This window comes from Pseudomonas fluvialis (assembly GCF_002835605.1).
Lineage (GTDB): Bacteria > Pseudomonadota > Gammaproteobacteria > Pseudomonadales > Pseudomonadaceae > Aquipseudomonas > Aquipseudomonas fluvialis.
The window spans coordinates 1-56,127 of record NZ_PIYS01000002.1 but is presented as its reverse complement, the minus strand read 5'-3'; the positions used below and the strand labels follow the sequence as shown (position 1 = coordinate 56,127).

Below are 56,127 nucleotides of genomic sequence, written 5' to 3'. Positions count from 1 at the left end.
TTGTTCTCGTTACCGACCGTAGCCTGGGCTTCGAACTTGTAGGTTCCCGGCGGCATCAGCTCGCCTTTGGCATTCTTGCCATCCCAAATGAAGCTGACATTGCCCGCCGGCTGTTGACCCAGGTTGATACGATTAACCAGGCTGCCGGCATTGTCATACACGTTGACGAACACGTTATTGCTGCTTACCGGCAAAACGGCACTGGCCTTGAAGCTTTCACTGGTATCTACCAGCGCCTTGTCGGTCGGTACTATCACCTTGCGCCCCACCAGCGAAGACGCCTGCAGGGCCTGCGAGGACTGATAGCCGGACAGCAATGAGCCCATGCTGCTATTAAGCTTCTCGATGCCTTCGACCTGGCTGAACTGCGCCAACTGGGCAATAAATTCGCCATTACCCTGCGGCTCCAGGGGGTTCTGGTTGTTCAACTGAGCAACCAGCAGCTCGAGAAACTGGTTCTTGCCCAGTTCCTTGCTGGAGTTGCTTTCATTCTTGATCTGGTACTTCTCCAGCACCGATCCTGCCGCGCCAACCGTGCTCATCTGCCTACTCCTTGCCTTACTGGCCCAAGGTCAGAACCCGCTGCATCATCTGCTTGGCGGTGTTCATCATTTCCACGTTGGTCTGGTAAGCGCGACTGGCCGAAATCATGTCGGCCATTTCCTCAACGACATTGACGTTGGGGTAATAGACATAGCCCGCCTCATCGGCCATCGGATGATTGGGCTCATAGCGCGGCATGAGCGTGCTCTGGTCTTCGACAATACCCAGCACCTGAACGCCAGCTCCCGCCTGGTCCTGATCAGCAAATAGCGAACCGCCACCACCCTGAGCCTGCTGGAACACCGTGGCAAAGACCGGATGACGGGCACGGTAAGTCTGATCAATGCTGGACGATACCGTTTCGGCATTGGCGATATTGCTGGAGATTGTATTGAGGCGCGTGCTTTGCGCGCTCATGCCACTTCCGGCAATGTTGAATACACTGGACAGAGACATTTATCGTTCTCCTTATTCGCCGCGCAGGGCCGACATCAGCCCCTTGAACTTGCTGTTGAGCATGGTAAAGCTGGCCTGGAACTGCACCGCGTTCTCCGCGTACTTGGCCTGCTCCTGCTGGACATCCACTGTGTTCTGATCAATGGAAGGATGGTGCGGCGTGGTATAGCGCAACGCAGCATCCCCCATAGCAAGGCCCTCTCCGGCAATGTGCCGGTTGCTGGTACGCGCTAAAGACACGCCTTGGGAGGCCCCAGACTGCTGCTCAGCCAGTACAGCGGCAAAATCCAGGTCACGCGCCTTGAAATTTGGGGTATCCGCGTTGGCAATGTTGTTGGCCAGCACCTCTGCGCGCTGAGAGCGAAAGCCCAGCGCGTGCTGATGAATACCCAGTGCTCGATCGAAACTGATGCTCATGGTCAGGCCCTCGCCCACACCTAATTGGTCAGCAACAAAAAAGCAAAGTGCGTGCCACAAAGATAATAATCTTATAAATCAATAAGATATAAAAACTCAGGAAGGCAAAGAGCGACTAGGCGGTAGTTTTTTGCCGCTGATGGCAAGCCACCATGCCGCTCGCGACAGCCGCTACAAGCCCGCTGCACCGGGCGCTCCGCCCACACAGCAGACAAGACACCCCAAGACAGGCGTCATTAACCGGCAGACAAAAAACAGAAGGCGTCGAAAAAATGACGGCCACGCCTGAGCATGCATGACCATGACAAGGCGACCCGCGGGGCCCGCGGGTCCATAGCGGGCGCTACTTGACCTTGTAGATGATGCCCGGGCTGCACTGCACCATCTGGTACAGATCAGGCAGACCGTTGAGCGCCTCGGAAGCCCCGAGGAACAGATAGCCGCCGGGCTTGAGAGTGGCATGAATACGCGTGAGGATGTCCTTCTTGACCTCAGCCGAGAAGTAGATCAGCACATTGCGGCAAAACACGATATCGAACTTGCCGAGGCTCGCATAACTGTCCAACAGATTGAGCATACGGAATTCGACACGGTTACGAATCGCCGGCTTGACCACCCAGCGGCCAGGCCCCTTAGGGTCAAAATAACGCTGCAGGCGCTCTTGCGAAAGCCCGCGCCCCATCGCCAGGCTGTCGTACTCTCCTGCCTTGCAGGCTGTGAGCATGGACGCCGAAAGGTCAGTCGCGACAATCTGCACACCAGACTTGAGCTGCCCAAGGTTGCTGCGTTCAAACTCATCAATAGCCATCGACAGCGAGAACGGCTCCTGACCGGAAGAGCTGGCTGCCGACCAGATCCGCAAACGCTGCCCCGGATTAGCCTTGATCAGCTCGGGCAGCACACGCGACTTCAGTACTTCAAAGGGATAGGTATCACGAAACCACAGCGTTTCATTGGTGGTCATCGCGTCCACCACCTGCTCACGCAAACCACCACGCGGCTGACTCTGGATGCGCTGAACCAGCTCACCCAAGGTCTTGATATTGTTCTGCTCCATCAATTTGTTGAGACGACTGGAAACCAGGTATTGCTTGTTGCTACCCAGCAATATCCCGCAGGTTTTTTCCAGGAACACCCGGAACTGCTCAAAATCCAAATTGCCCGAAGACACGCGCGCCGCCTCTACCGTCAAAAAATAAGCTGAGGGCCAAGCCCTCAGCTAGCTTCTACTGCCTTGATCCTGTCCACTACGCGCGCCGCCAATTCATCAGGACGGAACTTGGCCAGAAAATCATCGGCACCTACTTTCTTCACCATTGCCTGATTAAACACGCCGGACAGCGAAGTATGCAGGATGATATGCATTTTCTGCAGACGCGGATCACTACGAATTTCCGCAGTCAGTGTATAGCCGTCCATTTCCGGCATCTCGATATCGGAAATCAGCATCAGCAGCTCTTCATCGACCTGCTTGCCCTGCGCAGCCATCTGCATCAGATAGTCATAAGCCTGACGACCATCGTTGAGCGCTATCACCTCGACACCTACCGTTTCCAGGCAACGGATAACCTGCTTGCGCGCCACCGAAGAATCGTCGCAGATAAGCACCTTCTTGCTGACTGCCTTGGCCTGCGTATCCACATCGATCACACCCTCGGAAATCACTTCCGAGGTGGGTGCTACCTCCGCCAGAATCTTCTCGACGTCGATGATCTCGACCAGTTGATTGTCAACACGTGTTACTGCCGTCAGGTAGTGGTCACGCCCTGTTCCCTTGGGCGGCGGATGAATTTCTTCCCAGTTCATGTTGATGATGCGTTCCACCGAGCGAACCAGAAAGCCCTGAATCTTGCTGTTGTACTCAGTGATGATCACAAAGCTGTTCTTCAGATCCGACAGACCTGCCCGACCTGTCGCCATGGACAAGTCAAGAATCGGGATAGTCCCCCCACGGATGTTCGCCACACCTCGTACGACCGGACTGGATTTGGGCATGATGGTGAGTTTGGGGCATTGCAACACCTCCTTCACCTTGAACACGTTGATGCCATACAGCTGCGGACTGTCCAGACGAAACAACAGCAGCTCCAGGCGGTTCTGCCCCACCAGTTGAGTACGCTGGTTAACCGAATCCAATACACCGGCCATGCCCAGACTCCTTGTTTCAGTCATCGGACGCACTGGCAATGCTAGCAGTGCGGCACGAGCCTTGCTTTATAAAGTGTTATGAACGCAACGATGACGACTTTCCGACGCCACTTGGCATTGCGCTGCCATTGGGTACTTCTTTTACCTGCTTTATTCGGGGCCTGCCACTCTGTCGCACAGAGCCAAAGTATCGGGCCCGAACAGCTTATCGGCGCCAGCCAGCAATTTCTTGAGGAGCTGGTCAGCGCTCATTTGCAGCGTAGCAGTATCCAGGGCCGCCATGAGGTCGAAATCAGCCGCCTTGACCCACGCCTGCGTTTGGCCGAATGCACTCGGCCACTGGAATTCAGCCTGCAGGGCCAAGGGCACCCAATCGGGCGCCTGAGCCTGCGCGTTCGCTGCACAGGCACTACCCCTTGGGCCCTCCTCGTGCCCGCCCACGTACGTCTTTACCAGCCCGTAGTCACGCTTGTGCACCCCCTGCAACGCAACAGCCTAGTACAAGCCAGCGACATCAGCCTGGTTGAACAGGATGTCAGCCTGCTACGCCAGGGCTTCATTACCGAGACACAACAAGTGATTGGCCAAAAACTCACCCGCAATCTGGGGGCTAACCAGATTTTGACACCCAGTCATTTGCAGCAGGCAGAGGCCGTACGCAAGGGCGAACACGTGGTCATCAGTGCCGGCACAGGCAGCATCAAGGTAAAGATGCCTGGCGAAGCGCTATCCGACGGCGCCGTTGGCCAACAGATCCGCGTGCGCAACCTGCGCTCCGAGCGTATTATCCGCGCACGTGTAACCGGGCCGGGACAGGTGGAAGCCGGCATGTAGAAACGACAATGCCGCGTGAGCCAATAGACATTTTTTCTTCTAAAGTTTTATCGAAAGCAGCCGAAAAACAGGCAAGCGTCCAGATACTGTCCGAGGTTTTGCATCATGGTTATCGACTTCAACCGGCTCAATAACGCCGCCAACCCGAACAACAACGGGCGGACGAGCGGCACCCAGAGCGGCCGTAGCGAGTCTGTATCGCCGGCTGCAAGCACCCTAAACCAGCCTCAGTCGAACAATGCCGACCAAGCTGCGCGTGCCGGCGAGTCCGTGCAACTGAGCAAGGATGCCCAGCAATTGCAAAAGATCACCGACAAGTTGCGTGACCTGCCGAGCGTAGACAAAGAACGCGTTAACAAGTTGAAGCAGGCCATTGCTGATGGTAGCTACCAGATCGACAATCAGCGCATTGCCAGCAAACTGCTGAATTTCGAATCCCAGCGCTAAGCTCATGCCGCGCTGGGAGCCCCTTGGACGCCAACTCCCAGAGCACGCCCATGCCAGACGCCTCTTTGCTGCAGTTACTCCACGAGGACCTGCAGACCAGCCAGCAATTGCTGGCGCTTCTTGACGAGGAATTCGCAGCACTGCAGGCACGCGACCTGCACCTGCTGGAGAAACTGCTCGGCAGCAAACAACCCTTGCTGGCTACCCTAAGCCAGAATGCGCAAGTACGCAGCCAAACCCTGCACAGCCTCGGACATAGCCCCGACGCTACCGGCTGGAACGCCTACCTGGCGGGACACGCACAGGCCGAAGACCTGGATAAAGCCAGCCAACAGCTCGAACAGCAGCTTGAGCAGTGCCGCCAAGCCAACCTACGCAACGGGCGCCTGATCAATGCCAATCAGGCCAGCGTCGGTAGTCTACTGGGCATTTTACGGGGCGCAGAAACGCCCAGCCTCTATGACAGTCGCGGCGCCACCGCTAGAATCGCGCAACAACGCCCGCTCAGTCAGGCCTAAAACGATAATCAGCGCCAAGGGCACGCCCGGAGTGCCATTCAACGTGCGCCACCGATGCGCCTGGAGACCCGCCCGCAGTGTCCTCCCCTTTCAACGATGAAGCCGGCCCACAGCCTCCTCGCCAACTGAAAACAGCTGTCGAGATCAATGCCAACCTGCGTCAACTACAACAGAATCACACACCGCTGATCCTGCGCTTCGTCGAGCGCCAACAGCGCTTCCAGACATTTCTGGTCGCCGTGGATCTGGAGCGCAAGCGCATTGCCCTCGATGAGCTGATCCCCAATGACGGGGAACGTCTTCTGGCCAATCAGGAAGCCTTTCACATCGAAGGGTTCCACGAAGGGGTACGGATTGCCTGGCAATGTGAGCAACCGGTAAAAATTAGCGAACTGGACGGCGCACGCTGCTATTGGCTGCCATTTCCCGAAGAAATCACCTACCACCAGCGTCGCGGTGCTTACCGAGCGGCCTTGAAGCTAGCCGATCAGGTGAGCGTCAGCTTGTCCGGAAAAACGCTGAGCATCGCGCTGCAAGGCAAACTTCAGGACATCTCAGCCACCGGCTGTCGCCTGAGCTTCCCTGGCGATGTCAGTAGCCGCCTGCAAGCAGGCCAGGTCTACGAGAACTTTTCAGCCAAGCTGCCATTTGGTGTGCTGACCCTATCCCTAGAAGCACGCCATGTGCAGTTTGACGAGAAGCACAACTGCACCTTTCTGGGCGCGCGCTTTTTCCGCATGAGCGGCCTGGAGCAGCGCAATGTCGAGCGCTTCGTCTATCAACTGCAGCGCGAGGCACGTCGCTTCGATCTGGACTGAGCCAGCCGCAGGCATAACTCAGGTGATTGGTATCAACGCAGCCAATCAGCCTCAGCCAGCCAGCCCACCAGCAAAAGGACCGGCAGCAGCAACGCCAGCAACACATTACAGGCCAGCCAGGGCAGCAATGCCGGCATCTGCAACGCTGCACGGCGACAGCCAAACCATAGATAGACGATCAATGGCGAAGCGAGCCAGACCAGCAAACAAGTACCTGGCAAGACGCCCCAAATCACCAGCAGGCTGGTCAACAGTAGCGGAGCCAGCCACTGCACCAGCAGCAAGGCCAGAGCCTGTTGCTGGCTGAGCAGCATCGGCAGGGTACGTCGTCCCACCAGGCGATCAGCCTCGATATCCGGAAACTGATTGAGCAAGAGCAGGTTGTTGCTGAGAAAAAACGGCACCAGCGCCAATAACATGAGCGGCAAGCTCACTGCCCCTCCCAGCGCCAGTACACCCCCCGCCACCATCAACGGGCCAAAGGACAGGCCGGGTGCTACCAGGCACAGCCAGGGATATCGGGTCAGCAAAGGCGTATAGAGCAGAATCAGCGCACTCCCCAGGCCGCCAATCAACAACAATCCCCAGAACGCCTCAGGGCGCTGCAGGAGGAAATACATGCCGATCAACGCCACCACCAGCAAGCTCAGGCATCCCAGCCACAACGCCCAGGGCAAAAGGTGGGGCTGCGCCGGCAAGGCACCACTGCCACCGCTGAACGCGGTACGCCGAGTCTGCTGATCGAGGCCGCTGCAGAAGTCCTCGTATTCATTGAAGGCATTCACACTCACCTGTGCAGCCACGGCAGCCAGCAGCACCAACAAGCTATCTGTAAACGACACAGGTGCAGCCGCCTGGGTTTGGCACCAGGCAATCGCCAAACCAATCGAAGGCAAGGCCAACAGCAGGAATGGCGCCCTGGCCAACGCCACCAACAGCTGCAAACGCTGGAGAAAAACTGACCATTTGCCGGAAAAAACCGCCATTAACGCCCCCTCCTCTTGTCTATCGCGGCCATCTGCCGGCATCCTTGCAGCAAACAATAACAAAGAGTGGCGCCAAGCCATGGATTTACCCAGCCTGTTGTCGCGCCTGCGTCACGACTTTCAGTTATCGATCATCACCCTGATGGGCATTCTCGGCATCGTCGGCATCAGCCCCTATGCCGTGTATCGCCTGAGCACCGGCAATTACTTGGTGGGTCTCTGGGACTCGGTCATCGTGCTGTCCACCTTCTTTGCCGTGCTCTATGCCTGGCGCAGCGGTGACACCATCAAGCCCGGCATTGTGCTCTCGGTCATCTTCTCGGCCGGCGCCACCTTCATCACCCTGGACCTGGGCATCAACGGGCTGTTCTGGATCTATCCGCTGATCCTTTTCAACTTCTTCATGGTGACGCCAGGCAAGGCCTTGCTCACCATGTCCGTGGTTCTGCTGACCCTCTGTGGGCATGAACTGTGGAAGCCGCAAAGCGTCTTCGAAAGCCTTTATCAAATGCTTTCCTTTCTGGTCACCAGCCTGATGGCCAGCACCCTGACCTTCGTGTTCGCCTACCGCACACGCCACCAGCACCAGCTCCTGCATCACCTGGCCAGCAAGGACCCCCTGACCGGCGCACGTAATCGTCGCTCAATGGCTGAGGAACTCAAGATTGCAGTGGCCAGCAAGATGCGCCATGGCCACAGCCACGCGGTACTGGCCCTTGATCTCGACCATTTCAAGCAGATCAACGACCGCTTCGGTCATGCCGCCGGCGATCAGGTGTTGCAAGACTTCGTCAGCCTGGTCAGACGCTGCTCGCGCAAGCAGGATCGCCTGTTTCGCCTGGGTGGAGAGGAGTTTCTGCTGCTACTGCCCGACACTGACCGCAAGGGACTGCACGCCGCCGCAGAGCATTTGCTCTACTGTGTGCGCGAGCAGTTACGCAGCCCCGGCGGGTCCGTCAGCGTATCCATGGGCGGTGCGCTTCTGGAGACTGGGGAAAGCTGGGAGAGCTGGCTGCACCGTGCCGACGAGCAGCTATACAACGCCAAGCACAGCGGCCGCGACCGCTGCGTGATCGCCGAGGCCCAGGCCCCGGCGACATTCGCCAACGCCTGAGTGATTACTCAGCAAACAGCGGCTTGACCGGGAACAAGTCATCGAACTGTGCCTGGCTCTTGGTCGCCTTGGCCTGGAAGGTCTTCATCATGTCATGCGGACGGAACATGCCAGCCTGCCAGGTGGCCATGTACTTCAGGCTGTCGGCCACACTGTGATCACGGCTGTAATTGAGCATTTCCTTGCAGCCCGTGACGGCCAGCGGCGAGTTGGCGGCAATCTGCGCGGCGATAGCCATAACACCTTCGAGCATGGCCTCCTGGTTGGGGTACACCTGATTGACGAAGCCCAGCGCCTTGGCCTCTTCAGCCTCCAGTTTGCGGCCCGTATAGGCCAACTCGCGCACCACACCCTGCGGCATCAGCTTGGGCAGGCGCTGCAATGTACCGACATCAGCGGTCATGCCCAGCTCGGTTTCCTTGATGGTGAAATAGGCATCAGCCGTGCAATAACGGCTATCGGCAGCACACACCATATCCAGCGCACCGCCAATGCAACCACCATGTACCGCCACCAGCACCGGCACGCGCACCTCTTCCAGGGCACTCAGGGTATCCTGCAGCTGCAGAACCACACGCCGCAGGTTTTCTGCCATGCGTCCCGGATCACCTGCCATCGGCACTGATTTCGGATTACTGAATACCGCCAAGTCCATGCCTGCCGAGAAATGCTTGCCGGTGGAAGAGATCACGATGACTCGCGTCTGCCCGCTGGCTTCCAGATCGCGCATGCACTGTGGCAACTCCAGCCAGAATGCCGCATTCATGGCGTTGAGTGCTTCCGGGCGACTCAGCTGAACATGGGCAATTGCGCCGTGGTGGGTAACGTTGAAGCACTGGTAGGACATGCGGCAATCCTCTGCTGCGGGTAGGTTGACTCGTCAAGGGTGCGACGCCATCCTGACACTGTCAAGTTACCCTTGCTGCAGGTACGCCATGCCCACCGTCGCCAGCCCCTACCATCATGGCAATCTGCGCCAGAGCCTGCTCGACTGTGGTCTGCAACTATTACGCGAGCAAGGCATCTCCGGCCTGTCCCTGCGTCAACTGGCAGAACGCTGCGCCGTCTCACGTAGCGCACCCTACCATCACTTCACCGACAAACAGGCCCTGCTGGCTGCCCTGGCTGCGCAGGGTTTCTCCAGCATGTGCGAACAGCTGAGCACCTATGTACAGGACGGCATACCCAGCGATGAAGCACTGCTGTTGGCTTGCCTGGACTACCTAGATTTTGCACTGCAACAACCGGCATTGTACGAGCTGATGTTCGGCAGCCTGTTGTGGCGCGACAGTGACCCAACGCACCCTGATACCGCGCGTTTCCAGCGATTGGGCAAGGACTGCTTTCGCCAGTACGTCCAACTGTTCGCGCAACGACCAGGGGCAAGTGCAGCGCATAGCCTGCGCCAAGCGCAGCTACTCTGGGCCAGCCTGCATGGGCTCGCCAAGCTGGCGCTGGATGGCATCTTCGTGAAGCGCGAGGATCTTGGCGCCATCGTCCGCCAGGCGCTATTGGTAGCCTGCACGGACGACCCTTCGGCAGAAAGCACTAGGTAATCAGTGGACAAACGCGTATGGTGACCGGCTGCTCGCGCCATTTAGCGTCTGCAGCAGGCCATACCCTGTGCGGTGCGTGTGCGTTCAACGTGCCCGTCTGGCCTGGAAGACCCTCCAGGGGAAAGCCCTGCGCCGCCCCGGCGCCACCTCAGCAGGAGCGAGCTACATGCGCGTCAAAGGTTCCAGCCAGAAAAGCAAACCGGCCCCGGCCGTGGAAACCCGTGAATCCATCGAGGCGCAGATTGCTGCCTTCCTACAGGCTGGCGGTGAGATCCAGCAAATCGATCGTGGCGTCAGCGGCCAGACCTGGACCAGCGGCCGACAAATCAGCCTCGCCAAGAAGTAACCGCCCACGCCGGCGCCCGCTCAGGGCGCCAGGCGGATACCGTCGTCACCGATCAGAATGACGCCCCGCTTGTACAGGCCACCAATGGCCTTCTTGAAATTGCCCTTGCTGACCGAAAACTGCTGGCTGATCAACTCTGCCGGGCTCTTATCGCTCAGCGGCAGAAAGCCCCCCGCCGCCTGCAAAGCCTCGACAATCCGCTCAGCAAGCACATCACGCTGCTCTGCGCCAACCGGCTGCAGGCTCAGGTTGATCTTGCCATCGTCACGCACCTCACGAATGTACCCCGTCTCGCGCATGCCGCTGCGTACAAAGCGGAACAGTTCGTTCTTGTGCAGCAGCCCCCAATGGCGCTCGTTGATGATCGCCTTGAAGCCCAGGTCGGTGCGCTCGGCAATCAGCAGTTCGACCTGTTCGCCCACCTGATAGGTAGCCGGACTGTTGTCGAGGAACCGATCCAGGCGCGCCGTCGCGGTAATACGCCGGCTGCGCGGGTCCAGATAGACGTGCACCAGCACATAGTCACCCACCTGCAACGGGCGCTTTTCTTCGGAGTGCGGCAGCAGTAGATCCTTGCTCAGCCCCCAATCGAGGAACAGGCCAACCGAGTTAATTTCCACCACCTTGAGGCTGGCAAAACCACCCACCTGCACCTTGGGCTTTTGCGTGGTGGCAATCACCCGATCCTCACTGTCCAGATAGACGAAGACATTCAGCCAGTCGCCTACCTCCAACGCCTCCTGCTTGGGAATATAGCGCTTGGGCAGGAGGATTTCGCCATCGGCACCTGCATCCAGATACAGCCCGAAATCGGTAAATTTACTGACTTGCAGTGTGTTAAAGCGTCCAATCAGAGCCATGCAGCCCCCTGTGCAGAAGAAACCATGGGCACCCACGATGCCCAGCAAGCGCCGACCATTCAGTCAGCCGCCGGCAAACGACGCTTGAGCGGCGCCAGCCCGTCGTCACTGACCAGCGCGGGTTTACCGGCGGGACGCGGCGCGCTCTTACGCTTGGCGGCCGGCTTGCCCTTGGCGTCCTTCTTGTCAGCTTTTTTCTTCTTGCTGCCGGCTGCCTTGCCCGACGCCTTAACGTTCTTCGGCCCCTGGTAGCTGCCCTTAAGCTCCTTGATGACGCGCCGCTCGAAGCGCTGTTTGAGGTAGCGCTCAATACTCGACATCAAATTCCAGTCGGTATGGCAGATCAGTGAAACCGCCATCCCGCCGGCACCGGCACGCCCCGTACGGCCGATGCGATGCACATATTCATCGCCCGAGCGCGGCATATCGAAGTTGATTACCAGGTCCAGCCCTTCGATATCCAGGCCGCGCGCAGCCACGTCGGTCGCCACCAACACCTTGATGCCGCCTTGCTTGACCCGTTCGATAGCCAGCTTGCGCTCTTTCTGGTCCTTATCGCCATGCAGCACGAACGCCTTGACGCCAGCTGCCACCAAATGGCCATACAGCCTGTCGGCAGCGACTCGGGTATTGGTAAAGATGATGGCCTTCTGGAAGCTCTCGTTGCCCAGCAGCCAATGCACCAGGCGTTCCTTATGCGCCGGGTCATCGGCCGTGATGATCTGCTGAACGACATTCTCGTTCAGCTCACTAACCCTATTGAGCTGCAGCAGCAGGGGATCACGCAGCACCTGGCCAACCACCTCGCGCATGGCGTTGCCGCCACTGGTAGCGGAAAACAGCAACGTCTGCTGGCGCGCGGCACACTCGGCGGTGAGTCGCTGCATGGCTTCGGCGAAGCCCATGTCAAGCATGCGGTCCGCTTCATCCAGCACCAGCACCTCAACCGCACCAAGGCGCAAATTGCCGGCATCCAGATGCTCGATCAAACGCCCTGGCGTACCGATCAGGATGTCCGGGCATTTGCGCATTACCGCCGCCTGCACCTTGAAATCCTCACCACCGGTGACCAGCGCCGCCTTGATGAAGGTGAACTGGGCAAAACGCTCCACTTCCTTGAGGGTCTGCTGTGCCAGCTCACGGGTCGGCAGGAGAATCAGCGCACGAATATCCGCACGCGGCTGGGCCGGCCCCATCAGGCGATTGAGCAGCGGCAGGACAAAAGCAGCCGTTTTGCCACTACCGGTCTGCGCCACAACGCGCAGATCACGTCCCTCCAGCGCCGGAGGAATGGCCGCCAGCTGCACAGGGGTCGGCTCGGTGAATTTCAACTCGGCAACCGCTTTGAGCAGCCGTTCGTGCAGGGCAAATTGGGCAAACACGGGATAATCCTCAACAAGGCACAGCTATACAGTGCTATAGGTTACCGTCTAAGCCATCCGTATGCGGAATTTTATCGTCCAGGCCCGATGCTTCTGCAACTTTGCCAGGCTAGGCACAGTCTCAGAACACGCCGACCAAATCCCCGGGAGTTCTTCAGCATGTCACGCCCCGCTGTCACCTTTCTGTCCGGCAGCCTACTGGCTCTGCTGTTGTGCAGCAGCCTGGCACAGGCTGCACCACCACACGATAAGCCAGCCCACGGCAAGCCTCCCCGAAGCACCAGCCAGGCCTACAGCTCCGCCTCCCTGCTTTCTGCCACGGACCTGCAAGGCATACGCCAGATACTGCATCAGCACCAAGCTCTGCTTAGCCCTGCCAGCAGCCTGCCACCAGGAATCCGCAAGAACCTGGCACGTGGCAAACCCCTGCCTCCGGGCATCGCCAAATCACTGGATCAGCGACTCCTGCGACAACTGCCAGAGTACCCCGGCTATGAATGGCAACAGGTTGGTCGGGATGTTGTACTGATTGCCCTGGCCACGGGTCTTATCGAAGCAGTCCTCGACGGCTTGTTGTGAAACTCGCAAGCCCACCTGGCGCCTGCTAGGCTATCTGGCCGTAGCAATACTACGGCCAGCAACCTCCGCAAGCTCAGGTGCATCCTTGGATCTAGCCACACTCATCGGCCTTATCGGCGCCCTGGCGATCATTGTCGCCTCCATCCTGCTGGGAGCCTCCAGCCAGATTTTCTTCAATGTGCCCTCCCTGCTGATCGTCGTGGTGGGTAGTTTCTTCGTGGTCATGGCCAAGTTCAGCCTTGGCCAATTCATAGGCGCCTTCAAGGTCGCCGCAAGGGCTTTCAAATTTCGCCTGCCCAGCGTCGAGGAAAGCATTGCCGAACTGGTGGACATCGCCAATATCGCACGCAAGCAGGGCACCCTGGCGCTGGAGGAGAAAGAGGTCAGCTCGCCCTTCCTGAAAGCCGGTATCCAGTTGATGGTCGACGGCCAGAATCAGGAAACCATTCGCGCTATCCTCGACAAGGAACGCCTGTTGACGCTGGAGCGCAACCGCTGGGGCGCCAAGATCTTCAGTGCACTGGGAGATGTCGGGCCTGCCATGGGCATGATCGGCACGCTGGTGGGCCTGGTACAGATGCTCTCGAACATGGAGGACCCCAAGTCAATTGGCCCTGCCATGGCTGTCGCACTGCTCACCACCCTGTACGGCGCCATGATGGCCACCATGATCTGCCTGCCGATCGCCGACAAGCTCAACCTGCGCATGACCGAGGAAGCCCGCATGCAGCAATTGTGGATTGATGCGCTGGGGGCGATACAGGATGGCATCAACCCACGTATCGTCGAACAGATGTTGCGCAGCTACCTGCCGGCCAACAAACGCGATGTACCGCTTCCCGGTCAGCCAGGCGAATAAGTCATGAGTGATGACGCCGACGAGGACAAGGCGAGTATTCCCGCCTGGGTCATGACCTTTGCCGACCTGATGTCGCTCCTGATGTGCTTCTTCGTCCTGCTGTTGTCGTTCTCGGAAATCGATGCACGACGCTTCAAGCAGATTGCCGGCGAGCTGGCCGTCGCCTTCGGCGTGCAACGCGAAGTGCCTGCACTGGAAGTTCCCATGGGCACCAGCGCGGTGTTCAAGGACTTCTCGCCCGGCAAGCCGGAACCCACCCTGGTGGACCAGGTACGCCAGCAAACCACGACACAGGATCCCCAGGTAGAGACCAACACCACACAAAACCCCGAGCCCAGTCCCAGTGCAGCCGAACAGCAGCTTCAGGACAGCGCCCGAGAACTGCGTGAAGCGCTGGCCAAGGAGCTGCAAAATGGCCAGTTGCAGATGGAAGAAGAGAAGCGTCGCATCATCCTGCGCGTCGAGGAAAAAGGCTCCTTCCCTTCCGGCTCAGCCGAATTGACCCCGGCCTTTGAGGACATGCTCGATCGCATGGCCGGTGTGCTGACGGAAATACCCGGTGAGCTGACGATCGAAGGGCATACCGATAACGTACCGATCAGTACGCTACGCTTTCATTCCAACTGGGATCTGTCTGCTGCACGCGCTTCGGCAGTGGCCAACGCCCTGCTGTTCAGCGGCGATATCGAGCCTGGGCGCCTCAAGGTGCAGGGATTTGCTGAAACCCGCCCCCGTGCAGCCAACGACAGCGTGGAAAACCGTGCGCTCAACCGTCGGGTAGAGATCATCATCGACCAGACTAACGGGCACATTGCCCAGGACGAGCGCTTGCGCAGTCTGCTACAAGGCGAAGGCGCCCCCGATCATCAGCTGGAAATCCAGCGCAACCCATCACCACGCTAAGGGCTTGATCTGCCGCAGTAGCCACTGGCCAGCCCTGACGTACACTGCACGCTGAACCTCAAGAGGCCAGGCCATGCCACAGCTGATCCATGACCGCCAAGAGCTGCTCGACTACCTCTGCCAGCGGGCTCAATCCAGCAGCCCGCATCCGCGCCTGGGCGAGTTACTGGTCAACGCCGGACAACTCGACGCCCAGCAATTGCAACTGGCCTTGGAGGAGCAGCAACAACGCCCCAACAGCGGCAAGCTCGGGCAGATTCTCCTGCAGCGCAACCTGGTCGAGCGCACCCAACTGGCCCAGGCACTGATTCAGCAACTGGACATCGCCCGGGTCAACCTGGACGATTTTGACGTCGACACTGCCGCCTTGGAGCTGGTTCCAGAGGACCTGGCCAGGGTACACCGGGTCATGCCACTTCTGGTCGAACATGAACGCCTGGTAGTGGCCACACCGACGCCTTCCAACCATGAACTCCTGCACCTGCTGGGCTTTGTCACCGGCAAGCAGGTCGAGGCCATCCTCGCCAAGGGCGACGAGGTCGAGCGCGCCATCTGCCAATACTACGGCGCCGTCAGCGCGTTCGACTTGCCAGAATTCGAAACCCAGGAGCCGGAACTCAGCCTGCACCGGATAAAGCAGCTGGCCGAGGACAAACCCACGGTACGCTTTGTCGACAGCCTGCTGGACGATGCCATCGCCCGCCGTGCATCGGACATTCACATCCGCCCGGGGGCCAAGGAAAGCGTGGTGCTGCTGCGTATCGACGGCGTGCTCGACGAAATCCGCCGGATCAAGACCAGCAACCTGCCAGCCATTGTCAGCCGCATCAAGATCGTCGGCGGCATGAACATCGCCGAACGCCGCCTGCCCCAGGATGGCCGCCATCTGGTACGCCTCGGCGAGCGCACCGTGGATCTGCGTCTGTCGATCATGCCTACCGTGCATGGCGAAAGCGTGGTCATCCGTATCCTCGACACCCAGCAAAGCATGAAGACCCTGGAGCAGATCGGCTTCAACGACCAGGACGCCCAACGCTTCCGTGAACTGATCAGCCACAATCAGGGCATCCTGCTGGTCACCGGGCCTACCGGCTCAGGCAAAAGCACCACGCTCTATGCCGCGCTCAACGATATCCGCCAGAGCGGCGTGAATGTCATCACCGTGGAAGACCCGGTGGAATACCAGATCGACGGCATTCGCCAGATCCAGGTAAAGCCGCAGATCGGCTACACCTTCGCTCGTGCCCTGCGCCATATCCTGCGCCATGACCCGGACGTGATCATGGTCGGTGAGATCCGTGACCACGAAACCGCGCTGATGGCCACCGAAAGCGCCCTTACCGGTCACCTGGTGCTGTCCACCCTGCACACCAACAGTGCCGCTACCACCGTCACCCGCCTACTGGAAATCGGCATCGCTCCCTATCTGCTCAACGCCAGCCTGCTTGGGGTTCTGGCGCAGCGTCTGGTACGGCGCAATTGTCCACACTGCCTGGTTGAAGAAGAGGTCAGCGATGCCGTGCGGGCCAGTCTGGGCCTGCATGAGCACGAGCGTTTCTATGTGGGCAAAGGCTGCAGCCAGTGCCACGGCAAGGGCTTGCAAGGGCGCATGGCAGCCTATGAACTGCTGCAGGTCACGCCGGCTCTACGCGCCCTGATCCAGGCCGACAGCTCTGCCCAGGCGATCGAGCAACAGGCCGTGAGCGATGGCATGCGTCCACTGACCCAGAGCGCTCTGGCGCTGGCCCGCCAGCGGCTCATTCCCCTGGCCGAGGTGTATCGGGTACGTCTGGAATAATCAGCGCTGGCGCCACAACAGGCGCACGCTGTCGCAAACCGTCAGGGCAATCGCCAACCAGATCGGCAGATAGGTCAGCCATTGCCCGGCAGAAAATGCCTCGTCCAGCCAGAACAGCGCCACCAGGAACAACAGCAAGGGCTCCAGGTAACTGAGGATGCCGAACAGCCCCAGCGGCAACAGGCGGCTCGACGCCATCATGGCGGCAAACGCCAGGGCACTGAGCAAGGCCAGGCCAGGCAACAACCAGAGCAACTGGGGGGCCTGGCTGAATAGCGGCGACGGACCATAAGCCAGCACCAGGTAAACGGCCGGCGGGGCCAACACCAGCATTTCCAGAATAAATCCGGAGAAGGCATCCAGGCGCATCCAGCGACGCAGCATGAAATAAGGCGGATAGCCCAATGCGGCCAGCAAGGTAACCCAGGAAAACGCCCCGCTGTACCACCACTCATGGGCCACGCCCACGGCGGCACAGACCACCGCCAGGCGTAGCAGCGGACGCAGACGCTCGCCATAGAACAGACGCCCGACGAGTACCATCACCAGCGGCAATAGAAAATAGCCCAGCGACACATCGAGCATGCGCCCGGCCAGTGGTGCCCAAACGAACAGGGCCCACTGCACGCCCATCAAGGCCGCCGCCAGGGGCAGGGCCAGCGCCAGGCGCGGCTCGCTGCGCAAGCGACGCAAGGCCTGCAGCAGCAAAGGCACTTGCCGCGTCAGCCACATCAGCAAGAGGATCACCGGGATGGACCACAGCACCCGTTGCGCGAACACTTGCAAGCCATCCAGCGGCTGCAGCACACGGACATAAGGCGGGATCAGCACAAACAGGCAGGACGCCCCCAGTGACAGGGCGACACCCCGAGCAGACAGCGACACGCAAACCTCTCTCGACAAGGCGGGCTACCCGGCGCAGGTAGCAGCCGCCAGCATGGCATGTTCGACAGGCAAAAAAATAGCGCCCACCAGGGGCGCCAGAAGTCGCATTCCGGGGAGGAATGACAGAAACGCTTGCATCCACAGCTCGCAGGAGCGGGATATGCGCATTTCACGCTTTTCGCGTGATGCAGGCCATTGCACCTTAGTCGTAGCGGCGGCCGCCGGGCAGGCAAACTTGGCCAGGTAGCGCCAGCCTCGGTATGATCAGCAAAGGCCGGCCAATCCCGGCACCGAGCGCCCGGCAGAGGCGCCGTTCAGTACACAGGGACCCCATGAGCATTCCAAAAAACAGCGTCGCCGAGCGCACCCATCGCCTGCCTACGCCACCCATGCGCGAGTACTATTCACGCGTGCTGGCCTACATGGTGGGAGCGGCCTGCATTGCCGCCGGCACCAGCATCCAGCACTTTAGTTACGATATTCTCTGGCTGGTACCCTACGCCCTGCTCTACCCGCATCTGGCTCATCAGATCAGCCTGCGTTTCAAGCAGGACTACCGTAGCCAGACCGCCACCCTTTTGCTGCTGACCGATGCCCTGCATGCCGGGCTGGGCAGTGTCTTGCTGGGCTTCTCGGTGGTGCCCAGCCTGTTGTTCGTGCTGACCATGAGTTTCAGCTCACTGATCGTCGGAGGCCTGCGTTATCTGGGCCTGTCACTGCTGGCCTTCGTCAGCACCCTGCTGCTGGGCGGCGTGCTGCTACAGCCACAACCCCTGTTCGCCAGCCCCCCCTTAGTGGCCTTGGTGGGCATCGCCTTTGCCACTCTGTACATCTGCATTTCCGCCTATTTCGTCCATCAGCAGGGCCTGCACCTTGCGCAAGCCCGTGGCGAGATCAAACGCGAACAGGAAAAGGCTGCCCGGCTGGCCCGCAACCTGGCCAAGTACCTGTCGCCACAGGTCTGGGAAATGATCTTCAGCGGCAAAAAGAGCGTGCGCCTGGAAACTCAGCGCAAGAAGCTCACGGTGTTTTTTTCCGATATCAAAGGTTTCACCGAACTGTCCGAGGAACTGGAAGCCGAAGCACTCACCGACCTGCTCAACACCTACCTCAACGAGATGTCGAAGATTGCCCTCAAGCATGGCGGCACCATCGACAAGTTTGTCGGCGACTGCGTGATGGTGTTCTTCGGCGATCCCACCAGCCAGGGTGCCAAGAAGGATGCGCTGAATGCCGTAGCGATGGCCATTGCCATGCGCAAACACATGAAAGTACTGCGCCAGCAGTGGCGGGCCCAGGGCATCACCAAGCCATTGGAAATTCGCATGGGCATCAACACTGGCTACTGTACGGTCGGCAACTTTGGCGCCGATACACGCATGGACTACACCATCATCGGCCGCGAAGTGAACCTCGCCAGCCGCCTGGAAAGTGCTGCCAGCGAAGGTCAGATCCTCATCTCCCACGAGACCTACTCGCTGGTCAAGGACCTGATCATGTGCCGTGACATGGGCCAGATCAACGTCAAGGGCTTCAGTCGTCCGGTACAAATCTACGAGGTGGTCGACCATCGCCGCGATCTGGGCGCCAAGTCCAGCTATGTGGAGCACGAACTGCCCGGCTTTTCCATGTACCTGGATACCAACGGCATCCAGAACTATGACAAGGAAAAAGTCATCGCGGCCTTGCAGCAGGCGGCGGAAAAACTGCGCGACAAGGTCATTTTCTAAACCGCAAGCTGCCTGATAGCTGAGCACAACTGCGCGCAACCGCCCCACCACAGTGCTTCCTGAACCAGAGCCTGCCTCTGCCGGCAGCCCTCCGCCAGCCCTGCAGCAGCCATGCGCTCAGGGCGTCCCAGCCCCCCAGCAACCTGGCACAGTCCTCGCTTAGGCCTCATTGCCGGCTGGCTGTGCACGCCTGTCGCCACGTGCCAGACAGGGTGCTGGCAGATACCTGAGCGTATTCGGCCCTGCAACAGACCAGCCCGCCTCCGTGTTATGAACACCGACTGCCGAGGTTCGCCATGTCCATGATTACCCAGCGCAAATGCAACGCTACCGCGCTGCTGCTTGCCTTGGTATGAAGGAGCCAGGGTATCAGTGCGTTCATCGAGCTGAAGAATGTCTGGCAAGAGTACAGCGATCAGTAAACCAAAAACTCCGGCAAAAGCAGGCCAACGCGTCAGCAAGGACGTTGTTTAGACCACCTGCCACTGCCCCAGCGGGTCACCCTCCAGACGCTGCTGGGCAGCCAGGAACACTTCGGCACTGCTACGCCAACCCAGCGTAGCGGCCCAACGCGCGCAGTCCTGGCGATCCAGCTGCACGGCAGCCAGGCAGGCCTCTGCCAGATCATCGGCCAGGTAGCCGGTCACGCCCTGCTGCACAATGTCCAGCGGGCCGGGCACGGCGAAGGCCGCCACGGGCGTGCCGCAAGCCATGGCTTCCAGCATCACCAGGCCATAGGTATCGGTACGCGAGGGGAATACCAGCACGCTGGCCTGTCGATAGGCATCGGCCAGCGCCTGGCCCTGCAGATAGCCGCGAAACTCCACCTGCGGATAGGCCTGTTGCAACGCGGTACGCTGCGGCCCGTCCCCCACCACGCATTTACGCCCTGGCAAATCCAGCTCCAGAAAGGCAGACAGGTTCTTTTCCGCCGCCAAGCGGCCGACATACAGAAACAGCGGCGACTCGGCCGCCGCAGGCGAGCCGGGATGAAACAGCTGGCTATCCACGCCCTTGTGCCACAGGCTGGCTTGCCCCAACCCCCAGCTCAGGCATTCCTCCTGCAAGCGCGGGGTGCTGACCAGGATCGCCTGGCTGGGCCGGTGGAAACAGCGTAGGTAGGCGATGCCCAGGCGTAAGGGCAGCCACGGCCAGCGCGCCTTGACGTAATCGGCGAAGCGCGTGTGCAGCGCCGTGGTAAACAGCAAGCCACGGCGGCGTAACCAGCCTCGCGCCGCCCAGCCCAGCGGCCCCTCGGTCGCGATATGCACGCAGTCAGGACGAAACTCGCGAATCATCGGCCCGAGCCGCCAAAGATTCCAGGCCAGGCCGATTTCACCGTAGCCAGGACAAGGCAGGCAGCGAAAATCAGCAGGGCTAATCACCTTGACCCAATGGCCCATGTCGCGCAACTGCGCGACCAGTGCCTGCAGGCTGGTGACCACGCCATTGACCTGGGGTAGCCAGGCATCGCTGACCAGGAGAATTCTCATGCCGCCTCCCCCACCACCGGCAACGGCAGCGTGCTGCTCGATTCGGCCAGGCGGTAGAGCTCTATGCGCCCATCGCGGTGCTCGATCAGTGCCGAACAGGACTCTACCCAGTCACCACAGTTGTGATAGGTCACGCCACCCACCTCACGGATTTCCGCATGGTGGATATGCCCGCACACCACACCATCGAAACCCCGCTTGACGCACTCGTGGGCAATCGCTTCCTCGAAGTCGCTGATGAAATTGACAGCTGTCTTGACCTTGTGCTTGAGATAAGCCGAGAGCGACCAGTAGCCATAGCCCCAGCGCTCGCGCCAGTGGTTCAGCCAGCGATTGAGGGTCAGGGTGACTTCGTAGGCGCTATCACCGAGGAACGCCAGCCAGCGGTGGTAGCGCGTGATCACGTCGAACTGATCGCCATGGATCACCAGCAGGCGCCGGCCATCGGCGGTTTCATGCAACGCTTCGTCGACCAGCTGGATATTGCCCAGCACCAGGCGTGAATAGCGCCGCAGGAACTCATCATGGTTGCCGGTGACGTAGATGACCTCGCAGCCACGCTTGCTCATGGTCAGCAGACGGCGGATCACATTGCTGTGGCTTTGCGGCCAATAAATCCCGCTGCGCAGCTTCCAGCCATCAATGATGTCGCCGACCAGATAGATGCGCTCGGCTTGATAGCGTTTGAGAAAGGCCGCCAGGCGATCGGCCTGGCAATCGCGCGTGCCCAGGTGCACGTCGGAAATCCACAGGGTACGGACACGCTGCTTGCGCAGCATAGTTGCCGGCTTGGCTGTGCTCATGGGCTCGCCTCGGTGGTTTTTGCCGACCATAAGCGGCGCTCGTGACCAGCGGATGACGAAGACAGGGCAAGTGCGTGACAATCCACGCCCTGTTCAGTCTTGCAGCGAGCAGCACGATGCTCTCCGTGCGTCACTACCATCAGGAATACCTGGCCCACCAGCACAGCCACGCCCAGCTGGTGTTCGGCTTGCAGGGCCAGTTGCACCTGGAAATAGCCGGACATGGCCAGTGCCTGGGCAATAGCCAGCTGGCCGTGGTGCCTGCCGGGATGGCCCATGCCTGTTTCAGCGCTGCCGGCAGTGATTGCCTGGTACTCGATGTGCCCAGCGAAGACTGGCTGGATTTGCGTCTGGGTGAGCAAGCCGATGCCAGCCGACGCCTGCTCACCCAGGTCAGCCAGGTGCAACTGAATGCCCATCAGCAGCAGTTGCTGGACTGGCTGGCACATAGTCCGCTGGATAACCCGCTGCTCGCCGAGCAGGGCGCTGCGTTGCTGCTAACCTGCCTGCACGCGCCGCTGGCCGGCCCATTGGCCCAGCAGTTGCCACTGGCCAAGCTGTATGCCTTTGTCGACCGGCATTGTGCCCATCCCCTGCAAGTCGCCGATTTGGCGCGCTGCTGCGGCCTGTCCAACGCCCGCCTGCATGCCCGTCTGCTCGCCGAAACCGGCCTGACCCCGATGGCCCTGGTTCGCCAGCGTCGTCTACGCCTGGCCCGCCAGCTGTTGCTGCACAGCACACTGAGCCTGGGTGAAATCGCCGTGCGCTGTGGCTACACCTCGCAAAGCGCCTTCAGTGCCGCCATGCTGCGCGATACGGGTTGTTCGCCACGCCACTACCGTCAGCAGGCACGCGACAATATCCGCGAGTTGCGCGACAGACAGCAGTTCCCCTAGCGCCTAGACTGGGCAGCCCGCTGGAGTGCTGCCATGTCCCCACACCTCACCCCTCGCCAGGCCCTGATCGCCCTGCATATCGGCGCGCTGTGCTTTGGGCTGTCCGGTATCTTCGGCAAACTGGCTCTGGCCGCGCCTTTGGTGATCGTTTGTGGACGAGCCCTGTTCGCCGTGCTTGCCCTGGCCCCCCTGGCCTGGCGGCAGGGCAGCCAGGCACGCCCAGGCGCACTGCGTATCCTCGCCCTGTGTGGCGCCGGGCTATTGCTGGGCGGCCACTGGTGGAGCTTTTTCGTAGCTATCAAGATTTCCGGGGTAGCCTTAGCCACCCTGGGCTTTGCCAGTTTTCCCGCCTTTACCGTGCTGCTGGAGGCACTGCTATTTGGTGAGCGTATCCAGCGCGCAGAGTGGCTGGTGGTTGCCCTGGTCTGCTGTGGTTTGCTGCTGGTCACCCCTACCTTCTCCCTGGAGGCCAGTACCAGCCAGGGACTGCTCTGGGCGGTTTTGTCCGGCTTGCTATTCGCCGCCCTGTCCGTTAGCAATCGCGCCACTACGCCCGGCGTTGCCCCGGCCCAGGCAGCTTTTTGGCAAAGCCTGACCATCCTGCTGGTCAGCCTGCCCATGGCAGCACCGCTGCTACTTGAGATACGCGCCGTGGACTGGCTGTGGCTGGCCTTGCTGGGCGTATTGTGTACCGCGCTGGCACACAGCCTGTTCGTTGCCAGCCTGAGCGTACTGAATGCGCGTACGGCCTCGGTGGTGTTCGCTTTGGAGCCGGTCTACGGCATTCTCCTGGCCTGGTGGCTGTTCCAAGAGCAGCCAGGGCTGCGCATGCTGTTTGGCTCTGTACTGATAGTCCTGGCTACGCTGCTTTCGGCACGCCTGCAGCGCTGAACTCAGCGGTCGTTATGCCCCAGCGAACGCTGCGGGTCGATGCAGTCGCGGACCCTTTGCTTGAGTAGCTTGGCTTCGGGAAAACCACCGTCTGCCTGACGCTCCCAGATCTGCTGGCCATCGCAGGTAATACGAAATACCCCGCCACGCCCTGGCACCAGGCTGACTCGCCCCAGGTCGTCGGCAAAGGTACTGAGCAACTCCTGAGCCAGCCAGGCAGCCCGCAACAACCACTGACACTGGCTGCAATAGGTGATTTCGATTTCAGCGCGCGACGTGCTCATCTCAGGCAATCCGTGCCAGCAGTTCGCGGGCCTCTTCCTGCTGCTGGCTATCGCCCTCGATGATGACCTCGTTGAGCACGCTGCAGGCCATGGCGATCTCATCACGCTCGATAAGGCTCATGGCCAGACGCAGCTTACCCAGGGTGTCGCGGTTTTCCGCCAGCTCGGGCAGATCGTCCAGTTCCAGTACCGGATCGTCGTTGCTGGCAAGACGCCCGGCGAATAGCGGATGCTCGTCGTGGTGCACTTCCTCGACTTCCGGCAGCTCGTGCAGGTTGCTACGAAACACCGGAGCCGCCGCCTTCTTACGCTCAGCTACTTCAGCAGGAGGCGCAAAGGGGGAAACCAGATCCCAGTCGGCATCCAGGCTCAATTCGTCAAGATTGAGGGTGAACTCGCCCTCCTGGGACGGCGTCGTCTGTTGCGCTTCGCTCGCGGCTTCAGGTTCGCGAATATCCAAAACCAGCTCGTCGAACAGCACTTCGCTGTCCTGTGCCTGCAGCTGGGGATAGGCATCGCGAATCTTTTGCAACTGTTCGGCACTCACGCCGCTGGCCAACAACTGCTCGTAACGCGCCTGGAACGCCTCGGCATTGCCCTGCAGGCCGTAGACATCAAGCAGACGCAGTTGCAGGTCCTGACGCTGCGGCTCCTGTTGCAGTGCCTGCTGCAGGGTATTCAACGCCTGCGTCAGGTTGCCGTAGGTCAGGTAGATATTCACCGCCTCCAGCACGTCCTGTTGCTTGGCAGGCCCCGTCTTGAGGGGCGGAGTGGGCGCCGTCAGGCGTGTCTCCGCCACGCTGGGTTGCGCGCGGTTGACCGCCGGCAGCGGCGCAGGACGCACTTCAATAGGCGCAGAAACCGGCGACGTGCGCCGACGCCCCAGCAGCCAGCCAGTCAAACTACTGAGCAACAGCATCAGCAGCCCACCCATGCCCAGGGCATAAGGGGCCTGGGGCGACTGCAGCCAACTGCCCTGGGCTTGCTGCGCCAGGCTCAAGGCCGCCTGCAGCTGTTGCTGCAGCTCGGCCACCTGGCGGTCTTTTTCGATCACCAACTGCTGCATTTCATCCAGCCGTGCCTGCAGGGCCTGCATGTCGCTACGCCGCTGCTCACGCTCAGTGGCCTGATTGGCCAGCAAGCCATCCAACTGCGCGCGCAGGTTGAGCAACTCGGCACTGGCCTGCGGAGTCTCCTGCGGCGGCGCGGCCTGCTCTGCCTCGGCCTGCTGCGGGGCTTTTACCAGCAGTTCCTCGGGACGCCCGACAGGCAGGCCTTCGAGTGCCTGGCTACGGCTTTCCGGTGCCGACAACGGCACCGGCTCGCTCGGCGGGCGCGGGATTGGCAGCGGGTCTTCGCTGAGTGCCGGGCCACTGCTGTGCACCTGCGCAGCATCCGGCAACAACAGCGAGGTGCCGATGCGCAGGCCACCGGCGCCCTGGCTAAAGGCTTGCGGGTTGAGTGCGTGGATACCGTCCATCAACTGCTGCTGGCTGAGCGTGCTGCCGGCCTGCACATAGCGCTGGGCGATACGCCACAGGCTGTCCCCTGACTGCACCACATAACGCAGACCGCGCTCCGCCGCTGGAGCCACAGGCACTGCAGCACGCTGTGCCAGCTCGGCCTGCGCCACCGCCATGGCCTGGGGCAGGGACGCCAGTGGCGCCTGCGCGCTACCCGGCGGATCGAGCAGCACGGTGTACTCGCGCAGCAGCACCCAGTTGGGCGTAGCCAACTCGACGATGAAATTCAGATAAGGCTCACGCACCGCACGACTCGAGCGCACTTCGATATACCCGGAGCGCCCACGTATCGAGGGCACGAAGCGCAGCTCCCGCAAGAAGTCCTCGCGCACGATGCCAGCCCGCTCGAAGGCATCCGCTCCAGCCAGGCTGACACGAAAATCGCTGGTATCCAGGCCGTTCAGCTCATCCAGCTCAATGCGCGCCACCAGCGGCTGATACAGGGCTGACTGCAGGCTGATCTCGCCCAGGCTGAGCGCTTGTGCAGCGGTGCTGTAGAGCATCCCACCCGACAGCATCGCCAACAGCAAGGTACGCACTTGAGCCATGTTTCCTCCCTTCACGGCCGCACACAGACGGCCTTTCGCTGGCAGGGTAGCCCCGCCTGGCCATCGCAGCATTGCACATGCGCCTGTCGGCCGCTGGCAATCTTGCCAACGCGCTGCCAATGGCCTGCTATTGATACGGCGCTGACTCAGCGAGGGTTTTGCCAACCCGAGACTACAGAGTGCGACCTGTTGTAATGCTGGCAGTATGCCTGAGCGCGAACGGCTTTGCACAAGCCTGCAGGCCCAATGCCATCAAGCACTTGCGCACTGCCGCACGAACATGACAAAAAAGCGTCAGCTTCCCGACAGCAGCGTCAAGGCTTCTCCAGCCTAGCCAGATTGCCAAGAATACGCTCATGCACCTGCTGACAGCGGCGCAGGTCTTCGGCCTCGATACCGGCAAAGGCTTCACGGCGCAACTGGGTGGAAATGGCTTCGATTTTCTCGATCAACGGCTTGGCCTTGGCACACAGCGCCACTTGCTTGGCGCGCCGGTCCTCCGGCACGGCCAGGCGCTCGACCAAGCCTTGCGCCTCCAGCGAGTCCAGCAGCCGCGCCAGGGTCGGGCCTTCCACGCCAACGCTCTTGGCCAGCTCACGCTGGGTCGGCAGATGATCGAAGCGCCCCAGATGCAGGAGCACCAGCCAGCGTGCCTGGGACAAGCCCAGGTCATTCAGCCGACGGTCAATCTCGGCGCGCCAGCTGCGCGACATCTGCGCCAGCTGCATCGCAAAACGGTGTTGATCCGGGTAAGACATGCAAACGCCTGCCAGCAAAAACTAATAATTAGTCGCCTAAGCATAACGTCGAAGACCGGCAAGGCCCAGCCTACCATTTGACGTACTGGTCCTCGACAAAGCCCCACTGGCCTTGCAAAGGCACCGCTGTCTCGCCCGCAGGCCGCAGCACACCGTGGAAGCGGCCGAATAACTGGCGGAAATCACTTGCAACAATCAGCGCATTCACCCGTTCATGATGCATGCCCGCCGGCTCGAAACGCAGCTCGACCTGGCCATCCTGGGAGCGAATCTGCCAGGGCTGCAGTGGCTGGCGACGGTCGAACTGAAAATGTACGCCGGACACCGGATACAACCGGCCATCCAGCCACAGGCAGTTTTCACTGAAGCTGGTCTCGTTCACCCCGCAGGACAGGTTGAGCCCCAGTCGTCGCCCGCCTACCGCGCCGGACAGGCAGGCCCAGTTCCAGCAGGTCTGCGGGCGCAGGAAACCGGCCGTCCAGTCATGATGGGCAAAAGCCTGCAAGGCCTGCAGATCAAAGTTGCCCAGGGCACTGCGCACCTGGCCGCTGCAGGTCACGCCGGCGACCTTCTGCGCATAGGCCCAGCCGTTGTTGGCAATCGGCGTGGCAATGCACATCGGCTGGAATGGCGGCTGCGCTTCGCTGAACGAAGCGTCGATCTGGGTACCATCGTCCAGCTCGACCCGCAGATGCTTCTCGGCACCGGCAGCCCGGTTTTCCAGACGCAACAGATTGCCCCGCCAACGCAGCTGGCAGACACCCTGCTGGGGATTCTGGGAAAATTCGCAGCCGAGGCCGAGCGGCAATTTGAAGCGGCGCTCCAGCAGGCGGCCGGTAGCCGGCTGGAACAGGTAGACGAAGCCCACCCCCAGCAGGCTGAGATTGGCCAGCGCACAACCACCGATCAACTGGTCGCTGATCAGCCCGAAATACTGGAACTGATGGAAACGCCGCCAGCGTGCCAGGGCGCCCAGACGCCGCCCCATGGGACTACGCAGGTCGTAATCGCGGTAGTTGACCTGCGCGGGCGGCACATCGAACACCCCCAGACGCGGCTGGCCATTGGCCTGGATCAGCGGTTGCATGGTTATCCCCCTCTTCTGCTACAGGCCTGTGGTGCGCAGCCTGGCAGGCGCAGACTAGCCGAGCGGCCGCCGCACTGCAGCGACCCAAACGGCCAGAATCAGGGGCCAATCAGGCCAGTGCTCAGGATAGGGTGAAACCGTTATCCACGACCCAGTCCTGCCCCCACACGCCCCGCGCACCGCGCGACAACTGGAACAGCACCACTTCGGCAACCGCCGCCGCGTCAAGGAACTCGCCACTCAGCAGGCGCTGGTTAACCCCGCTGGCCACCGCGGCCAGGGTCTCCTCCGGCAGGCCGAGCTTGCCCCAGATAGCCGTGGCGGTTGGACCGGGGGAAACCGTATTGACACGAATCTGCGCCGCGGCCAACTCCACCGCCAGGGTCCGTGCATAGGCCACCAGAGCGGCCTTGCTGGCAATATAGGCGGCCAGGCCAGGGAAGCTGCGCTGAACCAGGAAGGTGCCGATGAAAACCACCGCTGCCGGGCTGGCCAGCTGGCCGCGCAGTACCGCCAGGGTATTCAGCGCCCCATCGCCATTCACCGCCCATTGCCGGGCAAAGGCCTGCGGCTGAACGCCCTCGGCCAACTCGGCAATACCGGCGTTGGGCACCAGATAATCAATCGCCCCCAGCGGCTGTACATAGCGCGCCAGGGCCTGCAAATCAGCCGGCTGTGTGACGTCACCCGCCAGCCAGTGCAGCTGTTGCGGATAAGCGTGCTGCAAGGGCGCCAGCTCCCCTAGGGTGCGCGACATGCCCACCACGCGCGTGCCCGCTTCCAGGAGCAGACGACAGACCTCCAGACCAATGCCCGAGCTGCAACCGGTCACCACCGCCAGACGTTGGGAGAATTCGTTATGCATAGACAGGCCTCGCTGCACTGATCGTCAATGTAGGGCGCACTATCCAGCGCAGCGCTGCGTAGCGCCCATGATGGCGATCAACTTTTACCCGTCACACCAGCACGTAATCCCGGCACTACAGCTCGAACTCGGCCTGCAAGGCGGCGCGCACGCAATGCAGCACGCCCAGCTCGACACGACCGGCAAAGCGTTCGGCCAGCTCGCTGACAGCCGGCAGTTCACCCTCGCCATCGAGAAAGGCGTCCTGCAGCTCCTCACGCAGCGCTTCGGGCAGGTCGAGGGCCTGCTCCAGGCTCAGCTGCTGGGCAGCCAGTGCTTCGGCGAGCAGGGCATACACCTGTTTCTCCGAGCAATGCAGCTGACGGGCCATCTGCGCCGGAGTCATGCCGGCACGTGCCAGGCTAACCAGTTCGTGGCGCAGGTCGCGGGCCGCTGCCGGGCCGCCATCACCCGCCAGCACGTCAAGAAAGGCCTGGCCATAACGCTCCAGCTTGCGCGCCCCGACCCCGCTGACCTGCGCCATGTCACTGAGCGAGCGCGGCTGGCGACGCAGCATCTCCAGCAAGGTGGCGTCCGGAAAGATCACGTAGGGCGGCACGCTGTGTTCTTCGGCCAGTTGCCGGCGCAAACTGCGCAAGGCTTCCCACTGCACCCGCTCCTCGCCACGCACCAGCGAGCTGGCCGCACTGGCCGCCGGCTTGGCGGTCTTGCTCGGCAGCGGCTCGCGGCGCAATTCCAGCTGCACCTCGCCACGCAACAACGGCCGACACTGCTCGGTCAAACGCAAGCCACCGTAGCCATCCAGATCGATGTCCGCCAAACCCCGCGCCACCAGCTGACGGAACAGGGTGCGCCATTCGGCTTCGCTCAGCCCCTTGCCGACACCGAACACCGACAAATGCTGGTGTCCGGCACTACGGATCTTCTCGTTGTCACGTCCCAGCAGGATGTCGACCAGATGCCCGACGCCATAACGCTGGCCGCTGCGATAGATCGCCGACAACGCCTGGCGCGCCGCTTCGCTGGCGTCCCAGGTCTGCACACCATCGACACAGATATCGCAATGCCCGCAGGGTTGCTCCAGCACTTCATCGAAGTAGGCCAGCAACGCCTGGCGACGACAGCGGGTTTCCTCACACAGCGCCAACATGGCGTCGAGCTTGTGCTGCTCAACCCGTTTGTGGCGTTCGTCACCCTCGGAATTGCTGAGCATCTGTTTGAGGAAAATCACATCCTGCAGGCCATAGGCCATCCAGGCATCGGCGGGCAGCCCATCGCGTCCGGCACGTCCGGTTTCCTGGTAGTACGCTTCCAGGCTCTTGGGCAGATCAAGGTGGCAGACGAAGCGCACGTTCGGCTTGTCGATACCCATGCCGAAGGCAATGGTCGCCACCATGATCAGTCCTTCCTCGTTGAGAAAGCGCTTCTGGTGATAGGCCCGCAACTCGTTGCTCAAGCCGGCGTGATAGGGCAAGGCCGGATAGCCCTGTGCCGAGAGAAATTCGGCAACTTCCTCGACCTTCTTGCGTGACAGGCAATAGACGATACCGGCATCGCCCTTGCGCGCAGCGAGGAAGGCCAGCAACTGCTTGCGTGGTTGATCCTTGGGCTGGATGCGGTAAAAGATGTTCGGCCGGTCGAAACTCGACAGGTAGCGCCGGGCCTCCTGCAGCTGCAGGCGCTGGACGATTTCCTCGCGGGTGCGCTTGTCTGCGGTGGCCGTCAGGGCCAGGCGCGGCACCTGGGGAAACAGCTCGGCCAACTGGCCCAACTGCAGGTACTCGGGACGAAAATCATGCCCCCATTGCGAGACGCAGTGCGCCTCGTCGATGGCAAACAGGGCAATCCGCAGGCGCTGCAGGAAAGCCAGCATGCGCGGCTGCACCAGGCGCTCAGGAGCCAGGTAGAGAAACTTGATCTGCCCGACACGGATACGCTCGGCGATCTCGCGCTGCTCGTCGGCACCCAGTGTCGAGTTGAGTGCCACGGCCGCCACGCCCAGTTCATCGAGGGTCGCGACCTGGTCTTCCATCAAGGCGATCAGCGGCGAGACCACCACTGCCAAGCCTTCGCGCAACAGGCCAGGCACCTGATAGCACAACGACTTGCCGCCGCCGGTGGGCATCAGCACCAGGGCATCGGCGCCTGCGGCCACGCTCTCGACAATCGCCGCCTGCTGACCGCGAAAGGCGTCGTAACCGAAAACATCCTTGAGGATATGTAGCGCAGCTGAAGACATACAGGCTCCCGAAAGCAGGCCGCGCAGTATACGCCAGGCGGCCTGCAGCGGGGGGCTCGCCAGCCAGCGTGCCGCAGCGCGCGGCCGTGCTTTTGCCCGACAGGCGGGCTAGAATCAGCATTCGCATTCTTTCCAGGTGGTTACCCATGTCCTTCGCCGAGCAACTGTCCCGCTTGCAAGCCTTCCTCGATGCCGATGACCTGCACGAGCAGGCGCTGGACTACATTGCCGCCCACGGTTACCTCACCGCCCTGGCCATCTGCCCTGAGCCGGTTGCCGAGCGCGAGTGGATCGATGCCCTGTTCGCCGAGCCGCCGCATTACCGCAGCGACGCCGAACGCGACGAGATCGAAGCCACCCTGGTTCACCTCAAGACCCACATCAGCCGTCAGCTGGCCGGTGAAGAAGAACCCGAGCTGCCTTGCGACCTGGACCTGGGCGACGAGCCGGATGACTCCGACCTGCGCGGCTGGTGCATCGGCTTCATGGAAGGCGTGTTCCTACGTGAAGCCGTATGGTTCGAGGATGCCGAAGACGAAGTCAGCGAACTGCTGCTGCCGATCATGGTGGCGTCCGGGCTGTTCGACGAACAGCCGGAGTTTGCCGAAATCGCCCGTGACCAGGACCTGGTCGACAGCATGGTCGAGCAGATCCCCGAAGTGCTCACCGCCCTGTTCCTGCTGACCCAGGCGCCGGAAGAAAAGCCGGCACTGCTCAAGCCGCGTCACCACTGAGTAGCGCATGGCGGCCCGCCCGCATCGCTCGCTAATGATCCGCCTGCTGCTCCTGACAGTGGGCTGGTTGAGCGTCGGGCTGGGCGTGCTGGGGATTTTCCTGCCAGTACTGCCGACCACACCCTTCCTGCTGCTGGCCGCCGCCTGCTTCATGCGCAGCTCACAGCGTTTCTACCTGTGGCTGACCCACCACCGTCACCTGGGACCCTGGGTCCGCGACTACCTGAACGGCCAGGGTATTCCGCGCCGGGCCAAGGCCTATGCGATTGGCCTGATGTGGCTGTCCATCCTCTTCTCTGCCTACCTGGTACCCGTACCCTGGGTTCGCGTACTGCTGCTGATCAGCGCCAGCCTGGTCAGCCTGTACATTCTGCGCCTGCCCACCTTGCCGCGCTAATCGGCGGGCTGCGTAGTCTTAGGCGAATGATGACGCTGGTACAGCGCATCGCCCATCGCGGCGATCTGCCCATCGATCAGCGCCTCGAACGGCGCCAACAGTTCAGCAAAGCGCCCCTCGCCTTCCTGCAACTGCAACGCCACGACAACCGCCTCGATAGTCGACAGGGCACCTGCCAGCGGCGCCTTGCGCAGGCGATAACGCGAGGACAAACCGTTGGGCAGGCAGACCCGCGGCAGCGTCTGCAACAGCGGATTGCAGTAGAGCAGTCGGCGCGCCTTGCGCCAGGTACCGTCCGGCACGATCAGGCGCAGTGGCCGGTCATCGCCCTGCAGCGGCACCGGCAGCACGCGGGCTGACTCACCCGGGAACAGCAGGCAATCACGATAGCCCTGGTCGAGCCAGGCCGGCAGTTCGGCGAACACCTCGCCGATTTCCAAGCGGGCGTTGAGCAACCCGAGCGCCGCCAGGCGTGCCGTATTCAGGGCATGTCGTTGCTCGTCGGGGTGTTGCAGGATCAGCAGGTGAGTCTGACTGGGCAGGCGCGGAATCAGCCGGCACAGGCAGTGGCTAAGCGGGCGCTGACACTGCATACAGCGGGGACGGGACATGGCAACTCCTGGATGGCGGGCCAGTATGCCATGCCCTTCCGTGACTCAGCGGTTGAACCGTTCGGCCAAGCCATGCAGCGCGTCAGCCATATGCTGCAACTCCGCGGCGATCTGTGCGCCCTGACCAGCCTGTTGCGTGCTGTGCTCGGACAGCTCGGCAATCCGGCAAATCTGCCGGCTGATGTCCTCGGCGACATGACTTTGCTCTTCGGCTGCCGACGCCATTTGTTGGGTCATCAGGGTAATCTGCGAGACCGAGTCGGTAATCCCGCTCAGTGCCGTACGCACCGACTCGACGCTACTGACACTGTCACGCGAAATTGCCTCGCCACGCCCGGCGGTCTGCACGGCACGCTCAGCCCCCTGACGCAGCGCGGCAATGATCTGCTGGATCTGCTCGGTAGACTCACGGGTACGTGTCGCCAGGGCACGTACCTCGTCGGCCACCACCGCAAAACCACGCCCCTGCTCGCCCGCCCGCGCCGCTTCGATGGCCGCATTCAGCGCCAGTAGATTGGTCTGCTCGGCAATCGAGGTAATCACGTCGGCAACGCTGCCAATCGACTGGGTAGCCGAAGCCAACTCATTCACAGCCTGGCCGATATCATGCACAGCACGCGCCATCTGCAACATCGACTCGACGCTGCCGCCGACCAGATCACGCCCTTGCCGGGCCAGTTGGTCGGCCTCTTCGGCAGCATGGCTGGTGTGTTGTACGTTGTGCGCTACTTCCTGAATGGTGGTAGCCATTTCGGTGATCGCCGTGGCCGACTGGTCGGTCTCACTGCGCTGCTGATCCAGCAGGTCGGCCTCGGCAGTAGCCAGGCGTGCCGACTCGGCAGCACGACGGCGCACGCCTTCGGCGACATCCTCCAGGCGGGTCAGCGCAGTTTGCATGCGCGCTTCCTCGCTGATCATGGCCATGTCCAGCAAGGCCTGCGCACCGCGGCGGTCCGTATAGGTCAAGGCGACCAGGGCACTGGTGAAAGCCTTGGGATGCTCGGCCAGCGTTTCACGCATGGCCTGCCGTTGGCGATACAACTGCACGGCACCGGCGACAAACAGACTTACCACACTCAGCAGCATGGCCAGCCAGCCGGGCCACAACCACTGGCCCAGGAGCAACACAACCCCCGCCAGCAACAACGGCCAGGACTGACGCAAGTCTTCGGTCCAGGACTGCCAGCGCGGCACTGGGGGTTTCCCAGCCCGCAAGCGCGCATACAGTGCACTGGCACGCGCCTTCTGTGCCTGGCTGGGCAAGGTACGCACCGACTCATAGCCAATCATCTGGTTGTTTTCGTAGATGGGCGTGACATAAGCACTGACCCAGTAGAAATCACCCTGTTTACAGCGATTCTTCACCAGTCCCATCCAGGGCTTGCCCTGCTTGAGGGTGTCCCACATATGCGCAAACACAGCGCCCGGCATATCCGGGTGGCGCACCAGGTTATGCGGCTGCCCCAGCAGCTCTTCGCGGGCAAAGCCACTGATGGCAACGAAGGCGTCGTTGCAATAGGTGATCTTGCCGTGCAGGTCGGTGGTGGAGATCAATCGTTCCCGAGCGGAAAAAGTCCGTTCGTGCTGAGTAACCGGCAGATTGCTGCGCATACTGGCAATACCTGGCTTCCTTGGACGAAACGCGAAACGCGAGACACTGCCAAGTAATAGATCAGCTCAGGAAAACCTGCCGAAACGGTCGAGCATTTTTTTGTAACAGCCTCCCGGCGACAGCACATCACCGGGAGACCCGCAGCGCTTGTCAGCTCGGCGTGCTGAGCACTTCCTGGCGCCGGTAGGGGAACACATCAATCACCTTACCGGCGCGAATGGCCTCCTGCAGACCCTGCCAGTATTCCGGGGTAAACAGGTCGCCATGCAGCTGATTGAACAGCCGGCGCTGACGTATATCGGCAAACAAAAAGGTCGGGAATTCCTCGGGGAACACATCGTTGGGCCCCACCGAGTACCAGGGTTCGCTGGACATCTCGTCCTCCGGGTAACGGGCTGGCGGAATGCGCCGGAAGTTCACCTCGGTGAGGTAGCAGATTTCGTCGTAGTCGTAGAACACCACGCGGCCATGGCGAGTCACGCCGAAGTTCTTCAGCAGCATGTCGCCCGGGAAGATATTCGCGGCAGCCAGTTGCTTGATGGCCAGCCCGTACTCTTCCAGTGCCGCCCGTACCTGCGCTTCGTTGGCCTGCTCCAGATAGAGGTTAAGCGGCGTCATGCGTCGCTCCGTCCAGCAGTGACGCACTAACACCACATCACCCTCGACCTGCACCGTGGAAGGCGCCACTTCGAGCAGTTCGGCCAGGCATTCGGGTTCGAACTTGGAAAGCGGGAAGCGGAAGTCGGCAAACTCCTGGGTATCGGCCATGCGTCCGACACGGTCGACGCTCTTCACCATGCGGTACTTCTCGATCACCGTAGCGCGGTCGACGTTCTTCGACGGCGAGAAACGATCCTTGATGATCTTGAACACGGTATTGAAGCCCGGCAGGGTAAACACGCTCATGACCATGCCGCGCACCCCGGGCGCCATGATGAAGCGGTCATCGGTGCTGGCCAGATGGCGGATCAGCGCGCGATAGAACTCCGACTTGCCATGTTTGTAGAAGCCGATGGAGGTATACAGCTCGGCAATGTGCTTGCCGGGCATGATCTGCCGCAGGAAACCGATAAACTCGGCCGGGTAACCAACCCGCACCATGAAATAGGAGCGTGTAAAGGAGAAGATGATCGACACCTCCGCCTCGTCGGTGATCAGCGCATCGATGACGATGCCCTGCCCTTCGTGGTGCAGGAAGGGAATCACCAGCGGCCATTGCTCGTCGCGGGTGAACAGGCGACCTACCACATAGGCCCCCTTGTTGCGGTACAGCCGCGAGCTGTACAGCTCGATGGTCAGCTCAGGATCCTTGCACACCCAGTCCGGCAGGTTGTCCTGCAACTGCCGGGTCAGTCGTTCAAGATCAGCCGGCAGATCCACATAGGCCACTTCAAACTTGTACTCCTCGAAGATCTGCGCCAGACAGCTCTTCAAATTACCCTGCGGGTGGTAAGTACGTACCTGTGGTGGCCGCTCGTTGACCCGCAGTGCCGGGCGGGTGGTATGGATGAACATGCAGCCGTCACTGATCTGGTCGTGGCTGAACAGGCTGCAAAAAATCGAGTTGTACCAGGTCTCGGCCAGTTCATCATCGAAACGACTGTCGATCTGCGTGATGTAGGCGCTCTTGACCAGCGGCCAGTGCTGAACATCCAGTAACTGCTCGCCGGTAAAGGCCTGGCGCAGTGTCTGGATGGTCTGTTCGACCTTTTCCTCATAGAGATTGATGCGGGCCGCCGACGCCTGCTGGATTTCCTGCCATTGCGCTTGCTGGAAGCGCGTGCGTCCGCCATTGGTGATCTGGCGGAACTGCTCACGATAGTCGTCGAAACCCTCGAGAATCTGTCGGGCGATTTCGCCCGCCGGCCACTGCTGCCCCATGGAAAGCCCCTGCACTGCGTTGTTCGAAGGCATCAGAGTAGGGGCTGCGAGGGGCTGACCGCAACTGGCCGAAAGACTCAGGAACGGCCCGCCTCACTCACCACAGGGCGGCTCGCCGGCCAGCGGCGGCACCGCCAGCAACACATCACGACTACGCGCCTCCCCGGCATCACGCTGCTCGGCACTCAACTGCTCGCCCAGCTTGTCGCGCAGGGCCAGTACCTCCGCGTCACCGGCACTGGCCGCCAGGTTGAGCCAGGCATAGGCCTGCACACGATCCCTGGGCAAGCCATACCCCACCACCTGTAGCGCACCGAGCCGGGCCTGTGCAGCACTGCTACCCTGACGCGCGGCATGCAGCCAGCATTGCGCCGCACGCCGGTATTGCTGGCTGTCGTAGTAACGCTGCGCCAGGCTGACGGCAGCCGGACGCGAGCCCTGGCGCACCGCGGCACGCAACCAGCGTTCACCGCGCTGACCGGGCAACAGCTCGCCAAGCCGCCATTGCGCGTCCATCAGCCCGGCGTTGGCAGCCTGCTCCAGCAGGTAGAGCGCCTGCTCGCCGTCACCCTGTTGCAGGGCACGCAGGCCGGCCAGGTAGTCATCGGTGCCGTCGGCCTGCGCCGTACCCGCCAGCATCAGGCCGGCAGCCAGGCACAGCCATTTCACTGCTGCAGCTCCTGCTCGGTGAACAGCCCGTCAAACAGCATCGACGACAGGTAACGCTCACCGGAATCCGGCAGGATCACCACCAGGGTCTTACCCTGCATGGCCGGCTCCGCCGCCAGGCGTACCGCCGCGGCCATGGCCGCCCCGCAGGAAATACCGCAGAGAATGCCTTCCTCACGCATCAGGCGCAGGGCCATGGCCTTGGCCTCGTCATCGCTGACCCGCTCGACCCGGTCGATCAGCGTCAGATCGAGGTTCTTCGGCACAAAACCAGCACCGATACCCTGGATCTTGTGCGGTGCCGGCTTGAGCTCCTGGCCGGCCAGCGCCTGGGTGATCACCGGCGAGCTTTCCGGCTCCACGGCCACGGTGAGAATGGCCTTGCCACGGGTGTGTTTGATGTAGCGGGAAATGCCGGTCAGCGTACCGCCGGTGCCCACGCCGGAGACCAGCACATCGATAGCCCCGTCGGTGTCATTCCAGATCTCCGGCCCGGTGGTCCGCTCGTGGATGGCCGGGTTCGCCGGGTTCTCGAACTGCTGCAGCAACAGATACTGCTGCGGGTTGCTGGCAGCGATTTCCGCGGCTTTCTCGATAGCCCCCTTCATGCCCTTGGCCGGCTCGGTGAGCACCAGTTCGGCACCCAGTGCCTTGAGTACCTTGCGCCGTTCCAGGCTCATCGAGGCCGGCATGGTCAGCATCAGCTTGTAGCCCCGCGCGGCGGCCACGAAGGCCAGGCCGATACCGGTATTGCCGGAAGTCGGCTCCACCAGGGTCATGCCTGGCTTGAGCAGGCCACGTTCTTCGGCATCCCAGATCATGCTGGCGCCAATCCGGCATTTCACCGAATAAGCCGGGTTACGTCCTTCGATCTTGGCCAGCAAGGTGACACCCGACGGGCCAAGGCGGTTGATACGAACCAACGGGGTATTACCGATAGCCTGGGCGTTGTCGGCATAGATACGGCTCATGCGATGCTCCTTGGGGCGATGCAAAAACCCAAGACTAAGTGCAGCCGCCGGCAGCGTCCAGTCGGCGCACAGCTATGGACGGGTTCGCCCATAGCCTGACTGAATATCGCCACTGCGTTCACAGCCTAGCCGGCCTCAGGCTATAGTTCGCGCTTTACGCCAGTGGGCGCCGCCCCTGCATCACGTTGCGAGGATTCCCTGATGAAGTTCGAAGGCACCCAGTCCTACGTCGCCACCGACGACCTGAAGTTGGCAGTCAACGCCGCCATCACCCTGCAGCGCCCGCTGTTGGTCAAGGGTGAGCCAGGGACCGGCAAGACCATGCTCGCCGAGCAGCTGTCCGAAGCGTTCGGCGCCAAGCTGATCACCTGGCACATCAAGTCCACCACCAAGGCCCATCAGGGTCTCTACGAATACGATGCGGTCAGCCGCCTGCGTGACTCGCAACTGAACTCCGACAAGGTCCATGACGTTCGCAACTACATCAAGAAGGGCAAGCTGTGGGAGGCCTTCGAAGCCGATGAGCGGGTCATCCTGCTGATCGACGAAATCGACAAGGCCGACATCGAGTTCCCCAACGACCTGTTGCAGGAACTCGACAAGATGGAGTTCTACGTTTACGAGACCAACGAGACGATCAAGGCCAAGCAGCGTCCGATCATCATCATCACCTCGAACAACGAGAAGGAACTGCCGGACGCCTTCCTGCGCCGCTGCTTCTTCCACTACATCGCCTTCCCGGACCGCGACACCCTGAAGAAAATCGTCGACGTACATTACCCGGGCATCAGCAACGAACTGGTGGCCGAGGCACTCGACGTATTCTTCGACGTGCGCAAGGTGCCGGGCCTGAAGAAGAAGCCCTCGACCAGCGAGCTGGTCGACTGGCTGAAGCTGCTGATGGCCGACAACATCGGCGAAGCCGTGCTGCGCGAGCGCGATCCGACCAAGGCCATCCCGCCGCTGGCCGGCGCGCTGGTGAAGAACGAGCAGGATGTGATGCTGCTTGAGCGCCTGGCCTTCATGGCCCGCCGCGCTTCCCGATAAATCGGGCTGGCTGCGCGTCGGCCAGGCGGTGTTGAGGAGCGGTTCGAAATGCTCACTTACAGGCGTAAGCTGCGCTTTCTCACCCCTCCTCGCCTTGCCTGGCTCTAGCTCGCTCAGCCCTCGCACCGTGCAGTCCAGGCCAGCCTTCTGGCCCTGTGGCAATCAATGACTCTCTCGGGGGCACGCCCATGCTGCTCAACCTGTTCAATGAAATGCGCGCGGCCAAGGTGCCGGTGTCGGTCCGCGAACTGCTCGACCTGCACGATGCGCTCAAGCACCATGTGGTGTTTGCCGACATGGACGAATTCTATTTCCTGGCCCGTGCCATCCTGGTCAAGGACGAACGCCATTTCGACAAGTTCGACCGCGCCTTTGCCGCCTACTTCAAGGGCCTGGAGAACCTCGACCAGCATATCGAGGCGCTGATCCCCGAAGAATGGCTGCGCAAGGAATTCGAACGCTCGCTGAGCGAGGAAGAGCGCGCCAGGATCGAGTCACTGGGCGGCCTGGACAAGCTGATCGAAGAATTCAAAAAACGCCTGGAAGAGCAGAAGGAAAAACACGCCGGCGGCAATAAGTGGATCGGTACCGGCGGCACCAGCCCGTTCGGCTCGGGCGGTTTCAACCCCGAGGGAATTCGCGTGGGCGATGCCGGCAAGCGCCAGGGCAAGGCAGTCAAGGTCTGGGACCAGCGCGAGTACAAGAACCTCGATGATCAGGTCGAACTGGGCACACGCAACATCAAGGTTGCCCTGCGCCGCCTGCGCAAGTTTGCCCGCGAAGGGGCCGCCGATGAGTTCGATCTCGGTGGCACTATCGACCACACGGCCAAGGACGGTGGCCTGCTGAACATCCAGATGCGCCCGGAACGACGCAATACCGTCAAGCTGCTCCTGCTGTTCGATATCGGCGGCTCGATGGATGCCCACGTCAAGGTGTGTGAAGAGCTGTTCTCGGCCTGCAAGACCGAGTTCAAGCACATGGAGTACTTCTACTTCCACAACTGCGTGTATGAGTCGGTGTGGAAGAACAACCTGCGCCGTACCTCCGAGCGCTACTCCACCTTCGACCTGTTGCACAAGTATGGCGCCGACTACAAGGTGGTATTTGTCGGCGACGCCGCCATGGCGCCCTACGAGATCACCCAGCCTGGCGGCAGTGTCGAGCACTGGAACGACGAGGCCGGCTACGTATGGATCCGTCGTTTCATGGAGAAGTACAAGAAGCTTATCTGGATCAATCCCTACCCCAAGCACAGCTGGGACTACACGGCGTCCACCGGCCTGATCCGTGAGCTGATCAACGACCAGATGTACCCGCTGACCCTGCAGGGCCTGGAAGACGGCATGAAGTTCCTCTCCAAGTAACCACTCGCCCAGCCGCCGGCCTGGCGGCAACAGCTTACAGCTGTCCTGTCGCCAGGCACTCGCCGCGCTGCCAGAGCCGCCACTCGCCCGGCTGGTAACACTGCCAGCGCTCATTGCTGGTCAGCGCTTCGGTGGCAATCACCGTCACCACGTCATCGGGCGTGGTTTCGCTGCCAAAATCCACGCTGACATCCACATCGCGGAGACAGGCCGGGCCAAACGGAGCACGCCGGGTAATCCAGGCCAGCTTGCTGGTGCAGCAGGTAAACAGCCAGTCACCGTCGCTGAGCAGGCAGTTGAACACGCCATGCCGGCGATAGTGGCTGGCCGCCTCGACCAGCACAGGCAACAGCCGCCCCCAGGCAACCGGCTCGGCGAAAGCAGCACGCACACGGTTGAGCAAGTCGCAGAAGGCCGCTTCGCTGTCGGTATCGCCCACCGGCCGGTAGAAGCTGCCGAGCGGCGTAAAGTCGGACAACTGGCCGTTATGCGCGAAGCACCAGTTACGCCCCCAGAGCTCACGACTGAAGGGATGGGTGTTGGCCAGGCACACCGTACCGACATTGGCCTGGCGCACATGGCCGATCACCACTTCGCTCTTGATCGGATAACGGGTCAGCAGACGCGCCACTTCCGAGTCGATACTGGCCTGCGGGTCCTGAAACAGGCGCAAGCCCCGTCCTTCGTAGAAACCCACGCCCCAACCATCGCGGTGCGGACCACTGCCCCCGCCGCGCTGCATCAGTCCGGTGAAGCTGAAGACGATATCGGTTGGCACGTTGGCACTCATGCCCAGCAGTTCGCACATCGGCTCAACCCTCTTCAGCCAGCGCCTGGCGCAAGCACTGCGTTTGCTCACGCAAGCGGCGCTGCAGACGCGCCCGGCCAAACGGCAGGAAACGCGTGAGAATGCGCCAGCACAGTGCGGGCAGGTCGCCGCGTCGGCGGGGAATCAGGTGCAGGTGCAGGTGCGCAATGTGCTGATTGGCCAGCGGACCATCATTGAGCAGCAGGTTGACCCCGGCGATACATGGATCGGCCCGCCGCAACGCCCGTCCCAGGCGCTCGGCCAACGCCAAAAGGCTGTCCCGCGCGGGCGCCTGCAGGTCACTGAGAAACGGCGCATGTTGGCGACTGACGATCAGTACATGCCAGGGACGCAAGGGATAAATATCCAACAGCACCACATGCTGCGCATCGCTATACACGATATCTGCCGGCAGGCGCCCTTCCAGTAGCGCACAGAACACGCAATCCATGCCTAGATCCTCGGTTCACGGCGCTCGAAACGCGCCTGGTCATCCTCTTCGGCAAGCAGTTCGCGCAAGGTTCGCGGGTCTTCAGCGCGCGCAGCGGCCTGCGTGCGACGACGCTGCACACTGCGCTCAATCGGCCAGCGCAACAGGGCAAACACCAGGTAGGCAGCCAGCGCCAGCAGCGTGTAGAGACTGAGATCAGCCGCGGCGCGCCAGGCGTTGTTGCCGGTCTTGAGTAGCAGATCCATGGCGGTAATGGCGATAGAAGGGGCTAACAGCCCGCGTTCGGCATCCACCACCGTGGGACTGGCCAGCAGTACCATGACCAGCACCCGCAATGGCTCACGCAGCCAACGCCACATCCAGCCGGTCAGCTTCAGCCATACCAGCAGGCAACCCAGCGCCGCCAGCGCATAGGCAGCCCAGGCAAGCAGATAGTCTTGTTCGGTCATGGTGCAATCGTGGTCTGGCGGCTGGAGGGGCACGTATCATAACGGCTTTTCCGCCAGGCGGCTCGCCCGCCATGATGCCCGAGGTTACCCATGCCCCTCCTTCCTCCCCAGGCCCGCCGTGCTCCGGGCAGCGATCCTTACCACTGGCTGCAGCAGCGCGACAGCCCTGAGGTACTGGCTTACCTGGAGGCGGAAAACCACTACTGGCAAACCGCCCTGGCCGGCCAGCAGGCTCTGCGCGAGCAGCTGTTCGAGGAAATCCGTAGCCGCATTCAGGAAACCGACCTTTCCTTGCCCAGCCCCTGGGGCCCCTGGCTGTACTACACACGTACCCAGGCCGGCGATGAATATCCACGCCATTACCGCTGCCGGCGCCCTGCCGACGACAGCCTGCAAACCGACCCTGACAGCGAGCAGTTGTTGCTCGACCCCAATCAACTGGCAGGTGGCGGCTACCTGGCACTGGGCGCGTTCAGCGTCAGCCCCGACCAGCAATGGCTGGCCTATAGCCTGGATCGTAGCGGCGAGGAGATCTACCAGCTATTCGTCAGCAACCTGCTGGACGGCAGCCTGCACAGCCTGCCCAGCGAAGCGGCCGACGGCAGCCTGGTCTGGGCCAACGACAACCAGACGCTGTTCTATGTCAGCCTCGACGACTGCCATCGTCCCTGGCACTTGCTCCGCCATCACCTGCCCAGCGGCCACAGCGAGGTGGTTTTCGAGGAGCCTGACGAGCGTTTTTTCCTACACTGCTACCGGAGCAGCTCGGAGCGTCAGCTGATCCTGCAACTGGCCAGCAAGACCTGCAGTGAGTGCTGGGTGCTGCCCGCCGACCAGCCTGCCGGCACCTGGCAATGCCTGGCCGCGCGCAGTCCCGAGCACGAATACGAGGTCGACCACGGCTGGCTGGATGGCCGCTGGCAATGGCTGATCCGCAGCAATCAGACGGGCATCAACTTCGCGCTCTACCGTGCCGAGGAACACGCTGCGCAGCGCCCGGACTGGCAACTGTTGCGCGCCCACGACCCCCAGGTGATGCTCGAAGGCCTGACCCTCAAGCGTGACGGCTACCTGCTATCGCTACGCGAGCAGGGCCTGCAAGTGCTCGAGCTGTGCCGATCCGGCCAGGTGCCATGCCGGCTAGAGATGCCGGATGCCGTGTACAGCCTGGCGATCTACGACAGCCTGGAATTCGACAGCCCTTATCTGCGCCTGCGCTATGAATCCTTGCAATGCCCGGCGCAGATTCGCCAACTGCACCTGCATGACACCACGCAACAGGTACTCAAACAGACCGTCGTACTCGGCGAGTTCAGCAGCGAGGAGTATGCCAGCCAACGGCTCTGGGCCACGGCCCACGACGGCCAGCAGATCCCCATCAGCCTGGTAGCGCGCCGCGAGGTGCTGGCCGGCCAGCAACCGGCACCGCTGTACCTTTATGGCTATGGAGCCTATGGCGAGTGTCTCGACCCCTGGTTCTCCCACGCCCGGCTAAGCCTGCTGCAGCGTGGCTTCATTTTCGCTATCGCCCATGTGCGCGGCGGTGGCGAGCTCGGCGAAGCCTGGTATCGCGCTGGCAAGCTGGCACACAAGGAAAACAGCTTCAGTGACTTCATTCACTGTGCTGAACAGTTGATCGCCAGCGGCCTGACCTGCCCAGCGCAGCTGGTCATCAGCGGCGGCAGCGCAGGTGGCCTGCTGATCGGTGCCGTGCTCAACCAGCGCCCCGAGCTGTTTGCCGCGGCCATCGCCGAGGTGCCGTTTGTCGATGTACTCAACACCATGCTCGACCCCGAGCTGCCGCTGACCATCACCGAGTACGAGGAATGGGGCAATCCGCAGGAGCCTGAGGTCTACCAGCGCCTACGCAACTATGCCCCCTATGAGAACGTCTGCGCCCAAGCCTACCCGGCACTACTGGTGGTAGCCGGCTATCACGACACCCGCGTGCAGTACTGGGAAGCAGCGAAATGGGTGGCCAAACTGCGCCACTGCAAGACTGACCAGCATCTACTGCTGCTCAAGACCGACCTGGAAGCCGGCCATGGCGGTATGAGCGGACGCTACCAGGGCTTGCGGGATACCGCACTGGAGTATGCCTTCATCCTGCATGCGTTGAACCTGGCGCCGCACTGAACCGCCGCCAGGCAAAGCACGCAAAAAAAAGGGCGACCAGAAGTCGCCCAAATTGCCTTGCGTGCCTGTGAATCCGAAAGGTCAGCCCTGCTTGCGCTTGTGCGAGTCCTTCCAGATGAAATAGCCAAAGCCGCCCAAGAAAGCGACCATCAGTAGAACGGTGCCGATTCCAGCAAACACCACGGTATCCATGAACATGGCTGCCTCCTGCGGTTAGCCTGTGTGACATGGCTGCAGAGTAGGCGCAGGGTGGTCTGAGAAAATTGACGTTGATCAATCCACGACACCGCTGATGACATGGCCTGCCATTTGATTGACCCAGATCAACCTTACAGAGCGCATGGTTAATAGCTGGCAGGGAAAATGCGTTAGCGCAGGTCTCTCAACGCTTCTTCTTCGGCTTACCTTTCTTGCTGGTTGGCCGTGCCTTGGGAAGTGGCAAGGCACGCTCGAACGCCGCACGCACTTCGCCCAGGCGACGCTCATGCAGGTCATGAATGCGCTTGTCGCGCTCGGCAGCAAAGTCAATGGGCTGGCGGTCGTCACTCATGGATTCACCCGGCGAAAAGTCAGATTGATGCGCGGCGCGCTGATCTTGCGACTGCGCGCCACCTGATGTTGCCAATGATGCTGGGTTGATCCACGCATCACCAGCAGACTGCCATGCTCCAGCAGCACGGAGTGTTCGATACGCTGACTACCCCGTCGGCGCAGGTCGAAACGCCGTGCCTGCCCCAGGCTCAGCGAGGCAATGCAGGGCTGCGCACCCAGCTCGGCTTCATCATCGCTGTGCCAACCCATGCAGTCCTGGCCATCGCGATAGTAATTGAGTAGCACGGCATTGAAGGACGCACCGGCGGCCTGCTCAACCGCCTGGCGGATGCCCTGCAGCAAGGCCGTCCAGGCCAGCGGCTGATGACGCTGCCCCGAGTAGCCGTAGCTGGCCTGCGGATCACCGTACCAGGCGACCAGGCGTGGCACCCTGTGCCAACGACCAAACAGTTGTACCTGTGGTTGCGACCAGCTCACTTGCTCAATCAGCGCCTGCAACCAAGCATCAGCCTGCGCGCTCGGCAGCCAATGCGGATACCAGTCCAGTTCGGCATCCGGCAGATGCAGACGGTGATCGCCAAACAGTTCCATGCACTGCCCCGACAGGCAAAAGATGGCTGATTATACCTGGCGTCCGCCGCCACACGGGTAACAGCCCCAGCCCGCCCCGCGCACTAAACCTCGACATCAATCCATAGCCCCTGGCGCGGCATGTCCTCGGGCAGCGCTGGCGACTCTTCGTCGTCCGTTTGCACCGCGCCCGACGGATGGCGGCGCCGGCGCTGCGCTTCGCGCCAGCGTTCCTGCACCTCCTGTGGATGACGCCGATCCAGGCTGATGGCACTCTCGCTGGCACTTTCCTCGGTGGGCGTGACAGGCGGAATCTCCGGGCGCGGCTTGGGTGTGTCCTGCTGCGCCATGACCGGCACCAGGCTCTGAGGGATAGGTGGCAGCATCTGCACTCCTCCGTGACGACAGGCCGGCAAGCCCTGTTCAGGCTGTCGGCCAGGCATACCGCAACTTGACCGGCAGCATACCCGCTACACTTTGCTGGCAGGGTATTGGACCCACAAATAGCCGTACAGTGCCGTCGCCCCGCCTGAAGGCATCGGTTACCATACGCGGCTTTTTTCACAGCGGGAGAGTCGCATGTCGCAGCAGTATCAACCAGGTCAACGCTGGATCAGTGACAGCGAGGCGGAACTGGGCCTGGGCACCGTACTGACCAGTGACGGGCGCCTGCTCACCGTACTCTATCCGGCGACCGGCGATACGCGTCAGTATGCGCTGCGCAACGCACCGCTGACCCGCGTGCGCTTCGCCCCGGGCGACGAGATCACCCATTTCGAAGGCTGGAAACTGACCGTACAGGAAGTCGAGGACATCGACGGCCTGCTGGTCTACCACGGCTTCGACAGCCAGCACCAACCACGCAGCCTGCCGGAAACCCAACTGTCGAACTTCATTCAGTTCCGCCTGGCCAGCGATCGCCTGTTCGCCGGACAGATCGACCCACTACCCTGGTTTGCCCTGCGCTATCACACTTACCAGCATCAGAACCGCCTGCTGCAGTCGCCTCTCTGGGGCCTCGGCGGCGTGCGTGCGCAACCGATTGCTCACCAGTTACATATCGCCCGCGAAGTAGCCGATCGCATCGCGCCGCGCGTTCTGCTCGCCGATGAAGTGGGCCTGGGTAAGACCATCGAAGCCGGCCTGGTGATTCATCGCCAACTGCTGAGCGGACGGGCCAGCCGGGTGCTGATCCTGGTTCCGGAAAACCTCCAGCATCAATGGCTGGTGGAAATGCGCCGGCGCTTCAACCTGCAGGTAGCGCTGTTCGATGCCGAACGCTTCCTGGAAAGCGATGCCGACAATCCCTTCGAGGACTGCCAGCTGGCGCTGGTCGCACTGGAGTGGCTGGTCAGTGACGAACGCGCCCAGGATGCCCTTTTTGCCGCCGGCTGGGACCTGTTGGTGGTGGACGAAGCACACCACCTGGTCTGGCATGCTGAGCGGGCCAGCGCCGAATACAACCTGGTGGAGCAGTTGGCCGGGCATATTGCCGGCGTGCTGCTGCTCACCGCGACCCCCGAACAACTGGGTCAGGAAAGCCATTTCGCACGCCTGCGCCTGCTCGACCCGCATCGTTTCCACGACCTGCAGGCCTTCCGCGCGGAAAGCCAGCAATACCAGCCGGTTGCCGCCGCCGTGCAGGAGCTGCTTGACCATGGCCAGCTCAGCGAACAGGCCCGCCAGGCGATTGGCGGCTTCCTCGGCCAGTCTGGCGCCACCCTGCTGGCAGCACTGGAGGCCGGCGACGAACAGGCCCGCGCACGCCTGGTACGCGAGCTGCTCGACCGCCACGGCACAGGTCGCCTGCTGTTTCGCAACACACGCGCAGCAGTACGCGGCTTCCCCGAGCGCGAACTGCATCCTTACCCGCTGCCCTGCCCCGAACAGTACCTGGCCTTACAGCCTGAAGAGCAGGCCGAGCTGTATCCCGAGGTGGCCTACCAGGCCCAGGACACCCAGGACGACGAACAACGCTGGTGGCGCTTTGATCCGCGCGTCGAATGGCTGATCGACACCCTGAAGATGCTCAAGAAATTCAAGGTACTGGTGATCTGCGCACATGCCGAGACCGCTCTCGATCTGGAAGACGCCCTGCGCGTACGCTCAGGCATTCCCGCCACGGTGTTCCACGAAGGCATGAGCATCCTCGAACGCGATCGTGCCGCCGCCTACTTCGCCGACGAAGAATTCGGCGCGCAGGTACTGATCTGTTCGGAAATCGGTTCCGAGGGACGCAACTTCCAGTTCAGTCATCATCTGGTGCTGTTCGATCTGCCGGCCCACCCGGATCTGCTCGAGCAGCGTATTGGCCGCCTGGATCGTATTGGCCAGCAACATCGTATCCAACTGCACGTTCCCTACCTGGAAGGCAGTGCACAGGAGCGACTGTTCCACTGGTACCAGCAGGCGCTCAACGCCTTCCTGGCCACCTGCCCCACCGGCAATGCCCTGCAGCATCAGTTCGGCAGCCGCCTGCTCGAACAGTTGCCGGGCGGCCCGGCCGGCGCCTGGCAGGCCTTGCTGGAGGAAGCCCGCGCGCAACGCGAACGCCTGGAGCAGGATATGCAGCGCGGCCGCGACCGTCTGCTGGAACTCAACTCTGGTGGAGCTGGCGAAGGCGAGTCACTGGTTGAGGCGATCCACGAGCAGGACGACCAGTTCGCCTTGCCGATCTACATGGAAGAACTGTTCGAGGCCTTTGGCATCGACAGCGAGGATCACTCGGAAAATGCGCTGATCCTGCGCCCCAGCGAGAAAATGCTCGATGCCAGCTTCCCGCTCGGCGACGACGAAGCCGTCACTATCACCTATGACCGCCAACAGGCCCTGAGCCGCGAGGACATGCAATTCCTCACCTGGGAACACCCCATGGTGCAAGGCGGCATGGACCTGGTGCTGTCCGGCTCGATGGGTAATACCGCGGTGGCGCTGATCAAGAACAAGGCGCTCAAGCCAGGTACGGTACTCCTCGAACTGCTCTTCGTCAGCGAAGTCGTCGCGCCGCGCAGCCTGCAGCTGGGGCGCTTTTTCGCCCCACAAGCCATACGCTGCCTGCTCGACAGCAACGGCAACGACCTGGCAGGCAAGGTGGCCTTCGAAACCCTCAACGATCAACTGGAGAGCGTGCCGCGTGCCAGCGCCAACAAATTTGTCCAGGCCCAGCGCGAAGTGCTGGCCCGGCAGATCAATGCGGCGCAGGCCAAGGTCGAGCCACACCACGCGCAACGTGTCGCGCAGGCCAGGCAGCGCCTGATCGACGAACGCGACGAAGAGCTGGCGCGCCTGCAGGCGCTACGAGCCGTCAACCCTAACGTGCGCGACAGCGAACTGCAGACCCTGCAGCGGCAGCGCGACGAAGGCCTGGCCTACCTGGAAAAAGCCGCCCTGCGCCTGGAAGCCATTCGCGTACTGGTGGCCGGCTAGCGCAGGCCTTCCTGCATACGCTGGGCGTCCGCACAAAACGTGCGTGACGCCTGCCACAGGGCCAGCATGGTCAGCAGCAAGGCCAGTGGAATCAGGTACAACGCATCGTGCAGGCCGATGGCGCGGAATTGCTCGGTCATCTGCGTTGCGCCGGCAGCCAGGCGTGCCGCTTCGGCAAAGTGATCGGACAGACCACCGACCACCAGTGGGCCAAGCCCGCCACCCAGCAGGTACAAACCGGCGAAGAACAACGCCATGGCACTGGCACGCAGACGCGGCTCCACCACATCCTGAATCGCCGTATAGACGCAGGTATAGAAATTGTAGGAAAACAGCCAGCCGAGGCTGAACACCGCGACGAACACACCAATGGCAATCTGCCCGGCCAACAGCACATAGCCCGTACAGAGCGCAGCAATCAGCATGCTCACTGCGCCCAGCAGCAGGCGCCCACGCGCCCAGCGCTGGTGAGCGCGATCCGCCAGCCAACCGCCAGCCGTCAGCCCCAGCAAGCCGGTCAGCCCGACCATGATACCCACCGCCACCGCTGCCTGCTGCAACGACAAGGCAAAGTAGCGTTGCAGCATAGGCACCATGAAACTGTTGGCCGCATAGGCAGCGAAGTTGTAGGCAAGCCCGGCCAGGGTCAACCACCAGAAGGTGCGGATCGCCAGCACCTTGCGCAACGGCTGAGCAATCTTCTCCTCGCTCACCTGCACCTGCTCGGCCGCGCCACGCCGCGGCTCACGGATGAAGAAGATGAACAACGCCAAGATAATTCCCGGTACGGCGGCAATGAAGAAAGGCGCACGCCAACTGCCAAAGGCCTGGACCATCGCACCGATGGTGAAATAAGCCAGCAGCAGGCCCAGCGGCAGGCCCAGCATGAACAGGCCCATCGCCCTGGAGCGTTTTTCTGCTGGAAAAAGATCACCAATCAGCGAGTTGGCCGCCGGCGCATAACTCGCCTCACCGATGCCCACGCCCATGCGAATGAGCAGGAAGCTCCAGAAGTTCCAGGCCATGCCATTGAGTGCGGTCAGGCCACTCCATACCAGCAAACCACAGCCCATGATCTTGCGCCGCGCGCCTATGTCGGCAAGCCGACCCAGCGGAATACCCGCCAGCGCATAGACAATGGTGAACGCCGTACCCAGCAGGCCAATCTGCAAGTCCGTGAGATTCCACTCCAGACGAATCGGTTCGATGACGATGGACGGAATGGTTCGATCGAAGAAGTTGAACAGATTGGCCAGAAACAGCAGAAACAGAATACGCCAGGCATTGGTCGCCTGGCGGGACGGCGGCTGCGACATGGCAAACTCCCTCTCTTGTTATTGTGATGAACAGCGGCGCACCTTAGCAGTCAGCGCCCGGCAGGCCAATGAGCCATATCCCGCACGCGCTGTCAGCCAGGATAGACGGCCGTGATGCCTGGCTACAGGTTGGCTGCCCCCGGCTCATCCAGGCAAGCGAGCAGCGCCTCCACGCTCTTTTCAAGACTGCCGCCCGCCTCCACCACGCAGTAAGCCCCGGCATCACGCAATGCTGCCTGCAGCTGCTGGTGACGAAGCAAACGCTCTTCGACCTGCCGAGCCGTCTCCCGACCGCGCTTCAACAGACGCTCACGCAGTTGCGGGGTGGGTGCTTCCAGGCAGATCGCTTGCAAGTTCGGATAACGGTGTCGTGCCTCGTTCAGGTAACCACGCGACCCGTTAACCAGCACCGCCTGCCCCGCCTGCAGCCAATCATCAATCTGTCGTGGCACACCATAGCTCAAGCCATTGGCCTGCCAACACAGGGCAAAGTCGCCTGCAGCCTGGCGCGCCGCAAACACCTCCTCACTGAGCCACTCTTCCAAAGGCTCGTTGCTCACCCCAACGCGCGTCACGCAACGTGGCGCCAAGTGATAGCCCCGCTCGGCAAGGGCTTGCGCGGCGGCCTGCAGAAGGCTGTCTTTGCCAGCCCCCGAAGGCCCCATCAGGTAAACCAAGCGCATCGATACCTCCGCCCCGGCCTCATAGACTCGTTATGTCAGCCGAGTCGCATTTCTTCAGTTTAACGCTATGCAAAGGCAGCGGCTTGACTGAAAATTGACAACGTAATTTTGGCGAGCCTTTACCTGCCAACCCGCTGAACGGCAGCTGCCAAACGCGGTCATATTGGTGACAATCGCATAGCTGATTGCCAGCATCGCTTTCCCAAACCAATCGGTTTACCTTATGCGCCCTATGAAACAGGCACCCTACTCCAGCCGCACGGCTGACAAATTCGTGGTCCGTCTACCCGACGGCATGCGCGAACGCATCGGCGAAGTGGCACGCAGCCATCGCCGCAGTATGAACTCGGAGATCATCGCCCGCCTGGAACAAAGCCTGTTCCAGGAGGAAGGTATGCAAACCGACACGTCTCTGTGCATCGACAGTCCGGAACTCAGCCTCAGCGAACGCGAATTGCTGCAGCGCTTTCGCCAACTCAGCCGCCGCCAGCAAAATGCCCTGGTAGCGCTGATCGATCATGACAGCGAACTGAGTGCCGAATAACCGGGCAACCCCATAAAAAAACCGGCTTTCAGCCGGTTTTTTTATATCTGCATCTTTGGGGCCGACACATAGCCGACCCCAGATACAGGCTAGCCAACAAAACTCAGCAACACGCCAGCTGCCACGGCCGAACCAATAACCCCGGCCACATTCGGCCCCATGGCATGCATCAGCAGGAAGTTTTGCGGATTGGCTTCCAGGCCCACCTTGTTGGAAACCCGCGCAGCCATCGGCACCGCCGACACACCAGCCGAACCAATCAACGGATTGATCTTGTTCTTGCTGAACATATTCATGATCTTCGCCATGATCACACCAGCAGCAGTCCCTGCACAGAAAGCCATCATACCCAGCATGATGATGCCCAGAGTCTTCACCTGCAGGAAGGAGTCTGCCGAAAGCTTGGAGCCCACCACCAACCCCAGGAAGATGGTCACGATATTGATCAGGGCGTTCCGCGAGGTATCCGCCAGACGTTCTACCACACCGGCCTCACGCAGCAAATTGCCCAGCGCGAACATACCGATCAGCGGTGCAGCATCCGGCAACAGCAAGCCAATCAGCACACACAGCACCAGCGGAAAGATGATCTTCTCTGCCTGGCTCACCGGACGCAGCTGCGACATGACGATGGCACGCTCTTCCTTGGTGGTCAGCGCACGCATGATTGGCGGCTGGATCAACGGCACCAGCGCCATATAGGTATAGGCTGCCACAGCGATCGGGCCCAGCAGGTGGGGTGCCAGCTTGGACGTCACGAAGATCGAGGTCGGGCCATCCGCGCCACCAATGATGGCAATCGATGCCGCCTCTTTCAGAGTGAATTCCATGCCGGGAATACCCAGCGAGCCAATCGCCAGAGCCCCCAACAAAGTACCAAAGATACCGAACTGAGCCGCCGCCCCTAACAGCAGGGTCTTCGGGTTGGCCAGCATCGGGCCGAAATCCGTCATGGCCCCCACACCCAGAAAGATCAGCAGCGGAAAGATACTGGTCGGCAGGCCTACCTCATAAATCAGGTGCAGGAAGCCCGCGCCCTCGGCCATATTGGCTACCGGAATATTCGACAGCAAACCACCGAAGCCGATGGGAATCAGCAACAGCGGCTCGAAGCCTTTCTTGATAGCCAGGTAGATCAACCCGAGACAGACTGCAATCATCAGCAGCTGACCGGGCTCAATATGATAGAGACCGGTGCTCTGCCAAAGCTTTAACATTTTTTCCATGTCAGAGCCCTCAGCCGATGGTCAGCAGGCTATCGCCCACCGCCACCGCGTCACCCACCTTGACGTTGACACTGCCGATCGTGCCGCTCTTAAAGGCACGGATCTCGGTCTCCATCTTCATCGCCTCGAGGATCATGATCAGCTCACCTTCCTCAACCTGATCACCAGCCTGCACCAGCACCTTGAAGATGTTGCCGGCCAGCGGCGCCTTCTGCGCTTCGCCAGCCCCCGCAGACGGCGCTGCTGCTACACCCTGCACCACTGCCTGGCCACCCAGCGGTTTGATGCCCTGCAAGTCGCCGCCTTCGCTAACCTGCACCACATAGGACTGGCCATTGACTTCCACGGTATAGGCTTCGGGCTGTCCCGCCTCCCTGACCAGGCCTTCCTTGCCGGTCGGGACGGGTTCGAAGGCCGCCGGGTTACCGCGATTCTCCAGGAACTTCAGGCCGATCTGCGGGAAGAGTGCGTAGGTCAGCACATCGTCAATTTCTTCAGCCGCCAGCTTGATGCCCTTCTCTTTGGCCAGCTCACGCAACTCGGCGGTCAGCTTGTCCATTTCCGGCTGCAGCACGTCGGCCGGGCGACAGGTAATGGCCTGACCACCATCCAGCACACGCTCCTGAAGCGCCTTGTTGAAAGGCGCCGGTGCCGCACCGTACTCACCCTTGAGCACGCCGGCAGTTTCCTTGGTAATCGACTTGTAGCGCTCACCCGTCAGCACATTGATCACGGCCTGGGTGCCGACGATCTGCGAAGTCGGTGTTACCAGCGGGATAAAACCGAGGTCTTCGCGCACGCGCGGAATCTCGGCGAGCACCTGATCGAATTTATCCTGGGCGCCCTGCTCCTTGAGCTGGCTTTCCATATTGGTGAGCATGCCTCCCGGCACCTGGGCGACCAGAATGCGCGAGTCCACCCCTTTGAGGTTGCCCTCGAACTTGGCGTATTTCTTCCGCACCTCGCGGAAATAGGCAGCAATTTCTTCCAGCAACTCAAGGTTCAGGCCAGTGTCACGCTCGGTACCCTGGAACATCGCCACCACCGATTCGGTCGGCGAATGACCGTAGGTCATGGACAGCGAGGAGATGGCCGTATCGACATTATCAATACCCGCCTCGACGGCTTTGAGGATAGCCACCGAAGACAGGCCGGCCGTGGCATGGCACTGCATATGGATCGGAATGGCCAGGCTGGCTTTCAGGCGCGTGACCAACTCGAAGGCGGTATAGGGCGTGAGAATACCGGCCATGTCCTTGATGGCCACCGAGTCAGCGCCCATGTCTTCGATCTGCTTGGCCAGATCGACCCACATGTCCAGGGTATGGACTGGGCTGGTGGTGTAGGAAATGGTTCCCTGCGCATGTTTGCCAACCTGCTTGACCGCCTTGAGGGCGCGATCCAGATTGCGCGGATCATTCATGGCATCGAAGACACGGAACACGTCGACACCATTGATCGCGGCCCGCTCAACGAACTTGTCCACCACATCATCGGCATAATGCCGGTAACCCAACAGGTTCTGGCCACGCAGCAACATTTGTTGACGCGTGTTGGGCATGGCCTTCTTCAGGGCGCGGATACGCTCCCACGGATCTTCCCCGAGATAACGGATACAGGCATCAAAGGTCGCCCCACCCCATGACTCTACCGACCAGAAGCCCACCTGATCGAGTTTCGGGGCGATCGGCAGCATATCTTCCAGACGAACGCGGGTAGCAAGAATGGACTGGTGCGCATCACGCAGCACCACATCGGTAATGCCGAGCGGTTTCTTGGTCATCGTCAAAACTCCCTGGCGGAGACGTTAGCCGCGCTTGGCACGGTGCTGGTGGATGGCTGCCTGAATAGCGGCAATGACAAGCGGATCAACAGGCGCCGCAACGGCGGTCTGCTTGCGAACAACAGGCGCCGCAAGCACCGGTGTCGGGACGAAACGCTCGATCAGGATGGACATGCCGCGGATGGCATAGATCAGAAGCGTGAGGAAAGCCAGAACACAGCCCATGCCAATCAGCATGAGTTCCACACCTTCCAGCAAAAGCTCAGTCGGGGTCATCGATAGGCTCCAAGTGATGCGGCTCTTGGCCGGCATTCGTTATGTCGGGCCTGACGGGCTTTTGACCCAGCCAAGCGGCGGAACATTAGCCTGAAAATCCAATCCGAAGCAATCAAAGCGCCAAAATAGCGACATTATTTTCCAGACAAGCGTCAGTTTGCCGCAGCCGATAACAGGGAAAAACCCTACCTACAGCTATTCAGAAACCACACCCTACAACAGGAACAGGGTAGCCAAGCCCAGGAAAATGAAGAATCCACCACTATCGGTCATGGCCGTGATCATCACACTGGCGCCCATGGCCGGATCACGCCCCAGACGCAACAGGCTCATGGGAATCAACACCCCCATCAGCGCCGCCAGCAGCAAATTAAGCGTCATCGCCGCCGTCATCACTGCCCCCAGCGACCAGCTATCATAGAGCACACCAGCGACCACACCGATCACCCCGCCCCATAGCAGGCCATTGACCAGCGCTACGCCCAACTCCTTGCGCATCAGCCGGGCCGTGTTCCCCGTACCCACCTGATCCAGGGCAATCGCCCGGACAATCATGGTGATGCTCTGATTGCCGGAGTTTCCGCCAATACCGGCGACAATTGGCATCAGCGCAGCCAACGCCACCAGCTTCTCAATGGAGCCTTCGAACAGGCCAATCACCCGAGAAGCCACAAAAGCCGTGACCAGATTGACAGCCAGCCAGGCCCAACGGTTGCCCACCGACTTCCAGACCGAGGCGAAGATGTCTTCTTCTTCGCGCAAGCCGGCCATGTTGAGCACTTCGCTTTCGCTCTCTTCACGAATCAGGTCAACCATTTCGTCAATGGTCAGACGCCCAATCAGCTTGCCGTTGCGATCCACCACAGGCGCTGAAATCAGGTCATAGCGCTCGAAAGCCTGGGCCGCATCATAGGCATCCTCATCCGGATTGAAGGTCACCGGATCATCGGCCATGACCTCGCCAACCTGCTTATCCGGATCGTTGACCAGCAGGCGCTTGATCGGCAATACGCCCTTGAGAATGCCGTCATAGTCGACCACGAAGAGCTTGTCGGTGTGCCCCGGCAGCTCCTTCAGGCGCCGCAGGTAGCGCAACACGACTTCCAGGCTGACATCCTCGCGGATGGTGACCATCTCGAAGTCCATCAGTGCGCCGACCTGATCCTCGTCGTAGGACAAGGCCGAACGCACACGCTCACGCTGCTGCGCATCCAGGCTTTCCATCAACTCATGGACGACATCACGCGGCAGTTCGGGGGCCAGGTCTGCCAGCTCATCGGCATCCATTTCCCGGGCAGCGGCGAGTATCTCGTGATCATCCATGTCAGCCAGCAGGGTTTCCCGCACGGCATCGGATACTTCCAGAAGAATGTCGCCATCACGCTCGGCACGCACCAGCTGCCAGACAGTCAGGCGATCGTGGAGCGGCAGGGCTTCCAGAATATGGGCCACGTCGGCCGAGTGCAGCTCATCAAGCTTGCGTTGCAGCTCGGCGAGATTCTGACGATGTACCAGGTTTTCCACCCGGTCGTGGTGCTGACCTTCCTGACGATGGGTCAGGTCTTCCACCAGGCGGTGGCGGTGCAGCAGTTCGACCACCTGAGCCAGGCGATCCTGCAGGTTTTCCTGCGGCTTTTTCGCTTCAACTTCGCTCATAGCGTGCTCCACCCCCAGCGGCAGGCACGCCTTGGGGGCTCAATCAGTCCGTATGCGATTGCGCAATCGAGGTTCTGAGTAACTACTGGGTACGTCCATTGCTGGGTTCCACAAGCCCCGGCGGGGCTGACCGCGCCATGATAACACCGCAGCACACCGATTCGCTTGACAAAATCAGGAAATAACAAGTGCTTGCATGACGTTCCTGAAGCAGCCTGAGACGTCTGCGAGGCGCTTTGGGAGACGCGCCAACGGCGCCAGAAAACACAATCCACCAAACTGATGGAGGCAGAAACGACAAAGCCCCGCTCGATTGAGCAGGGCTTTGTGGATATGGCGCAGCGGACGGGACTCGAACCCGCGACCCCCGGCGTGACAGGCCGGTATTCTAACCGA

General features: G+C 61.3%; 58 protein-coding genes (1 of these 58 only partly in view). 21 read left to right on the top strand and 37 right to left on the bottom strand.

Annotation, left to right across the window (positions count from 1 at the left end):
• From flgD to CW360_RS17175, 6 genes are all read right to left on the bottom strand, one after another.
• Window positions 1–542 carry the 5' portion of a flagellar hook assembly protein FlgD gene (gene flgD / locus CW360_RS00955; protein WP_093985756.1) on the bottom strand. The gene continues 130 nt to the left of window position 1, outside the view, so the window shows 542 of its 672 coding nt (coding positions 1–542); the start codon lies at window positions 540–542; the stop codon falls past the left edge of the window.
• A gap of 16 nt (window positions 543–558) precedes the next feature.
• Complete coding sequence (gene flgC / locus CW360_RS00950) at window positions 559–999, bottom strand: flagellar basal body rod protein FlgC (protein WP_093985757.1); 441 nt, start codon at window positions 997–999, stop codon at window positions 559–561.
• Between the two features lie 12 nt (window positions 1,000–1,011).
• On the bottom strand, window positions 1,012–1,416 hold the full coding sequence (flgB, locus tag CW360_RS00945) for a flagellar basal body rod protein FlgB (RefSeq protein ID WP_101192527.1): 405 nt from the start codon (window positions 1,414–1,416) through the stop codon (window positions 1,012–1,014).
• 343 nt (window positions 1,417–1,759) lie between these two features.
• The gene (cheR, locus tag CW360_RS00940) at window positions 1,760–2,587 is read right to left on the bottom strand and encodes a protein-glutamate O-methyltransferase CheR (RefSeq protein ID WP_093985758.1); all 828 of its coding nucleotides are present in this window, start codon (window positions 2,585–2,587) and stop codon (window positions 1,760–1,762) included.
• A 44-nt stretch (window positions 2,588–2,631) separates the two neighbouring features.
• Entirely contained in the window at window positions 2,632–3,564 is a 933-nt protein-coding gene (locus tag CW360_RS00935) for a chemotaxis protein CheV (RefSeq protein ID WP_093985759.1), read from the bottom strand.
• Between the two features lie 150 nt (window positions 3,565–3,714).
• Window positions 3,715–3,927 carry a hypothetical protein gene (locus CW360_RS17175; protein ID WP_281255597.1) on the bottom strand — a complete coding sequence of 71 codons (213 nt, stop codon included), beginning with the start codon at window positions 3,925–3,927 and terminating at the stop codon, window positions 3,715–3,717.
• Between CW360_RS17175 and flgA the strand changes: the two genes are divergently transcribed.
• From flgA to CW360_RS00915, 4 genes are all read left to right on the top strand, one after another.
• Window positions 3,832–4,398, top strand: a complete 567-nt coding sequence (gene flgA / locus CW360_RS00930; RefSeq protein WP_268237303.1) for a flagellar basal body P-ring formation chaperone FlgA — start codon at window positions 3,832–3,834, stop codon at window positions 4,396–4,398. The genes CW360_RS17175 and flgA overlap by 96 nt on opposite strands.
• A gap of 105 nt (window positions 4,399–4,503) precedes the next feature.
• On the top strand, window positions 4,504–4,845 hold the full coding sequence (flgM, locus tag CW360_RS00925; protein ID WP_093985761.1) for a flagellar biosynthesis anti-sigma factor FlgM: 342 nt from the start codon (window positions 4,504–4,506) through the stop codon (window positions 4,843–4,845).
• 50 nt (window positions 4,846–4,895) lie between these two features.
• On the top strand, window positions 4,896–5,363 hold the full coding sequence (locus tag CW360_RS00920; protein WP_101192428.1) for a flagella synthesis protein FlgN: 468 nt from the start codon (window positions 4,896–4,898) through the stop codon (window positions 5,361–5,363).
• 77 nt (window positions 5,364–5,440) lie between these two features.
• Window positions 5,441–6,181, top strand: coding sequence for a flagellar brake protein (locus CW360_RS00915; protein WP_093985763.1), 741 nt, complete (start codon window positions 5,441–5,443; stop codon window positions 6,179–6,181).
• A 32-nt stretch (window positions 6,182–6,213) separates the two neighbouring features.
• Here CW360_RS00915 and CW360_RS00910 read toward each other — a convergent pair whose 3' ends face one another.
• The gene (locus tag CW360_RS00910; protein WP_101192427.1) at window positions 6,214–7,167 is read right to left on the bottom strand and encodes a prenyltransferase; all 954 of its coding nucleotides are present in this window, start codon (window positions 7,165–7,167) and stop codon (window positions 6,214–6,216) included.
• Between the two features lie 79 nt (window positions 7,168–7,246).
• On the opposite strand from CW360_RS00910, the gene CW360_RS00905 reads away from it, so the two are divergent.
• On the top strand, window positions 7,247–8,281 hold the full coding sequence (locus tag CW360_RS00905; protein WP_101192426.1) for a GGDEF domain-containing protein: 1,035 nt from the start codon (window positions 7,247–7,249) through the stop codon (window positions 8,279–8,281).
• Between the two features lie 4 nt (window positions 8,282–8,285).
• Here CW360_RS00905 and CW360_RS00900 read toward each other — a convergent pair whose 3' ends face one another.
• Window positions 8,286–9,128 carry a crotonase/enoyl-CoA hydratase family protein gene (locus CW360_RS00900; RefSeq protein ID WP_093985766.1) on the bottom strand — a complete coding sequence of 281 codons (843 nt, stop codon included), beginning with the start codon at window positions 9,126–9,128 and terminating at the stop codon, window positions 8,286–8,288.
• Between the two features lie 88 nt (window positions 9,129–9,216).
• Here CW360_RS00900 and CW360_RS00895 point away from each other — a divergent pair, with 88 nt between their 5' ends.
• Both CW360_RS00895 and CW360_RS00890 read left to right on the top strand, forming a co-directional pair.
• Entirely contained in the window at window positions 9,217–9,837 is a 621-nt protein-coding gene (locus CW360_RS00895; protein ID WP_101192425.1) for a TetR/AcrR family transcriptional regulator, read from the top strand.
• Between the two features lie 166 nt (window positions 9,838–10,003).
• Window positions 10,004–10,183, top strand: coding sequence for a hypothetical protein (locus CW360_RS00890; RefSeq protein WP_093985768.1), 180 nt, complete (start codon window positions 10,004–10,006; stop codon window positions 10,181–10,183).
• A gap of 20 nt (window positions 10,184–10,203) precedes the next feature.
• Here CW360_RS00890 and CW360_RS00885 read toward each other — a convergent pair whose 3' ends face one another.
• A complete protein-coding gene (locus CW360_RS00885; RefSeq protein WP_093985769.1) occupies window positions 10,204–11,043 on the bottom strand; it encodes a CvfB family protein in 840 nt (279 codons plus the stop codon).
• 59 nt (window positions 11,044–11,102) lie between these two features.
• On the bottom strand, window positions 11,103–12,425 hold the full coding sequence (locus CW360_RS00880) for a DEAD/DEAH box helicase (protein WP_093985770.1): 1,323 nt from the start codon (window positions 12,423–12,425) through the stop codon (window positions 11,103–11,105).
• Between the two features lie 159 nt (window positions 12,426–12,584).
• Here CW360_RS00880 and CW360_RS00875 point away from each other — a divergent pair, with 159 nt between their 5' ends.
• The 4 genes from CW360_RS00875 (at window position 12,585) to CW360_RS00860 (ending at window position 16,564) form a co-directional block, all read left to right on the top strand.
• Window positions 12,585–13,004, top strand: a complete 420-nt coding sequence (locus CW360_RS00875) for an anti-virulence regulator CigR family protein (protein ID WP_101192424.1) — start codon at window positions 12,585–12,587, stop codon at window positions 13,002–13,004.
• A gap of 85 nt (window positions 13,005–13,089) precedes the next feature.
• Window positions 13,090–13,863 (top strand): flagellar motor protein PomA, encoded by a 774-nt coding sequence (pomA, locus tag CW360_RS00870; protein WP_093985772.1) that lies wholly within the window; start codon window positions 13,090–13,092, stop codon window positions 13,861–13,863.
• 3 nt (window positions 13,864–13,866) lie between these two features.
• On the top strand, window positions 13,867–14,766 hold the full coding sequence (locus CW360_RS00865; protein WP_101192423.1) for a MotB family protein: 900 nt from the start codon (window positions 13,867–13,869) through the stop codon (window positions 14,764–14,766).
• A 73-nt stretch (window positions 14,767–14,839) separates the two neighbouring features.
• Window positions 14,840–16,564 (top strand): GspE/PulE family protein, encoded by a 1,725-nt coding sequence (locus CW360_RS00860; RefSeq protein WP_101192422.1) that lies wholly within the window; start codon window positions 14,840–14,842, stop codon window positions 16,562–16,564.
• Here CW360_RS00860 and rarD read toward each other — a convergent pair whose 3' ends face one another.
• Window positions 16,565–17,449 (bottom strand): EamA family transporter RarD, encoded by an 885-nt coding sequence (gene rarD / locus CW360_RS00855; protein ID WP_101192421.1) that lies wholly within the window; start codon window positions 17,447–17,449, stop codon window positions 16,565–16,567. It abuts the gene before it with no gap.
• A gap of 389 nt (window positions 17,450–17,838) precedes the next feature.
• On the opposite strand from rarD, the gene CW360_RS00850 reads away from it, so the two are divergent.
• Window positions 17,839–19,179, top strand: coding sequence for an adenylate/guanylate cyclase domain-containing protein (locus CW360_RS00850; protein ID WP_093985852.1), 1,341 nt, complete (start codon window positions 17,839–17,841; stop codon window positions 19,177–19,179).
• A gap of 470 nt (window positions 19,180–19,649) precedes the next feature.
• Here CW360_RS00850 and CW360_RS00845 read toward each other — a convergent pair whose 3' ends face one another.
• Together CW360_RS00845 and CW360_RS00840 are read right to left on the bottom strand one after the other, a co-directional pair.
• Complete coding sequence (locus CW360_RS00845; RefSeq protein WP_101192420.1) at window positions 19,650–20,672, bottom strand: glycosyltransferase family 4 protein; 1,023 nt, start codon at window positions 20,670–20,672, stop codon at window positions 19,650–19,652.
• Window positions 20,669–21,475 (bottom strand): UDP-2,3-diacylglucosamine diphosphatase, encoded by an 807-nt coding sequence (locus CW360_RS00840; protein WP_101192419.1) that lies wholly within the window; start codon window positions 21,473–21,475, stop codon window positions 20,669–20,671. Before CW360_RS00840 ends, CW360_RS00845 begins: the two co-directional genes overlap by 4 nt.
• Window positions 21,476–21,591: 116 nt before the next feature.
• Here CW360_RS00840 and CW360_RS00835 point away from each other — a divergent pair, with 116 nt between their 5' ends.
• Both CW360_RS00835 and CW360_RS00830 read left to right on the top strand, forming a co-directional pair.
• Window positions 21,592–22,371: a helix-turn-helix domain-containing protein gene (locus CW360_RS00835; protein ID WP_101192418.1), complete on the top strand. Its 780-nt coding sequence runs from the start codon at window positions 21,592–21,594 to the stop codon at window positions 22,369–22,371.
• Between the two features lie 33 nt (window positions 22,372–22,404).
• Window positions 22,405–23,262: a DMT family transporter gene (locus CW360_RS00830; protein WP_101192417.1), complete on the top strand. Its 858-nt coding sequence runs from the start codon at window positions 22,405–22,407 to the stop codon at window positions 23,260–23,262.
• A 2-nt stretch (window positions 23,263–23,264) separates the two neighbouring features.
• Here the strand turns inward: CW360_RS00830 and CW360_RS00825 are convergent, their stop codons facing one another.
• The 6 genes from CW360_RS00825 to recQ all read right to left on the bottom strand — a co-directional run bounded on the left by CW360_RS00825 (window position 23,265) and on the right by recQ (window position 30,566).
• Window positions 23,265–23,546 (bottom strand): Rdx family protein, encoded by a 282-nt coding sequence (locus CW360_RS00825; RefSeq protein ID WP_093985780.1) that lies wholly within the window; start codon window positions 23,544–23,546, stop codon window positions 23,265–23,267.
• A gap of 1 nt (window position 23,547) precedes the next feature.
• Window positions 23,548–25,617 (bottom strand): FimV/HubP family polar landmark protein, encoded by a 2,070-nt coding sequence (locus CW360_RS00820; RefSeq protein WP_170307337.1) that lies wholly within the window; start codon window positions 25,615–25,617, stop codon window positions 23,548–23,550.
• Window positions 25,618–25,931: 314 nt separating this feature from the next.
• A complete protein-coding gene (locus tag CW360_RS00815; RefSeq protein ID WP_093985782.1) occupies window positions 25,932–26,375 on the bottom strand; it encodes a MarR family transcriptional regulator in 444 nt (147 codons plus the stop codon).
• A gap of 70 nt (window positions 26,376–26,445) precedes the next feature.
• Window positions 26,446–27,462, bottom strand: a complete 1,017-nt coding sequence (locus CW360_RS00810; protein WP_101192415.1) for a DUF2804 domain-containing protein — start codon at window positions 27,460–27,462, stop codon at window positions 26,446–26,448.
• Window positions 27,463–27,583: 121 nt separating this feature from the next.
• On the bottom strand, window positions 27,584–28,327 hold the full coding sequence (locus CW360_RS00805; protein ID WP_093985784.1) for an SDR family NAD(P)-dependent oxidoreductase: 744 nt from the start codon (window positions 28,325–28,327) through the stop codon (window positions 27,584–27,586).
• Between the two features lie 115 nt (window positions 28,328–28,442).
• On the bottom strand, window positions 28,443–30,566 hold the full coding sequence (gene recQ, locus CW360_RS00800) for a DNA helicase RecQ (RefSeq protein ID WP_101192414.1): 2,124 nt from the start codon (window positions 30,564–30,566) through the stop codon (window positions 28,443–28,445).
• A 146-nt stretch (window positions 30,567–30,712) separates the two neighbouring features.
• Here recQ and CW360_RS00795 point away from each other — a divergent pair, with 146 nt between their 5' ends.
• Window positions 30,713–31,300: a UPF0149 family protein gene (locus tag CW360_RS00795; RefSeq protein ID WP_093985786.1), complete on the top strand. Its 588-nt coding sequence runs from the start codon at window positions 30,713–30,715 to the stop codon at window positions 31,298–31,300.
• A 7-nt stretch (window positions 31,301–31,307) separates the two neighbouring features.
• Complete coding sequence (locus CW360_RS00790) at window positions 31,308–31,697, top strand: YbaN family protein (protein ID WP_101192413.1); 390 nt, start codon at window positions 31,308–31,310, stop codon at window positions 31,695–31,697.
• Here the strand turns inward: CW360_RS00790 and CW360_RS00785 are convergent.
• The 5 genes from CW360_RS00785 to cysK form a co-directional block, all read right to left on the bottom strand.
• Window positions 31,694–32,308 (bottom strand): tRNA-uridine aminocarboxypropyltransferase, encoded by a 615-nt coding sequence (locus tag CW360_RS00785; protein ID WP_101192412.1) that lies wholly within the window; start codon window positions 32,306–32,308, stop codon window positions 31,694–31,696. The two genes, CW360_RS00790 and CW360_RS00785, sit on opposite strands and share 4 nt — an antisense overlap.
• Before the next feature lie 45 nt (window positions 32,309–32,353).
• Window positions 32,354–33,919, bottom strand: a complete 1,566-nt coding sequence (locus CW360_RS00780; RefSeq protein WP_101192411.1) for a methyl-accepting chemotaxis protein — start codon at window positions 33,917–33,919, stop codon at window positions 32,354–32,356.
• A 151-nt stretch (window positions 33,920–34,070) separates the two neighbouring features.
• On the bottom strand, window positions 34,071–35,801 hold the full coding sequence (aceK, locus tag CW360_RS00775) for a bifunctional isocitrate dehydrogenase kinase/phosphatase (RefSeq protein WP_093985790.1): 1,731 nt from the start codon (window positions 35,799–35,801) through the stop codon (window positions 34,071–34,073).
• Window positions 35,802–35,894: 93 nt separating this feature from the next.
• Window positions 35,895–36,470 (bottom strand): tetratricopeptide repeat protein, encoded by a 576-nt coding sequence (locus CW360_RS00770; RefSeq protein WP_093985791.1) that lies wholly within the window; start codon window positions 36,468–36,470, stop codon window positions 35,895–35,897.
• Window positions 36,467–37,441, bottom strand: a complete 975-nt coding sequence (gene cysK / locus CW360_RS00765) for a cysteine synthase A (RefSeq protein WP_101192410.1) — start codon at window positions 37,439–37,441, stop codon at window positions 36,467–36,469. Before cysK ends, CW360_RS00770 begins: the two co-directional genes overlap by 4 nt.
• 201 nt (window positions 37,442–37,642) lie before the next feature.
• On the opposite strand from cysK, the gene CW360_RS00760 reads away from it, so the two are divergent.
• Window positions 37,643–38,488 carry an AAA family ATPase gene (locus CW360_RS00760; RefSeq protein ID WP_101192409.1) on the top strand — a complete coding sequence of 282 codons (846 nt, stop codon included), beginning with the start codon at window positions 37,643–37,645 and terminating at the stop codon, window positions 38,486–38,488.
• A 188-nt stretch (window positions 38,489–38,676) separates the two neighbouring features.
• Window positions 38,677–39,855: a vWA domain-containing protein gene (locus CW360_RS00755; protein WP_093985794.1), complete on the top strand. Its 1,179-nt coding sequence runs from the start codon at window positions 38,677–38,679 to the stop codon at window positions 39,853–39,855.
• Between the two features lie 34 nt (window positions 39,856–39,889).
• On the opposite strand, the gene CW360_RS00750 is transcribed toward CW360_RS00755, so the two are convergent.
• From CW360_RS00750 to CW360_RS00740, 3 genes are read right to left on the bottom strand one after another with little or no spacing between them, the layout of a single operon-like run.
• A complete protein-coding gene (locus CW360_RS00750) occupies window positions 39,890–40,663 on the bottom strand; it encodes a class II glutamine amidotransferase (protein ID WP_093985795.1) in 774 nt (257 codons plus the stop codon).
• A gap of 4 nt (window positions 40,664–40,667) precedes the next feature.
• Window positions 40,668–41,114, bottom strand: a complete 447-nt coding sequence (locus CW360_RS00745; RefSeq protein ID WP_093985796.1) for an HIT family protein — start codon at window positions 41,112–41,114, stop codon at window positions 40,668–40,670.
• Between the two features lie 2 nt (window positions 41,115–41,116).
• Entirely contained in the window at window positions 41,117–41,563 is a 447-nt protein-coding gene (locus tag CW360_RS00740) for an MFS transporter (protein WP_101192408.1), read from the bottom strand.
• 90 nt (window positions 41,564–41,653) lie between these two features.
• On the opposite strand from CW360_RS00740, the gene CW360_RS00735 reads away from it, so the two are divergent.
• Window positions 41,654–43,699 carry a S9 family peptidase gene (locus tag CW360_RS00735; RefSeq protein ID WP_101192407.1) on the top strand — a complete coding sequence of 682 codons (2,046 nt, stop codon included), beginning with the start codon at window positions 41,654–41,656 and terminating at the stop codon, window positions 43,697–43,699.
• 81 nt (window positions 43,700–43,780) lie between these two features.
• Here the strand turns inward: CW360_RS00735 and ccoM are convergent, their stop codons facing one another.
• The 4 genes from ccoM to CW360_RS00725 all read right to left on the bottom strand — a co-directional run bounded on the left by ccoM (window position 43,781) and on the right by CW360_RS00725 (window position 45,207).
• Window positions 43,781–43,897 (bottom strand): cytochrome c oxidase subunit CcoM, encoded by a 117-nt coding sequence (gene ccoM / locus CW360_RS17170; RefSeq protein ID WP_281255594.1) that lies wholly within the window; start codon window positions 43,895–43,897, stop codon window positions 43,781–43,783.
• A 184-nt stretch (window positions 43,898–44,081) separates the two neighbouring features.
• Window positions 44,082–44,249, bottom strand: a complete 168-nt coding sequence (locus CW360_RS16875; protein WP_093985799.1) for a hypothetical protein — start codon at window positions 44,247–44,249, stop codon at window positions 44,082–44,084.
• On the bottom strand, window positions 44,246–44,842 hold the full coding sequence (locus CW360_RS00730; protein WP_093985800.1) for an alpha-ketoglutarate-dependent dioxygenase AlkB family protein: 597 nt from the start codon (window positions 44,840–44,842) through the stop codon (window positions 44,246–44,248). Before CW360_RS00730 ends, CW360_RS16875 begins: the two co-directional genes overlap by 4 nt.
• An 83-nt stretch (window positions 44,843–44,925) precedes the next feature.
• Window positions 44,926–45,207 carry an aspartate-semialdehyde dehydrogenase gene (locus CW360_RS00725; protein WP_101192406.1) on the bottom strand — a complete coding sequence of 94 codons (282 nt, stop codon included), beginning with the start codon at window positions 45,205–45,207 and terminating at the stop codon, window positions 44,926–44,928.
• A 193-nt stretch (window positions 45,208–45,400) separates the two neighbouring features.
• Here CW360_RS00725 and rapA point away from each other — a divergent pair, with 193 nt between their 5' ends.
• Window positions 45,401–48,247, top strand: coding sequence for an RNA polymerase-associated protein RapA (gene rapA / locus CW360_RS00720; protein ID WP_101192405.1), 2,847 nt, complete (start codon window positions 45,401–45,403; stop codon window positions 48,245–48,247).
• Here the strand turns inward: rapA and CW360_RS00715 are convergent.
• Together CW360_RS00715 and phnN are read right to left on the bottom strand one after the other, a co-directional pair.
• Entirely contained in the window at window positions 48,244–49,563 is a 1,320-nt protein-coding gene (locus CW360_RS00715; protein WP_093985803.1) for a spinster family MFS transporter, read from the bottom strand. The two genes, rapA and CW360_RS00715, sit on opposite strands and share 4 nt — an antisense overlap.
• A gap of 122 nt (window positions 49,564–49,685) precedes the next feature.
• A complete protein-coding gene (gene phnN, locus CW360_RS00710; RefSeq protein WP_101192404.1) occupies window positions 49,686–50,246 on the bottom strand; it encodes a phosphonate metabolism protein/1,5-bisphosphokinase (PRPP-forming) PhnN in 561 nt (186 codons plus the stop codon).
• Window positions 50,247–50,469: 223 nt separating this feature from the next.
• On the opposite strand from phnN, the gene CW360_RS00705 reads away from it, so the two are divergent.
• Entirely contained in the window at window positions 50,470–50,790 is a 321-nt protein-coding gene (locus tag CW360_RS00705; protein ID WP_093985805.1) for an Arc family DNA-binding protein, read from the top strand.
• A gap of 89 nt (window positions 50,791–50,879) precedes the next feature.
• Here CW360_RS00705 and CW360_RS00700 read toward each other — a convergent pair whose 3' ends face one another.
• The 4 genes from CW360_RS00700 to mgtE form a co-directional block, all read right to left on the bottom strand.
• Window positions 50,880–52,016, bottom strand: a complete 1,137-nt coding sequence (locus CW360_RS00700; protein WP_101192403.1) for a sodium ion-translocating decarboxylase subunit beta — start codon at window positions 52,014–52,016, stop codon at window positions 50,880–50,882.
• 10 nt (window positions 52,017–52,026) lie between these two features.
• Window positions 52,027–53,805, bottom strand: coding sequence for a sodium-extruding oxaloacetate decarboxylase subunit alpha (gene oadA, locus CW360_RS00695; RefSeq protein ID WP_101192402.1), 1,779 nt, complete (start codon window positions 53,803–53,805; stop codon window positions 52,027–52,029).
• 18 nt (window positions 53,806–53,823) lie between these two features.
• Window positions 53,824–54,075 carry an OadG family protein gene (locus CW360_RS00690; RefSeq protein WP_093985808.1) on the bottom strand — a complete coding sequence of 84 codons (252 nt, stop codon included), beginning with the start codon at window positions 54,073–54,075 and terminating at the stop codon, window positions 53,824–53,826.
• A 213-nt stretch (window positions 54,076–54,288) separates the two neighbouring features.
• Window positions 54,289–55,731 carry a magnesium transporter gene (mgtE, locus tag CW360_RS00685; protein ID WP_101192401.1) on the bottom strand — a complete coding sequence of 481 codons (1,443 nt, stop codon included), beginning with the start codon at window positions 55,729–55,731 and terminating at the stop codon, window positions 54,289–54,291.
• Window positions 55,732–56,127: the final 396 nt, after the last annotated feature.

Bases quoted from the DNA above. Each gene is read 5' to 3' on its own strand.
- flgC (WP_093985757.1), bottom strand. From the start codon at position 999: ATGTCTCTGTCCAGTGTATTCAACATTGCCGGAAGTGGCATGAGCGCG.
- flgB (WP_101192527.1), bottom strand. From the start codon at position 1,416: ATGAGCATCAGTTTCGATCGAGCACTGGGTATTCATCAGCACGCGCTG.
- CW360_RS00935 (WP_093985759.1), bottom strand. From the start codon at position 3,564: ATGGCCGGTGTATTGGATTCGGTTAACCAGCGTACTCAACTGGTGGGG.
- flgM (WP_093985761.1), top strand. From the start codon at position 4,504: ATGGTTATCGACTTCAACCGGCTCAATAACGCCGCCAACCCGAACAAC.
- CW360_RS00920 (WP_101192428.1), top strand. From the start codon at position 4,896: ATGCCAGACGCCTCTTTGCTGCAGTTACTCCACGAGGACCTGCAGACC.
- CW360_RS00910 (WP_101192427.1), bottom strand. From the start codon at position 7,167: ATGGCGGTTTTTTCCGGCAAATGGTCAGTTTTTCTCCAGCGTTTGCAG.
- CW360_RS00905 (WP_101192426.1), top strand. From the start codon at position 7,247: ATGGATTTACCCAGCCTGTTGTCGCGCCTGCGTCACGACTTTCAGTTA.
- CW360_RS00900 (WP_093985766.1), bottom strand. From the start codon at position 9,128: ATGTCCTACCAGTGCTTCAACGTTACCCACCACGGCGCAATTGCCCAT.
- CW360_RS00895 (WP_101192425.1), top strand. From the start codon at position 9,217: ATGCCCACCGTCGCCAGCCCCTACCATCATGGCAATCTGCGCCAGAGC.
- CW360_RS00890 (WP_093985768.1), top strand. From the start codon at position 10,004: ATGCGCGTCAAAGGTTCCAGCCAGAAAAGCAAACCGGCCCCGGCCGTG.
- CW360_RS00885 (WP_093985769.1), bottom strand. From the start codon at position 11,043: ATGGCTCTGATTGGACGCTTTAACACACTGCAAGTCAGTAAATTTACC.
- CW360_RS00875 (WP_101192424.1), top strand. From the start codon at position 12,585: ATGTCACGCCCCGCTGTCACCTTTCTGTCCGGCAGCCTACTGGCTCTG.
- CW360_RS00865 (WP_101192423.1), top strand. From the start codon at position 13,867: ATGAGTGATGACGCCGACGAGGACAAGGCGAGTATTCCCGCCTGGGTC.
- CW360_RS00860 (WP_101192422.1), top strand. From the start codon at position 14,840: ATGCCACAGCTGATCCATGACCGCCAAGAGCTGCTCGACTACCTCTGC.
- CW360_RS00850 (WP_093985852.1), top strand. From the start codon at position 17,839: ATGCGCGAGTACTATTCACGCGTGCTGGCCTACATGGTGGGAGCGGCC.
- CW360_RS00845 (WP_101192420.1), bottom strand. From the start codon at position 20,672: ATGAGAATTCTCCTGGTCAGCGATGCCTGGCTACCCCAGGTCAATGGC.
- CW360_RS00840 (WP_101192419.1), bottom strand. From the start codon at position 21,475: ATGAGCACAGCCAAGCCGGCAACTATGCTGCGCAAGCAGCGTGTCCGT.
- CW360_RS00835 (WP_101192418.1), top strand. From the start codon at position 21,592: ATGCTCTCCGTGCGTCACTACCATCAGGAATACCTGGCCCACCAGCAC.
- CW360_RS00830 (WP_101192417.1), top strand. From the start codon at position 22,405: ATGTCCCCACACCTCACCCCTCGCCAGGCCCTGATCGCCCTGCATATC.
- CW360_RS00825 (WP_093985780.1), bottom strand. From the start codon at position 23,546: ATGAGCACGTCGCGCGCTGAAATCGAAATCACCTATTGCAGCCAGTGT.
- CW360_RS00820 (WP_170307337.1), bottom strand. From the start codon at position 25,617: ATGGCTCAAGTGCGTACCTTGCTGTTGGCGATGCTGTCGGGTGGGATG.
- CW360_RS00815 (WP_093985782.1), bottom strand. From the start codon at position 26,375: ATGTCTTACCCGGATCAACACCGTTTTGCGATGCAGCTGGCGCAGATG.
- CW360_RS00810 (WP_101192415.1), bottom strand. From the start codon at position 27,462: ATGCAACCGCTGATCCAGGCCAATGGCCAGCCGCGTCTGGGGGTGTTC.
- CW360_RS00805 (WP_093985784.1), bottom strand. From the start codon at position 28,327: ATGCATAACGAATTCTCCCAACGTCTGGCGGTGGTGACCGGTTGCAGC.
- recQ (WP_101192414.1), bottom strand. From the start codon at position 30,566: ATGTCTTCAGCTGCGCTACATATCCTCAAGGATGTTTTCGGTTACGAC.
- CW360_RS00795 (WP_093985786.1), top strand. From the start codon at position 30,713: ATGTCCTTCGCCGAGCAACTGTCCCGCTTGCAAGCCTTCCTCGATGCC.
- CW360_RS00790 (WP_101192413.1), top strand. From the start codon at position 31,308: ATGGCGGCCCGCCCGCATCGCTCGCTAATGATCCGCCTGCTGCTCCTG.
- CW360_RS00785 (WP_101192412.1), bottom strand. From the start codon at position 32,308: ATGTCCCGTCCCCGCTGTATGCAGTGTCAGCGCCCGCTTAGCCACTGC.
- CW360_RS00780 (WP_101192411.1), bottom strand. From the start codon at position 33,919: ATGCGCAGCAATCTGCCGGTTACTCAGCACGAACGGACTTTTTCCGCT.
- aceK (WP_093985790.1), bottom strand. From the start codon at position 35,801: ATGGGGCAGCAGTGGCCGGCGGGCGAAATCGCCCGACAGATTCTCGAG.
- cysK (WP_101192410.1), bottom strand. From the start codon at position 37,441: ATGAGCCGTATCTATGCCGACAACGCCCAGGCTATCGGTAATACCCCG.
- CW360_RS00760 (WP_101192409.1), top strand. From the start codon at position 37,643: ATGAAGTTCGAAGGCACCCAGTCCTACGTCGCCACCGACGACCTGAAG.
- CW360_RS00755 (WP_093985794.1), top strand. From the start codon at position 38,677: ATGCTGCTCAACCTGTTCAATGAAATGCGCGCGGCCAAGGTGCCGGTG.
- CW360_RS00750 (WP_093985795.1), bottom strand. From the start codon at position 40,663: ATGTGCGAACTGCTGGGCATGAGTGCCAACGTGCCAACCGATATCGTC.
- CW360_RS00745 (WP_093985796.1), bottom strand. From the start codon at position 41,114: ATGGATTGCGTGTTCTGTGCGCTACTGGAAGGGCGCCTGCCGGCAGAT.
- CW360_RS00740 (WP_101192408.1), bottom strand. From the start codon at position 41,563: ATGACCGAACAAGACTATCTGCTTGCCTGGGCTGCCTATGCGCTGGCG.
- CW360_RS00735 (WP_101192407.1), top strand. From the start codon at position 41,654: ATGCCCCTCCTTCCTCCCCAGGCCCGCCGTGCTCCGGGCAGCGATCCT.
- ccoM (WP_281255594.1), bottom strand. From the start codon at position 43,897: ATGTTCATGGATACCGTGGTGTTTGCTGGAATCGGCACCGTTCTACTG.
- CW360_RS16875 (WP_093985799.1), bottom strand. From the start codon at position 44,249: ATGAGTGACGACCGCCAGCCCATTGACTTTGCTGCCGAGCGCGACAAG.
- CW360_RS00730 (WP_093985800.1), bottom strand. From the start codon at position 44,842: ATGGAACTGTTTGGCGATCACCGTCTGCATCTGCCGGATGCCGAACTG.
- CW360_RS00725 (WP_101192406.1), bottom strand. From the start codon at position 45,207: ATGCTGCCACCTATCCCTCAGAGCCTGGTGCCGGTCATGGCGCAGCAG.
- rapA (WP_101192405.1), top strand. From the start codon at position 45,401: ATGTCGCAGCAGTATCAACCAGGTCAACGCTGGATCAGTGACAGCGAG.
- CW360_RS00715 (WP_093985803.1), bottom strand. From the start codon at position 49,563: ATGTCGCAGCCGCCGTCCCGCCAGGCGACCAATGCCTGGCGTATTCTG.
- phnN (WP_101192404.1), bottom strand. From the start codon at position 50,246: ATGCGCTTGGTTTACCTGATGGGGCCTTCGGGGGCTGGCAAAGACAGC.
- CW360_RS00705 (WP_093985805.1), top strand. From the start codon at position 50,470: ATGCGCCCTATGAAACAGGCACCCTACTCCAGCCGCACGGCTGACAAA.
- CW360_RS00700 (WP_101192403.1), bottom strand. From the start codon at position 52,016: ATGGAAAAAATGTTAAAGCTTTGGCAGAGCACCGGTCTCTATCATATT.
- CW360_RS00690 (WP_093985808.1), bottom strand. From the start codon at position 54,075: ATGACCCCGACTGAGCTTTTGCTGGAAGGTGTGGAACTCATGCTGATT.
- mgtE (WP_101192401.1), bottom strand. From the start codon at position 55,731: ATGAGCGAAGTTGAAGCGAAAAAGCCGCAGGAAAACCTGCAGGATCGC.